Annotated in this window: 45 protein-coding genes, 9 tRNA genes, 7 rRNA genes and 1 other annotated feature (2 of these 62 only partly in view); of the genes, 59 read left to right on the top strand and 2 right to left on the bottom strand. The window is 37.5% G+C overall.

Going from position 1 to position 57,671, the window contains the following annotated elements; genetic code table 11:
• The 35 genes from glmU to rrf (ACM6UH_RS12345) all read left to right on the top strand — a co-directional run.
• Positions 1 to 282, top strand: partial view of a bifunctional UDP-N-acetylglucosamine diphosphorylase/glucosamine-1-phosphate N-acetyltransferase GlmU gene (gene glmU / locus ACM6UH_RS12515; RefSeq protein WP_048787467.1) — the 3' end only. It extends 1,074 nt beyond the left edge of the window; only the last 282 of its 1,356 coding nucleotides appear in the window; its start codon lies off the left edge, out of view; its stop codon occupies positions 280 to 282.
• Positions 283 to 429: 147 nt separating this feature from the next.
• Positions 430 to 1,395, top strand: a complete 966-nt coding sequence (locus ACM6UH_RS12510) for a ribose-phosphate diphosphokinase (protein ID WP_011303871.1) — start codon at positions 430 to 432, stop codon at positions 1,393 to 1,395.
• A gap of 130 nt (positions 1,396 to 1,525) precedes the next feature.
• Positions 1,526 to 2,191 carry a 50S ribosomal protein L25/general stress protein Ctc gene (locus ACM6UH_RS12505; protein WP_048787469.1) on the top strand — a complete coding sequence of 222 codons (666 nt, stop codon included), beginning with the start codon at positions 1,526 to 1,528 and terminating at the stop codon, positions 2,189 to 2,191.
• Between the two features lie 192 nt (positions 2,192 to 2,383).
• A complete protein-coding gene (gene pth / locus ACM6UH_RS12500; protein WP_002484201.1) occupies positions 2,384 to 2,956 on the top strand; it encodes an aminoacyl-tRNA hydrolase in 573 nt (190 codons plus the stop codon).
• Positions 2,953 to 6,465 (top strand): transcription-repair coupling factor, encoded by a 3,513-nt coding sequence (gene mfd / locus ACM6UH_RS12495; protein WP_048787470.1) that lies wholly within the window; start codon positions 2,953 to 2,955, stop codon positions 6,463 to 6,465. Before pth ends, mfd begins: the two co-directional genes overlap by 4 nt.
• Positions 6,455 to 8,008: a polysaccharide biosynthesis protein gene (locus ACM6UH_RS12490; protein WP_061050382.1), complete on the top strand. Its 1,554-nt coding sequence runs from the start codon at positions 6,455 to 6,457 to the stop codon at positions 8,006 to 8,008. The genes mfd and ACM6UH_RS12490 overlap by 11 nt, the downstream gene beginning before the upstream one ends.
• Entirely contained in the window at positions 8,008 to 9,204 is a 1,197-nt protein-coding gene (locus tag ACM6UH_RS12485) for a MazG nucleotide pyrophosphohydrolase domain-containing protein (RefSeq protein WP_011303867.1), read from the top strand. The genes ACM6UH_RS12490 and ACM6UH_RS12485 overlap by 1 nt, the downstream gene beginning before the upstream one ends.
• Positions 9,201 to 9,464: an RNA-binding S4 domain-containing protein gene (locus ACM6UH_RS12480; RefSeq protein ID WP_002484197.1), complete on the top strand. Its 264-nt coding sequence runs from the start codon at positions 9,201 to 9,203 to the stop codon at positions 9,462 to 9,464. Before ACM6UH_RS12485 ends, ACM6UH_RS12480 begins: the two co-directional genes overlap by 4 nt.
• 18 nt (positions 9,465 to 9,482) lie before the next feature.
• Positions 9,483 to 9,881 (top strand): FtsB family cell division protein, encoded by a 399-nt coding sequence (locus ACM6UH_RS12475; protein WP_011303866.1) that lies wholly within the window; start codon positions 9,483 to 9,485, stop codon positions 9,879 to 9,881.
• 100 nt (positions 9,882 to 9,981) lie between these two features.
• Positions 9,982 to 10,380: a S1 domain-containing RNA-binding protein gene (locus tag ACM6UH_RS12470; protein WP_002484195.1), complete on the top strand. Its 399-nt coding sequence runs from the start codon at positions 9,982 to 9,984 to the stop codon at positions 10,378 to 10,380.
• Between the two features lie 201 nt (positions 10,381 to 10,581).
• Positions 10,582 to 11,877: a tRNA lysidine(34) synthetase TilS gene (tilS, locus tag ACM6UH_RS12465; RefSeq protein WP_011303865.1), complete on the top strand. Its 1,296-nt coding sequence runs from the start codon at positions 10,582 to 10,584 to the stop codon at positions 11,875 to 11,877.
• Positions 11,878 to 11,881: 4 nt separating this feature from the next.
• On the top strand, positions 11,882 to 12,421 hold the full coding sequence (hpt, locus tag ACM6UH_RS12460) for a hypoxanthine phosphoribosyltransferase (RefSeq protein WP_011303864.1): 540 nt from the start codon (positions 11,882 to 11,884) through the stop codon (positions 12,419 to 12,421).
• A gap of 294 nt (positions 12,422 to 12,715) precedes the next feature.
• Positions 12,716 to 14,806 carry an ATP-dependent zinc metalloprotease FtsH gene (gene ftsH / locus ACM6UH_RS12455; protein ID WP_048787473.1) on the top strand — a complete coding sequence of 697 codons (2,091 nt, stop codon included), beginning with the start codon at positions 12,716 to 12,718 and terminating at the stop codon, positions 14,804 to 14,806.
• Between the two features lie 206 nt (positions 14,807 to 15,012).
• Positions 15,013 to 15,894 (top strand): Hsp33 family molecular chaperone HslO, encoded by an 882-nt coding sequence (gene hslO, locus ACM6UH_RS12450; protein WP_002484191.1) that lies wholly within the window; start codon positions 15,013 to 15,015, stop codon positions 15,892 to 15,894.
• Between the two features lie 155 nt (positions 15,895 to 16,049).
• Positions 16,050 to 16,982 carry a cysteine synthase A gene (gene cysK / locus ACM6UH_RS12445; protein ID WP_002484190.1) on the top strand — a complete coding sequence of 311 codons (933 nt, stop codon included), beginning with the start codon at positions 16,050 to 16,052 and terminating at the stop codon, positions 16,980 to 16,982.
• Positions 16,983 to 17,203: 221 nt separating this feature from the next.
• The gene (gene folP / locus ACM6UH_RS12440) at positions 17,204 to 18,007 is read left to right on the top strand and encodes a dihydropteroate synthase (protein WP_011303862.1); all 804 of its coding nucleotides are present in this window, start codon (positions 17,204 to 17,206) and stop codon (positions 18,005 to 18,007) included.
• Positions 17,985 to 18,353: a dihydroneopterin aldolase gene (gene folB / locus ACM6UH_RS12435; protein WP_011303861.1), complete on the top strand. Its 369-nt coding sequence runs from the start codon at positions 17,985 to 17,987 to the stop codon at positions 18,351 to 18,353. Before folP ends, folB begins: the two co-directional genes overlap by 23 nt.
• Complete coding sequence (gene folK, locus ACM6UH_RS12430; RefSeq protein ID WP_047503277.1) at positions 18,350 to 18,829, top strand: 2-amino-4-hydroxy-6-hydroxymethyldihydropteridine diphosphokinase; 480 nt, start codon at positions 18,350 to 18,352, stop codon at positions 18,827 to 18,829. Before folB ends, folK begins: the two co-directional genes overlap by 4 nt.
• Before the next feature lie 522 nt (positions 18,830 to 19,351).
• Entirely contained in the window at positions 19,352 to 20,839 is a 1,488-nt protein-coding gene (gene lysS, locus ACM6UH_RS12425; protein ID WP_011303859.1) for a lysine--tRNA ligase, read from the top strand.
• A 488-nt stretch (positions 20,840 to 21,327) separates the two neighbouring features.
• Positions 21,328 to 21,442, top strand: a 5S ribosomal RNA gene (rrf, locus tag ACM6UH_RS12420).
• Positions 21,443 to 21,466: 24 nt separating this feature from the next.
• Positions 21,467 to 21,542: transfer RNA gene (locus ACM6UH_RS12415), tRNA-Val, on the top strand.
• Between the two features lie 13 nt (positions 21,543 to 21,555).
• Positions 21,556 to 21,631: transfer RNA gene (locus tag ACM6UH_RS12410), tRNA-Thr, on the top strand.
• Positions 21,632 to 21,637: 6 nt separating this feature from the next.
• Positions 21,638 to 21,710: transfer RNA gene (locus tag ACM6UH_RS12405), tRNA-Lys, on the top strand.
• A gap of 14 nt (positions 21,711 to 21,724) precedes the next feature.
• Positions 21,725 to 21,799: transfer RNA gene (locus ACM6UH_RS12400), tRNA-Gly, on the top strand.
• A gap of 8 nt (positions 21,800 to 21,807) precedes the next feature.
• Positions 21,808 to 21,896 (top strand) — tRNA-Leu (locus ACM6UH_RS12395).
• A gap of 13 nt (positions 21,897 to 21,909) precedes the next feature.
• Positions 21,910 to 21,986, top strand: a tRNA-Arg gene (locus ACM6UH_RS12390).
• Between the two features lie 27 nt (positions 21,987 to 22,013).
• Positions 22,014 to 22,087, top strand: a tRNA-Pro gene (locus tag ACM6UH_RS12385).
• Between the two features lie 19 nt (positions 22,088 to 22,106).
• Positions 22,107 to 22,182, top strand: a tRNA-Ala gene (locus tag ACM6UH_RS12380).
• A 150-nt stretch (positions 22,183 to 22,332) separates the two neighbouring features.
• Positions 22,333 to 23,885, top strand: a 16S ribosomal RNA gene (locus tag ACM6UH_RS12375).
• Between the two features lie 99 nt (positions 23,886 to 23,984).
• Positions 23,985 to 24,061 (top strand) — tRNA-Ile (locus tag ACM6UH_RS12370).
• 188 nt (positions 24,062 to 24,249) lie between these two features.
• Positions 24,250 to 27,172: ribosomal RNA gene (locus tag ACM6UH_RS12365) — 23S ribosomal RNA — on the top strand.
• 78 nt (positions 27,173 to 27,250) lie between these two features.
• A 5S ribosomal RNA gene (gene rrf, locus ACM6UH_RS12360) occupies positions 27,251 to 27,365 on the top strand.
• 243 nt (positions 27,366 to 27,608) lie between these two features.
• Positions 27,609 to 29,161, top strand: a 16S ribosomal RNA gene (locus ACM6UH_RS12355).
• Positions 29,162 to 29,445: 284 nt separating this feature from the next.
• Positions 29,446 to 32,368, top strand: a 23S ribosomal RNA gene (locus ACM6UH_RS12350).
• A 78-nt stretch (positions 32,369 to 32,446) separates the two neighbouring features.
• A 5S ribosomal RNA gene (gene rrf, locus ACM6UH_RS12345) occupies positions 32,447 to 32,561 on the top strand.
• Together the 16S, 23S and 5S rRNA genes with 9 tRNA genes alongside form the textbook arrangement of a ribosomal RNA operon.
• 250 nt (positions 32,562 to 32,811) lie before the next feature.
• On the opposite strand, the gene ACM6UH_RS12340 is transcribed toward rrf (ACM6UH_RS12345), so the two are convergent.
• The gene (locus ACM6UH_RS12340; protein WP_069803712.1) at positions 32,812 to 34,191 is read right to left on the bottom strand and encodes a PLP-dependent aminotransferase family protein; all 1,380 of its coding nucleotides are present in this window, start codon (positions 34,189 to 34,191) and stop codon (positions 32,812 to 32,814) included.
• 100 nt (positions 34,192 to 34,291) lie between these two features.
• Between ACM6UH_RS12340 and pdxS the strand changes: the two genes are divergently transcribed.
• Together pdxS and pdxT are read left to right on the top strand one after the other, a co-directional pair.
• Entirely contained in the window at positions 34,292 to 35,179 is an 888-nt protein-coding gene (pdxS, locus tag ACM6UH_RS12335) for a pyridoxal 5'-phosphate synthase lyase subunit PdxS (RefSeq protein WP_011303857.1), read from the top strand.
• A gap of 1 nt (position 35,180) precedes the next feature.
• Positions 35,181 to 35,756: a pyridoxal 5'-phosphate synthase glutaminase subunit PdxT gene (gene pdxT / locus ACM6UH_RS12330; RefSeq protein ID WP_011303856.1), complete on the top strand. Its 576-nt coding sequence runs from the start codon at positions 35,181 to 35,183 to the stop codon at positions 35,754 to 35,756.
• A gap of 62 nt (positions 35,757 to 35,818) precedes the next feature.
• On the opposite strand, the gene ACM6UH_RS12325 is transcribed toward pdxT, so the two are convergent.
• The gene (locus ACM6UH_RS12325) at positions 35,819 to 37,033 is read right to left on the bottom strand and encodes a NupC/NupG family nucleoside CNT transporter (protein ID WP_011303855.1); all 1,215 of its coding nucleotides are present in this window, start codon (positions 37,031 to 37,033) and stop codon (positions 35,819 to 35,821) included.
• A gap of 156 nt (positions 37,034 to 37,189) precedes the next feature.
• On the opposite strand from ACM6UH_RS12325, the gene ACM6UH_RS12320 reads away from it, so the two are divergent.
• From ACM6UH_RS12320 to rpoB, 22 genes are all read left to right on the top strand, one after another.
• Entirely contained in the window at positions 37,190 to 37,651 is a 462-nt protein-coding gene (locus ACM6UH_RS12320; protein ID WP_002484181.1) for a CtsR family transcriptional regulator, read from the top strand.
• Positions 37,652 to 37,667: 16 nt separating this feature from the next.
• Positions 37,668 to 38,219 (top strand): UvrB/UvrC motif-containing protein, encoded by a 552-nt coding sequence (locus ACM6UH_RS12315; protein ID WP_011303853.1) that lies wholly within the window; start codon positions 37,668 to 37,670, stop codon positions 38,217 to 38,219.
• A complete protein-coding gene (locus tag ACM6UH_RS12310) occupies positions 38,212 to 39,222 on the top strand; it encodes a protein arginine kinase (RefSeq protein ID WP_048787666.1) in 1,011 nt (336 codons plus the stop codon). The genes ACM6UH_RS12315 and ACM6UH_RS12310 overlap by 8 nt, the downstream gene beginning before the upstream one ends.
• Positions 39,223 to 39,233: 11 nt before the next feature.
• A complete protein-coding gene (locus ACM6UH_RS12305; protein ID WP_011303851.1) occupies positions 39,234 to 41,696 on the top strand; it encodes an ATP-dependent Clp protease ATP-binding subunit in 2,463 nt (820 codons plus the stop codon).
• Between the two features lie 347 nt (positions 41,697 to 42,043).
• Positions 42,044 to 43,420, top strand: coding sequence for a DNA repair protein RadA (radA, locus tag ACM6UH_RS12300; protein WP_011303850.1), 1,377 nt, complete (start codon positions 42,044 to 42,046; stop codon positions 43,418 to 43,420).
• Between the two features lie 55 nt (positions 43,421 to 43,475).
• Positions 43,476 to 44,534 carry a PIN/TRAM domain-containing protein gene (locus ACM6UH_RS12295; protein ID WP_037539107.1) on the top strand — a complete coding sequence of 353 codons (1,059 nt, stop codon included), beginning with the start codon at positions 43,476 to 43,478 and terminating at the stop codon, positions 44,532 to 44,534.
• 417 nt (positions 44,535 to 44,951) lie between these two features.
• Positions 44,952 to 46,406 carry a glutamate--tRNA ligase gene (gene gltX, locus ACM6UH_RS12290; RefSeq protein ID WP_048787669.1) on the top strand — a complete coding sequence of 485 codons (1,455 nt, stop codon included), beginning with the start codon at positions 44,952 to 44,954 and terminating at the stop codon, positions 46,404 to 46,406.
• A gap of 346 nt (positions 46,407 to 46,752) precedes the next feature.
• Positions 46,753 to 47,394 carry a serine O-acetyltransferase gene (gene cysE, locus ACM6UH_RS12285; RefSeq protein WP_047502426.1) on the top strand — a complete coding sequence of 214 codons (642 nt, stop codon included), beginning with the start codon at positions 46,753 to 46,755 and terminating at the stop codon, positions 47,392 to 47,394.
• Positions 47,378 to 48,778, top strand: a complete 1,401-nt coding sequence (cysS, locus tag ACM6UH_RS12280; protein ID WP_048787670.1) for a cysteine--tRNA ligase — start codon at positions 47,378 to 47,380, stop codon at positions 48,776 to 48,778. Before cysE ends, cysS begins: the two co-directional genes overlap by 17 nt.
• A gap of 1 nt (position 48,779) precedes the next feature.
• Entirely contained in the window at positions 48,780 to 49,166 is a 387-nt protein-coding gene (locus tag ACM6UH_RS12275) for a Mini-ribonuclease 3 (RefSeq protein WP_011303846.1), read from the top strand.
• A 7-nt stretch (positions 49,167 to 49,173) separates the two neighbouring features.
• Positions 49,174 to 49,923: a 23S rRNA (guanosine(2251)-2'-O)-methyltransferase RlmB gene (gene rlmB, locus ACM6UH_RS12270; RefSeq protein WP_002484171.1), complete on the top strand. Its 750-nt coding sequence runs from the start codon at positions 49,174 to 49,176 to the stop codon at positions 49,921 to 49,923.
• On the top strand, positions 49,920 to 50,441 hold the full coding sequence (locus ACM6UH_RS12265) for an NYN domain-containing protein (RefSeq protein ID WP_011303845.1): 522 nt from the start codon (positions 49,920 to 49,922) through the stop codon (positions 50,439 to 50,441). The genes rlmB and ACM6UH_RS12265 overlap by 4 nt, the downstream gene beginning before the upstream one ends.
• Before the next feature lie 74 nt (positions 50,442 to 50,515).
• Positions 50,516 to 51,091: an RNA polymerase sigma factor gene (locus tag ACM6UH_RS12260; protein WP_047502384.1), complete on the top strand. Its 576-nt coding sequence runs from the start codon at positions 50,516 to 50,518 to the stop codon at positions 51,089 to 51,091.
• 130 nt (positions 51,092 to 51,221) lie between these two features.
• Complete coding sequence (gene rpmG, locus ACM6UH_RS12255; protein WP_011303843.1) at positions 51,222 to 51,365, top strand: 50S ribosomal protein L33; 144 nt, start codon at positions 51,222 to 51,224, stop codon at positions 51,363 to 51,365.
• 128 nt (positions 51,366 to 51,493) lie between these two features.
• Positions 51,494 to 51,673 carry a preprotein translocase subunit SecE gene (gene secE, locus ACM6UH_RS12250; protein WP_002484168.1) on the top strand — a complete coding sequence of 60 codons (180 nt, stop codon included), beginning with the start codon at positions 51,494 to 51,496 and terminating at the stop codon, positions 51,671 to 51,673.
• A gap of 14 nt (positions 51,674 to 51,687) precedes the next feature.
• The gene (nusG, locus tag ACM6UH_RS12245) at positions 51,688 to 52,236 is read left to right on the top strand and encodes a transcription termination/antitermination protein NusG (protein ID WP_048787671.1); all 549 of its coding nucleotides are present in this window, start codon (positions 51,688 to 51,690) and stop codon (positions 52,234 to 52,236) included.
• 454 nt (positions 52,237 to 52,690) lie between these two features.
• On the top strand, positions 52,691 to 53,113 hold the full coding sequence (rplK, locus tag ACM6UH_RS12240; protein ID WP_002484165.1) for a 50S ribosomal protein L11: 423 nt from the start codon (positions 52,691 to 52,693) through the stop codon (positions 53,111 to 53,113).
• 231 nt (positions 53,114 to 53,344) lie between these two features.
• Positions 53,345 to 54,040, top strand: coding sequence for a 50S ribosomal protein L1 (gene rplA / locus ACM6UH_RS12235; RefSeq protein ID WP_002484164.1), 696 nt, complete (start codon positions 53,345 to 53,347; stop codon positions 54,038 to 54,040).
• 82 nt (positions 54,041 to 54,122) lie between these two features.
• Positions 54,123 to 54,270, top strand: a sequence feature (ribosomal protein L10 leader region).
• Positions 54,271 to 54,348: 78 nt separating this feature from the next.
• The gene (rplJ, locus tag ACM6UH_RS12230; RefSeq protein ID WP_002484163.1) at positions 54,349 to 54,858 is read left to right on the top strand and encodes a 50S ribosomal protein L10; all 510 of its coding nucleotides are present in this window, start codon (positions 54,349 to 54,351) and stop codon (positions 54,856 to 54,858) included.
• Positions 54,859 to 54,899: 41 nt separating this feature from the next.
• Complete coding sequence (gene rplL / locus ACM6UH_RS12225; RefSeq protein WP_002484162.1) at positions 54,900 to 55,268, top strand: 50S ribosomal protein L7/L12; 369 nt, start codon at positions 54,900 to 54,902, stop codon at positions 55,266 to 55,268.
• 225 nt (positions 55,269 to 55,493) lie between these two features.
• Positions 55,494 to 56,102: a class I SAM-dependent methyltransferase gene (locus ACM6UH_RS12220; protein ID WP_011303840.1), complete on the top strand. Its 609-nt coding sequence runs from the start codon at positions 55,494 to 55,496 to the stop codon at positions 56,100 to 56,102.
• A 198-nt stretch (positions 56,103 to 56,300) separates the two neighbouring features.
• On the top strand, positions 56,301 to 57,671 hold the 5' end (the start) of the coding sequence (gene rpoB / locus ACM6UH_RS12215) for a DNA-directed RNA polymerase subunit beta (protein ID WP_047502362.1). 2,181 nt of this gene lie beyond the right edge of the window; only the first 1,371 of its 3,552 coding nucleotides appear in the window; the start codon lies at positions 56,301 to 56,303; the stop codon falls past the right edge of the window.

Genomic DNA, 57,671 nt, shown 5'->3' with positions numbered 1-57,671 from the left:
AAATTACCTCACTTAAGTTATATTGGTGATGCTGAAATAGGTGAAAGAACGAATGTTGGATGTGGTTCTATCACAGTTAACTATGATGGGATTAATAAATTTAAGACGGTCATTGGTGATGATTCCTTTATCGGATGTAATACGAATCTCGTTGCACCAATTACTTTAGGTAATCGTTCATTTATAGCCGCAGGATCAACAATCACTGATAATGTACCAGAAGACAGTTTAGCGTTAGCGAGAGCTAGACAAACGACTAAAGAAGGTTATTTGAAAAAATAAACACAAATGTTTAGACAAGCTTACTTAAACTGTTAAAATCAATATAGTTAAAGATAATCATAACAATTATTTATGTTGCTGAGCGATATAAGTTTTGCCTTGTCTACAAACCAAAACGAATTGAAAGAATTAATTGGAGGACTATAAATGTTAAACAATGAGTATAAGAATTCTGCTTTGAAAATATTTTCTTTGAAGGGTAATGAACCGTTAGCCCAGGAAGTGGCAGATCATGTTGGAATTGAATTAGGGAAATGTTCTGTAAAACGTTTCAGTGATGGAGAAATTCAAATCAATATTGAAGAAAGTATTCGTGGTTGTGATGTTTTTATTATTCAACCAACATCAAATCCAGTAAATTTACATTTAATGGAATTGTTAATCATGATAGATGCTTGTAGACGTGCTTCAGCAGCGAACATTAATATCGTTGTTCCATATTATGGCTATGCACGCCAAGACAGAAAAGCACGCAGTCGTGAACCAATCACAGCAAAACTTGTTGCAAACTTAATTGAAACTGCTGGCGCAGACCGCATGATTGCATTGGATTTACATGCACCTCAAATACAAGGTTTCTTCGATATGCCAATTGACCATTTAATGGGTGTACCGATTTTAGCGCAATACTTTAAAAATGAGACAGATATCGACCCTGAAGAGTGTGTTGTTGTATCACCAGACCACGGTGGGGTGACAAGAGCTCGTAAACTTGCAGATATACTTAAAACACCAATCGCGATTATAGATAAACGTCGTCCGAAACCAAATGTTGCAGAAGTGATGAATATTGTTGGTGAAATTGAAGGTCGAACAGCAATTATTATTGACGATATTATAGATACGGCTGGTACGATTACTTTGGCTGCCCAAGCGTTAAAAGACAAAGGTGCGAAAGATGTTTATGCTTGTTGTACGCATCCCGTACTATCAGGTCCTGCAAAAGAACGTATTGAAAACTCAGCGATTAAAGAACTTGTAGTTACAAACTCCATTCAATTAGATGAAAAACGTAAACCAGAGAATACTAAAGAATTATCAGTAGCAGGGTTATTGGCTCAAGCAATTATACGTGTATATGAACGCGAATCAGTTAGTGTGCTATTTGACTAATAGCCTTTAACAATGTATAATGATTTCGTTCGTGAAATATCACGATAAATAAACATTTGCAAGCAACAGATTGTTGATGGGCAAATGAGGAGCTCTTAGATAGAGCATTTATGAAAGGTGGAAACTGAATATGGCTTCATTAAAGTCAATTATTCGTCAAGGTAAACAAACGCGTTCAGACCTTAAAACACTAAGAAACACTGGTAAAGTACCAGCAATCGTTTATGGTTACGGTACAAAAAATACTTCAGTTAAAGTAGACGAAGTAGAATTTATCAAAGTTATCCGTGAAGTTGGACGTAACGGTGTAATCGAATTAGGCGTAGGTTCTAAAACAATCAAAGTAATGGTTTCAGACTACCAATTCGACCCACTTAAAAACCAAATCACTCATATTGACTTCTTAGCAATCAATATGACTGAAGAACGTACTGTAGAAGTACCAGTTCAATTAGTTGGTGAAGCTGTAGGAACTAAAGAGGGCGGCGTTGTTGAACAACCATTATTCAACCTTGAAGTTACAGCTACTCCAGATAACATCCCTGAATCAATCGAAGTTGATATCAGTGAATTAGAAATAAATGATAGTCTTTCTGTTGAAGATATCAAAGTTTCTGGTGATTTCACTATTGAAAACGAAGCTAGTGATTCAATCGTAACAGTAGTTCCTCCAACTGAAGAACCTACTGAAGAAGAAATCGAAGCAATGGAAGGCGAAGCAGCTACTGAAGAGCCAGAAGTTGTAGGCGAAGAAAAAGAAGATGAAAGTGGCGAAGACCAAAAAGAAGAAGAATAATCTTTCTCTTTGAGTTGATGTCATGTGTTGATGTATCAACGCAATATTATCCTATAAAAAGCACCATGCTTAATACGTTAAGCGGGTGCTTTTTTATGTTATTATAGTGAATGATACAAAATACATAACTTGTAAAGCATATAATTTATATAAATATTAGATAATGAGCATACAGAGAGTGGAGGTAACGTAATGAAATGTATTGTAGGCCTAGGCAACATAGGTAAACGCTTCGAACAAACAAGGCATAATATTGGCTTTGAAGTCATAGATTTTATGTTAGAGCAAAATAGATTTTCTTTAGATAAACAAAAATTTAAAGGTGCGTACACAATAGAGCGTTTAGCTGGAGAAAAAGTAATGTTCATAGAACCTATGACAATGATGAATTTGTCAGGTGAGGCAGTGGCACCTTTGATGAAATACTATGACATTGATATAGAGGATTTAATTGTCTTATATGATGATTTAGATTTACCTCAGGGTGAAATTAGACTCAGACAAAAAGGTAGTGCTGGTGGACACAATGGCATGAAATCCATTATTCAAATGTTAGGAACAGACCAGTTCAAACGAATTAGAATCGGCGTTGATCGACCTTCAAATGGCATGGCCATCGTAGACTATGTCTTGCAAAAATTTTCAAATCAAGAAATGGAAACGATGAATAAAGTAATAGAACATTCTGCACGAGCGATCGAAGCTTATATAGAAAGTAATCGATTTGACCGTGTAATGAATGAATATAATGGTGAGATTAAGTGAAATCAATAATTACAGAATATATAAATGAAGACAAACGATACCAAGAGTTAAACGAAGTATTTGGTAAAGAAAATGTTTTAGTAACCGGACTATCTGGTGCCGCAAAAGCAACGATTATAGCTGAAAAATATTTGAATAGTGAGCAGCAACTACTTGTTGTTACAAACAATCTTTATCAAGCAGATAAGTTAGAAAGTGACTTACTGCAATTTGTAGAAGATAGTGAAATATATAAATATCCGATGCAGGATATTATGACAGAAGAATTTTCAACACAAAGCCCTCAATTTATGAGTGAACGCGTGCGAACATTAACGGCACTTGCTCAAGAAGAGAGAGGGTTATTTATCGTACCTTTAAACGGATTGAAAAAATGGCTCACGCCGGTAGATATGTGGAAATCGCATCAATTAACGCTAAATGTAGGCGACGATATCGACATTGACGAATTTTTAAATAAGCTTGTAAATATGGGATATCGTAGAGAAAGTGTCGTGTCACATATAGGAGAATTTTCATTACGTGGTGGGATTGTAGATATCTACCCATTAATTGGTAAGCCAGTACGTATTGAATTTTTCGATACTGAAGTAGACTCTATACGTGATTTTGATGTAGAATCTCAACGTTCTGAAGGCAATATCGAACATGTTGATATCACAACTGCTAGTGACTATATCATTACCGAAGATGTGCTTAAACATACAAAGCATAAACTAAAGCAAGCATATGAAGACACACGTCCAAAAATTGAAAAGTCTGTGCGAAATGAATTAAAAGAAACTTATGAAAGTTTTCAATTATTCGAAGCAGAAATGTTTGATCATCAAGTGCTTCGTAGACTAGTAGCATTTATGTATGAACAGCCAGCAACGATTATGGATTACTTTAAAGAGGATGCCATTATTGCTGTAGATGAATATAATAGAATTAAAGAAACTGAAACAACTCTTGTAACTGAAATAGATGAATTTATGCAAAATTTAATTGAAAGTGGAAAAGGTTTTATTGATCAAAGTTTTCTACAATATGAAGGTTTTGAAAATTTATTAAAACCGTTTGCGGTTACCTACTTTACATTGTTTACAGCAACGATGCCTGTTCAATTAAATGAAATCATTAAATTTTCATGTAAACCAGTACAACAGTTTTATGGACAGTATGATATTATGCGTTCTGAATTCCAAAGATTTATTCAAAATGATTACACGATTGTTGTACTTGCAGAAACGGAAACGAAAAAAGAACGCATTCAATCTATGCTAAATGAAATGCATATACCTACCTTTATTGATACACCAAGTCGTCGAAATGAAGGTGGCAGTGCCATTATTACAGAAGGTAGTTTGTCAGAAGGTTTTGAGCTACCTTACATGCAATTAGTTGTTGTCACAGAGAGAGAATTATTTAAATCAAAACAAAAGAAAAAACCAAAACAGCATAAAACGTTAACGAACGCTGAAAAAATCAAATCTTACCAAGACTTGAAAGTTGGCGATTATGTCGTTCATGTCCATCATGGTGTTGGTAGATATTTAGGTGTTGAAACACTTGAAGTAGGTGGCGTGCATAAAGATTATATTAAATTACAATATAAAGGCACCGACCAGTTATTTGTTCCCGTTGATCAGATGGATCAAGTGCAAAAATATGTTGCGTCAGAAGACAAATCTCCTAAGTTGAATAAGCTTGGCGGAACAGAATGGAAAAAAACAAAAGCCAAAGTACAACAAAGTGTTGAAGATATGGCTGATGAATTGATAGAGCTATATAAAGCACGTGAAATGTCTGTGGGATATAAATTTGGACCTGATACAGCAGAACAAAATGATTTTGAAATTGATTTTCCATACGAACTTACACCCGACCAAAGTAAATCAATAGAAGAAATCAAACAGGATATGGAAATTGAGCGTCCTATGGATAGATTACTATGTGGTGATGTAGGTTACGGTAAGACAGAGGTTGCTGTACGTGCAGCATTTAAAGCAGTTATGGAAGGTAAACAAGTAGCATTTCTTGTGCCGACGACGATACTTGCACAACAACACTATGAAACGTTGATAGAGCGTATGCAAGACTTTCCGATAGAAGTACAACTCATAAGTAGATTTAGAACTACAAAAGAAGTTAAAGAAACGAAAGAAGGACTAAAGTCAGGATTCGTTGATATCGTTGTAGGAACACATAAATTGTTAGGTAAAGATATTCAGTATAAAGATTTAGGCTTGCTTATAGTAGATGAGGAACAACGTTTTGGTGTACGTCACAAAGAGCGTATTAAATCACTGAAGAACAATGTAGATGTACTCACATTAACAGCGACACCTATTCCACGTACATTGCATATGAGTATGCTAGGTGTGAGAGATTTATCCGTTATAGAAACACCACCAGAGAACCGCTTCCCAGTACAAACTTATGTTTTAGAGCAAAATACGAATTTTATAAAAGAGGCATTGGAACGGGAACTATCAAGAGATGGCCAAGTATTTTACCTATACAATAAAGTGCAATCTATTTACGAGAAAAGAGAACAGCTGCAAATGCTTATGCCTGACGCGAATATCGGTGTAGCACATGGTCAAATGAATGAACGTGATTTAGAGGAAACGATGCTCAGCTTTATTAACCATGAATATGACATCATTGTTACTACAACAATTATAGAAACGGGCGTCGATGTACCAAATGCTAACACGCTGATTATTGAAGACGCTGATCGTTTCGGACTCAGCCAATTGTATCAATTAAGAGGACGTGTAGGACGTTCAAGTCGTATAGGTTATGCTTATTTCTTACATCCTACCAATAAAGTGTTGTCTGAAACTGCTGAGGACCGCTTACAAGCGATAAAAGAATTCACTGAACTAGGTTCAGGTTTTAAAATTGCCATGCGAGATTTAAATATTCGTGGTGCAGGTAATTTATTAGGTAAACAACAACACGGTTTCATTGACTCTGTTGGTTTCGATTTATATTCTCAAATGTTGGAAGAAGCAGTTAATGAAAAACGTGGCGTAAAAGCAGAAAAACAAGATGCACCTGAGATTGAAATAGAACTTAATATCGATGCTTATTTACCAGCTGAATATATACCAAATGAACAATCTAAAATTGAAATCTATAAAAAATTGCGTAAAATTGAAAGTGAAACACAATTAATGGATGTTAAAGATGAATTGATCGATCGCTTCAATGACTATCCAATAGAAGTAGAAAGATTATTAGAAATGATGGAAATTAAAGTTCATGCGTTACACGCAGGTGTGACGTTAATCAAAGATGTTGGTAAGCAAGTAGAAGTCTACCTGTCAGAAAAAGGTACAACAGATATCAATGGTGAAACATTATTTAAACAGACACAGCCACTTGGTCGTACGATGAAAGTCGGAGTTCAAGAAGGCAAAATGAAAGTAACGTTAAATAAAACAGGTAACTGGTTAGACAGTCTAAAATTCCTAACGAAAAGTTTAGAAGAAAGTATGGTTATAACTGATGAAATCTAAAACGGATAAGTCATCTGCTTTTAACGGAGTAGTTGTGCTTACATTAGCACTCATCATAGTTAAAATATTAAGTGCAATCTATCGAGTACCTTATCAAAATATCTTAGGTGACGAAGGACTGTATGCGTATCAACAAGTTTATCCAATTGTTGCTTTAGGTGTTATTTTGACAATGAATGCCATACCGAGTGCTGTTACTCAAATGTTTGGAGCAGACGGTCATCCTCGCCAATATATGAAGATTTTAGTCGGATTGCAGATTGTCAGTACTAGTTTTTTTTTAGTTTTGTTAATCTGTGCAAAATGGATTGCTGCCTTAATGGGTGATGCTAACCTCGCACCAATGTTAAGCGCATCGAGTTTTAGTTTCTTATTTGTTAGTATATTGGGTATTTATAGAGGCTACTATCAAGCGCATCAAAATATGAATATACCTGCAATTTCCCAGGTTATAGAACAGTTTGTTCGTGTTGGCATTATCATTATCGCCATTGTTCTATTTATGACACAACAATGGTCACTGTATGCGGCTGGGACATTGGCGATTATTGGTTCAGCTTTTGGATTTTTAGCATCTAGTATATATCTTGTGTTGAAACGACCTTTCAAATTAACCGCATTTAAAGCGCAAAATATTGAACATAATAAGGTTGTTGCATGGCGACAATTGGCATTAGCCATTGTGATTTTTGCTGTAAGTCAACTTATTGTGATTGTATGGCAAGTTGTGGATAGCTTTACCGTTATCCATGCTTTGCGGAATACAGGATTGAGTTTTCAAGAATCTACAACGCAAAAAGGCATTTATGATCGTGGTGCATCTTTTATTCAAATGGGGTTAATCGTCACTACCACATTTTGTTTTGTCCTTATTCCATTGCTGACAGATGCGATTAAAGTTAAGAATCATGTACTTATCAATAGATATGCGAATGCTTCTATTAAAATTACTATGCTATTTAGCATTGCTGCGGGTATCGGTTTGATTAATTTACTACCTATCATGAACCATGTATTTTTTAAAAATGATAGCCAAACGGGAACTTTAGCAGTGTATATGCTAACCGTTATATTTGTATCTTTAATTATGATGGATATTGCATTGTTACAAGTGAAGAATCAAGTGCGACCTATATTTCAAGCGTTTATTACTGGTGTAGTGAGTAAAGCGATTTTAAATGTAGTATTGATACCGCCATTTTTCATGTTAGGTGGTAGTTTAAGCACAGTGTTATCATTAATCTTATTTGCTGCCATTTTGCATTATCACGTATTGAAACATTATCAATTCCGTAATATGAAAAAATATGTCGCAAAGTTAATTTTTACAATGCTGATATTATCCGTTGCCGTTCAACTAACAATGTGGTTACTTCCTACACAGGGACGCGTCGCAGGTATTGTTGAATTGGTCGTTGCTGCAGGTGTAGGCGTTATCGTCATCATCATTGCAATTGTTCGTACTGAGCTATTAAGTTTTAAAGAGTTAAAGCATTTACCATTGGGTGATAAACTCATCCATATGAAAAGAGGGAAACGATAATGACTGGAAAAATTATAATTGTTGGATTGGGTAATTATGGCATTGATGAATTACCCTTTGGAGTATATAAATTTTTGAAGCAGCACCCCTTCGTTTATACGCGTACGTTAGATCATCCAGTTATAGAAATATTGACTTCTGAGGGTATCGTATTTCAAAGTTTTGATGAAGTTTATGAATCAAATAGTGGGTTTAATGAGGTTTATGAAGACATTGTATCTCAACTTATGACTAAAGCACGAAATTCAGACACAGATATCGTCTATACAGTTCCGGGGCACCCTCGCGTTGCTGAGACAACCACTGTTAAGTTAGAGGCTCATGCGCAACAAGATGATATTGAAATTAAAGTCTTAGGGGGCAAAAGTTTCATTGATGATATCTTTGAAGCGGTTAAAGTTGACCCTAATGATGGCTTTACATTACTTGATGCTACTTCTTTAAGCAGCGAACAGTTGAATATTCGAACGCACACACTGATTACTCAAGTGTTTAGTTCCATGACTGCTGGAGATTTAAAAGTCACATTGATGTCGCGTTACGATGATGAACAAATTGTATTCATTATTGATGGTGCGCATGCTAGCGGTGCCAATGTCATTGAAACACCCTTATACGAATTAGATCACTATCCAGACATTTTCAGCAACTTAACCAGTGTATTTATTAAGCGTGTTGAAAATGATGCCACATATATGAGTGATTTTGACTATGCGACAGGAATTATCGACAGACTTGTAGATGATGAAATTGGATGTCCTTGGGATAAAATTCAAACACACCAAACGTTAAAACGTTATTTACTGGAAGAAACGTTTGAATTGTTTGAAGCGATAGATAATGAAGATGATTGGCATATGATTGAAGAACTTGGTGACATATTATTACAAGTGTTATTACATGCAAGTATTGGTAAAAAAGAAGGCTATTTTGATATAAATGAAGTAGTACAAAGTTTATCCGAAAAAATGATACGCAGACATCCACACATTTTTGGAGAGGCGCATGCAGAAACTGAAGAAGATTTAAAACACATTTGGGCAGACGCCAAAGCAAAAGAAGGAAAAGTCCAACGCGTGAAATTCGAAAAAGTGTTTGCAGAGCATTTCATGAAGTTGTATGATAAAACAAAAAATATGTCGCTAGATGAAGCTGCTTTAAAAGATTATTTAGAGCAAGGAGGAGATAAATCATGAGACTGGATAAATATTTAAAAGTATCAAGACTGGTAAAACGTCGTACATTAGCGAAAGAAATTAGTGACCAAGGTCGTATCACTGTAAATGGTTCGGTTGCTAAAGCTGGAACAGATGTTAAAGTAACGGACGAACTTGTCATTCGTTTTGGACAAAAAATTGTAACAATAAATGTTACAGGGTTAAGTGAACATGCAACTAAAGAAAACGCAAAAGGCATGTATGAGATTGTTAAAGAAGAAAAAGTTGGCGGAGAATAATAGAGGAGGTGGCAAGCATTGAGTAAAAAAGTTGAAAATATCGGAAATACGTTCACCTCTTCTGAAAATAAAAAGAAACAAAAGCAAAAAATGAGAAGACGTGTGATACGCAGACGTATCACTTTGTTTGGTGGGATACTGCTCGCGATTATTATTATTTTGTGTATCATGCTTGTCACTCAAAAGCAAAGTAATAATGACGATGCTGTAGAACGACAACAAAAAGAAGAAAAATATCAAAAGCAACAAGATGAGGAATTAGCATTAAAAGAACAACTTAACAACTTAAATGATAAGAGCTATATAGAAAAAGTAGCGAGAGATGATTACTATTTAAGTAATGATGGAGAAGTTATATTTAAGTTACCGAGTGATAAATCGGATGCAGGTTCAAAATCTTCTAAAGAAGATAAATAGCGAAAATTATTTTTTTGCATCATAATACCATTGTTAATTTATGCAAACAGGCATATAATAAGGTTAAAATCGAAACAAATCGGGAGGATTTATTTACAATATGTCAATCGAAGTAGGAAACAAGCTTAAAGGTAAAGTCACTGGTATTAAAAAGTTTGGCGCTTTCGTCGAACTTCCAGAAGGAAAAAGTGGCTTAGTTCACATAAGTGAAGTTGCAGATAATTACGTTGAAAACGTAGAAGATCATTTATCTGTTGGAGATGAAGTTGAAGTTAAAGTGCTATCTATTGCTGATGACGGTAAAATTAGTCTATCTATTAAAAAAGCAAAAGATCGTCCGCGTAGACCTCAAAGTAAACCTAGTCATAAACAACCACAACCCAAAGGTGAAGACTTTGAAAAGAAATTAACAAACTTCTTAAAAGATAGCGAAGATAAATTAACTTCCATCAAACGTCAAACTGAATCAAGACGCGGCGGCAAAGGCGCTAGACGCTAATAATAAATAATACAACTGTTTCATATATAACTAACTGATTTATTGAGAACAACGTACAATCAATGATTCCAATATTAAGTTTGAGCGTAACAATCTAAGACTGTTTTCTTAATTGAGGAAACAGTCTCTTTTTATTGTAATATGGGATGATTCCAAAGTGATTAGGCTAATTGTTGGAAGATTTAGAGTGAGTGGAGGTAGATGAAGCTGAACGTTAATACTGAGGGTTGGACGAAAGATAAGCACATTGTATTGGCGGTTTCTACAGGTGTTGATAGCATGGTGTTATTACATGAGTTAATCACAAGATTGAAAGATTCATACGCAAAATTAACCTGCTTACATGTAAATCACAACATCCGGCCGATAGCGAAGGAAGAAGAATATTTTCTCAAACAATTTTGTAAAGCGCATCATGTTGAGCTTTACGTTAGGCATTTAGATTTATCAGATGTTATTGAAAAAGGGAATAGTATTGAAAATGACGCAAGAGTAGCACGTTACCAATGGTTTGATGAGATGATGTATGAATTAAAGGCAGATATCTTACTGACCGCCCATCATCAAGATGATCAGATAGAAACTATTTTTTATCGAGTAATGACTGGACGTTCCACAAGAAGTAGTTTAGGTATGGCTTATCAAACTACACGCGCATCTTATCAGATATGTAAACCATTATTATCGACAACAAAAAATGAAATTCGTGATTATCAAGTTATGCATCGTGTACCTTATTATGAAGATGAAACAAATACACAAAATCATTATGTGAGAAATGACATTCGTAATCGTATTTTGCCTGAAATAAATGAAAATGCACAACTTGCTACAGATCAATTAATCAAACTAAAAGAGTGGCATGATGAACAACTTGAAGTGATAAATAACGAAGCCGTCGCATTTATAAAACAGGATATACTTAAAAGTGTTAAAACACAGAAGTATACGATAGCAAGATCACAATTTTTAAATTTAAGGCATAGTGTCAAGATGGCAGTGTTAGATAACCTGTTTGAACAACTTCAAATCACTCGCTCAATAACTGAAAAAACTTATAATGAGTGGTTTCAAAAATTAGAAGGAAATTTGACGCAATGCACATTATACACGACAGATAAATGGATAATTCATATCGCTTATGATAAATTTATAATAATGGCAAATTATGATGTGAAACATTTTCCGATTCAGATTACTCACCCTGGTATATACAACTATAGTCATTATCAAATTGACGTTAAACATGACTTTCCTGCTGGAGACTTTCCGTTAGTTATTCGTACACGAAGAGATGGAGATAAATTCGAGTTGAATGGTATGGAAGGACATAAAAAAATAAGTAGGTTGCTTATTGATCATAAAATCGTTCAATCCGAACGCAATCAATTACCAGTCATGGTTAATGCCCAAAATGAGATTATTGCTGTTGGCACATTATATTTAAAAAATAAATACGAACAATCAATTTTTATACGATATATGGGAGAGGAATGAAAACATGCGAGATGATTTAAAAGAAATATTATTATCAGAGGAAGATATTCATCAGATTTGTAAAGATTTAGGTGAAGAGATTACACGAGCTTATAATGGGAAACCACTTGTATGTATCGGCATATTAAAAGGTTCGGTCATGTTTATGGCAGACTTAATAAAATATATTGATACGCATTTAGCTATTGATTTCATGGATGTTTCAAGTTATCACGGTGGCACAGAATCTACTGGAGAAGTTCAAATTTTAAAAGATTTGAGTTCGTCAATTGAAAATAAAGATGTGTTAATTATTGAAGATATTTTAGAAACTGGAACAACATTAAAATCAATCACTGAGTTATTGGAGTCACGTCGTGTTAATTCACTTGAAATTGTAACATTACTTGATAAACCAAATCGTCGTAAAGCTGATATTGAAGCTAAGTACGTTGGTAAAAAGATTCCGGATGAATTTGTGGTTGGATACGGTTTAGATTATGCTGAACACTATCGTAACTTACCGTATATAGGGACACTTAAACCAGAAATTTATTCAAAGTAAGCAATACAATTTTATGAAACTGAAAATTATTATATAATGTAAGTCTAAGCGTAAATATATTAATCAGTATGTCTATGTGTTCGCTTTAAAAAGTATTTTTCATACATAAAACGAACGTGACTTAAATTGTAAAATATTGAATTTTGTAACTTATGTGCACTAGGGACAATTTAAATTTAAAATAGAGCATTGAAAATTGTAAACATAGTACAAAAGTTGAAATACTAGCCGTAAACTCATGTATTGTGTTACAATTTTTGTTAGTTTTATTATTGAAGTAGGAGGAAACGACGCATGCAGAAAGCCTTTCGTAATGTGCTTGTTATCGCAATTATTGGCGTTATAATATTTGGTTTATTTTCATTTTTAAATGGAAATGGTAATATGCCAAAACAACTTACATATAACCAATTTGTGAAACAGCTAGATAAAGGTGATTTAAAATCACTTGAGATACAGCCTGAACAAAATGTATATATGGTAAGCGGTAAAACCAAAGATGATAAAGAATATTCTTCAACAATTTTATATAACAACGATAAAGAATTAGAAAAAATAACTGATAAAGCACAAAACCAAGACGGATTGAAATTTACAGTTAAAGAAGAAGAAAAACAAAGTGTATTTGTAAGTATTCTAACTACACTAATTCCTGTATTAATTATTGCATTATTATTTATTTTCTTCCTAAGCCAAGCTCAAGGTGGCGGCGGCGGTGGCGGTCGTATGATGAACTTTGGTAAGTCCAAAGCTAAAATGTACGATAGCCAGAAGAAACGTGTTCGCTTCTCTGATGTAGCAGGCGCGGATGAAGAGAAACAAGAATTGATTGAAATTGTCGATTTCTTAAAAGACAATAAACAATTTAAACAAATGGGATCAAGAATTCCAAAAGGTGTTTTATTAGTAGGACCTCCAGGTACAGGTAAGACTTTACTTGCACGTGCGGTTGCTGGTGAAGCAGGCACACCATTCTTCTCAATTAGTGGTTCTGACTTCGTTGAGATGTTTGTTGGTGTCGGTGCAAGTCGTGTGCGTGATTTATTTGAAAATGCTAAGAAAAATGCACCATGTATTATTTTCATCGATGAAATTGATGCAGTGGGTCGTCAGCGTGGCGCTGGTGTTGGTGGCGGACACGATGAACGTGAACAAACGCTTAACCAATTACTAGTTGAAATGGACGGATTTGGCGAAAATGAAGGTATCATTATGATTGCCGCTACGAACCGCCCTGATATTTTAGACCCAGCATTATTACGTCCGGGTCGTTTTGATAGACAAATTCAAGTGGGTCGTCCAGATGTTAAAGGACGTGAAGCGATTTTACATGTTCACGCTAAGAACAAGCCACTTGATGAAACAGTAGACTTAAAAGCAGTTTCTCAAAGAACACCAGGCTTCTCTGGTGCAGATTTAGAAAACTTACTTAACGAAGCATCTTTAGTTGCTGTTCGTGAAGGTAAGAAAAAAATCGATATGCGTGATATAGAAGAAGCTACTGACCGTGTTATTGCAGGTCCAGCTAAAAAATCTCGTGTTATTTCAGAAAAAGAACGTAATATTGTTGCCCACCATGAAGCTGGTCATACAATTATTGGTATGGTGCTTGATGAAGCCGAAGTTGTTCATAAAGTAACGATTGTTCCACGTGGACAAGCGGGCGGTTATGCAATGATGTTACCTAAACAAGATCGCTTCTTAATGACCGAACCAGAGTTGCTAGATAAAATTTGTGGCTTACTTGGTGGACGTGTTTCAGAAGATATCAACTTTAATGAAGTTTCTACGGGTGCTTCTAATGACTTTGAACGTGCAACGCAAATTGCGCGTCAAATGGTTACAGAATACGGTATGAGTAAGAAACTTGGACCTATTCAATTCTCAAGCAGTAGCAATGGTCAAGTGTTCTTAGGTAAAGATATGCAAGGTGATCCTGAATACTCTGGACAAATTGCTTATGAAATTGATAAAGAAGTACAACGCATTATTAAAGAACAATATGAGCGTTGTAAAGACATTCTGTTAGAACATAAATCACAATTAATCTTAATTGCTGAATCATTACTAACAGAAGAAACATTAGTTGCTGAACAAATACAATCATTATTCCATGATGGTGTGTTGCCAGAAGTTGACTATGACGGAGCTAAAGTCGTAGAAGAAGACAAAAATGACTTCGAAGATGGTAAATACGGTAAATCATATGAAGATGTGCGTAAAGAACAATTAAATCGTAGTGACGATGATCAAAAAGACGATCATGAAGATGAAGAATCTGGTGACAATGAAAAAGACGGTGAAAATTCAGGGCCAACTGGCCATGAACAAGCACCTGACATTGACAGACCAGGTAATTCAAACGACCCTGGTCGTCGAAACTAAAGACTGAATTTTAAACTTTTTTCTGCTATGATACGAATAGTAGAAAAAAGTTTTTTTTATGGTTCATATAATTGCAAACAGATGTTTCGCAATTTTTGGTGCGAAAGCTTAAAATAAATTGCGTTATTAAAAAGTAACCCAAAATAGACATGAAAATGAAATGTTTTATAATAAACACAGTTAATATTAAAGGAGAAATTTTAAAAATGACAAATGATTATATAGTTAAAGCTTTAGCTTTTGGAGGACAGATTCGTGCTTACAGTGCCTTGACAACTGAGAGTGTGCAAGAAGCACAAACAAGACATTATACTTGGCCGACTGCTTCTGCAGCACTTGGGCGCACAATGACTGCGACATTAATGATGGGCGCAATGCTAAAAGGAAATCAGAAGTTAACAGTTACAGTAGATGGCCAAGGACCAATTGGCAAAGTTATTGCTGATGCAGACGCTAAAGGAAATGTACGAGGTTATGTCACAAACCCACAAACCCATTTTCCTTTAAATGATCATGGCAAGTTAGATGTTAGCCGTGCAGTAGGAACGAATGGTTCATTAACAGTTGTTAAAGATGTAGGATTGAAAGATTATTTTTCTGGTTCTAGTCCACTTGTTTCAGGTGAACTCGGCGATGATTTCACATACTATTTTGCAAAAAGTGAACAAGTTCCTTCATCAGTAGGATTGGGTGTATTGGTTAATCCAGATAATTCAATTAAAGCTTCTGGAGGATTTTTAATACAAGTTATGCCAGGCGCAGAAGACGAAACGATTAATAAACTAGAAGATGCGATTAATCATATGACACCTGTTTCTAAACTCATTGATCAGGGTTTAACACCTGAAGAATTACTTTTTGAAATATTAGGTGAAGAAAATGTACAAATATTAGAAAATGTTCCAGCACACTTTGAATGTAATTGTGGACATGACAAATTTTTAAATGCGATTAAAGGTTTGGGAGAAGCTGAAATTCAAAATATGATAAATGAGGATCATGGTGCTGAGGCGGAATGTCATTTCTGCAGAAATAAATATCAATTTTCTGAAGAAGAGTTACAGCAATTATTAGATAATATTAAATAAACCCGCTAGAATGAAACTAGACAGATAAGTATGTTAGGTTAAAGTTGGAAGAATAAGTTTTTGCAGTTGTATTTACAGAAAAATCTGATAAAATAGAATGTATATCCGATTGAAAAAGTAGGTTTTAAACTTTTTAACGAAAAGGAGCAATACTTATGACAAATAAACCAGTAGATAACATTGTAGAGGTAATTGGTAACACACCAGTAGTTAAATTAAATAAGGTAGTAGACGAAGACATTGCAGACGTATATGTTAAACTTGAATATCAAAATCCAGGTGGTTCTGTAAAAGATCGTATTGCATTAGCGATGATTGAAGAAGCTGAAAAAGCAGGCAAAATCAAACCAGGTGATACGATTGTTGAACCAACAAGTGGTAACACTGGTATTGGTTTAGCATTTGTTTGTGCTGCTAAAGGTTATAAAGCCGTTTTCACTATGCCTGAAACAATGAGTCAAGAGCGTCGTAATTTATTAAAAGCATATGGCGCAGAATTAGTATTAACGCCTGGTTCAGAAGCTATGAAAGGCGCGATTAAAAAAGCAAAAGAATTAAAAGAAGAACATGGTTATTATGAACCTCAACAATTTGAGAACCCTGCTAATCCTCGTGTTCACGAATTAACAACAGGTCCAGAATTAGTTCAGCAATTTGAAGGTAAAACAATTGATTCGTTCTTAGCTGGTGTTGGTACTGGTGGTACATTAAGTGGTGCTGGTAAAGTATTGAAAGAAAACTACCCAGACATTAACTTAGTTGCGATTGAACCAGAAGATTCACCTGTATTAAGTGGTGGCGAACCTGGTCCACATAAACTACAAGGTTTAGGTGCAGGATTTATTCCAGACACTTTAGATGAAAATATCTATGACGAAGTAGTTCAAGTAGGTAATGAAACTGCAATGGACATGGCGCGTAAAGTTGCTAAAGAAGAAGGTATCTTATGTGGTATTTCTTCAGGTGCTGCTATTTATGCGGCTATTGAAAAAGCGAAACAATTAGGAAAAGGTAAAACAGTAGTGACTGTATTACCAAGTAATGGTGAACGTTACCTTTCTACTCCTTTATTCGCATTTGATGACTAATCCAATATAATGTGAAATTGAGCCGGGCACATATAAATGTGCACCGGCTTTTTGTTTTGCAGTGCCTTTTAATATGTTCAAGGATAATGTTAAATTTTAGGTTGGTATATGTATGGATTAAGCGCTGATTACTGAAAAATATAGCAAATAACGTTATTATAGAAATAAGATAACAACTTAAAGATAAAATCATTTTATAAGTGAAAGGAAGCAAAATGATTATGACACATACAAAAATTATGGGCATATTAAACGTTACACCGGATTCATTTTCAGACGGCGGTAAATATAATACAGTCGATCGTGCAGTGAAAAGGGCAGAGGAAATGGTAGAAGAGGGTGTGGATATTATAGATGTTGGTGGTATATCTACAAGACCAGGATTCGAAGAAATTACTGTAGAAGAGGAATTGGACCGTGTATTACCGGTAGTGAAGGCATTGAGTCACTTAGACGTTCAACTATCAATCGATACATATAGAAGTGAAGTAGCAGAAGCAGCGATGAAATTAGGTGCAACGATGATAAATGATCAATGGGCTGGACTAAATGATGCACGTATATTTGATATTGTTGCAAAATACGAGGGAGAAATTGTGTTAATGCACAATGGCGATGGTCAAAGATCAGAACCAGTTGTTGATGAAATGTTAGTGTACTTGCTTAAACAAGCAAATAAAGCTGAAATGGCTGGCATTCCTCAACATAAAGTTTGGCTCGATCCAGGTATTGGGTTTGCAAAAACTAGAGAAGAAGAAAAAGAAGTCATGGCACGATTAGACGAACTTGTAGCTACAGGTTACCCAGTACTATTGGCAACAAGTAGAAAAAGATTTATTAAAGAAATGATTGAGCAAGAGACCACACCTGTTGAACGAGATGAAGCAACAGCTGCTACTACAGCCTATGGTATAATGGAAGGCGTAAAAGCGGTTAGAGTTCATAATGTCGCGCTGAATGTTCGTTTAGGACAAAGCATGGATTATTTAAAGGAGAATGATAATGAGCGACACAATATTTCTTAATGGTATGAGATTTTATAGTTATCATGGTGCGCTACCAGCTGAAAATGAAATTGGCCAAATATTTATCGTTGATATTACGATGAATGTGGATTTGAGCACAGCAGGTCAGTCAGATGATGTTAAGGATACGGTACACTATGGTGAAGTATTTGAAGATGTTAAAGCAATTATGGAAGGTGAGCCGGTAAATTTATTGGAGCATCTAGCGGAACGTATTGCAAAACGTATAAATTCACACTATAATCGTGTAGTGGAAACGAAAGTCAGAATCACTAAAGAGAATCCACCCATACCAGGTCATTATGATGGTGTAGGTGTAGAAATAGTGAGGGAGAGTCGCGCATGACATACGCATATTTAGGTTTAGGAAGTAATGTTGGGGAGCGGTTGACTCAGCTTGAAGCGGCCATATCGATTTTAAATGATAAAGAGGGCATTACAGTTACACAGAAGTCACCGATTTATGAGACGGACCCAGTAGGTTATGTAGATCAACCGCAATTTTTGAATCAATGTATTGAAGTTCAAACCACATTGGAGCCTAACGAATTATTGAAAGCCTGTTTGGATACTGAGCAACAACTACATCGAGTGAGAGATATACGTTGGGGGCCAAGAACCTTAGATGTTGATATCTTATTATATGGAGATCAAATTATTAATGAATCTGAGTTAATAGTGCCACATCCACGTATGTTGGAACGTTCGTTTGTACTTATTCCATTGAATGACATTGCAACGAATGTCATTGAACCTAATTCAAATAAGGAAATAGGGCATTTAGTGATACCAGATGAGTCAGTTAAAAAATATGAATTTTAATAAATGTGCGTAAATGCGTATTTTTGAAGCGGTTATGTGCACGTACATTATATGGATTGAATTTAATGAGTTACTGTCAGTCGTGTGAGTACATGTGGAGCGATTTAGGCATATAAAATATATGCATGCACCCATTGACGCGTATAACTTAGTGCTTTTTATGAAGAACTGCATATGTAACTATCAGTATTTAATCACTGGCCGCGTGTCAGTTGCACGATTATCTATTTGAAATTAAGTATTTATAAGTGAATCAATAAAATGCAGAAAAAAGTTTAAATAACTTTATTCCGTTTGCATCGTCTAGTAGAATTGAAGAGTGAGAAAGTTGGAATGTGAGAAGTACATATGAATGTGTTTAGCTATCCTTAAGGATACTCACTTCTAAGAATAAACAAAGCAGAAAATGTTTTGTTAAGTTGAAATTTGGTAATAAATGATCATTTTTATTTAAATATTTCAATTAGAAGTCCAAGCAATAGAAAGTGAAAGTAGAACAAGAAGCATAAAGGAGAGAAAGTTATGTCAGAAGAAATGAATGACCAAATGCAGGTCCGTCGCCAAAAATTACAAGAACTATATGATTTAGGAATAGATCCATTTGGTCAAAAATTTGATCGTACTTCAATGGCAACCCCATTACATGAAGACTGGGATCAATTTAGCAAAGAAGAATTACATGAAAAAGAAGAAGAAAGTCATGTAAGTATTGCTGGACGTTTAATGACGAAACGCGGAAAAGGTAAAGCGGGCTTTGCACACGTTCAAGATTTAAGTGGTCAAATACAGATTTATGTAAGAAAAGACCAAGTAGGTGAAGATCAATTTGCTATTTGGAATTCTGCAGATCTTGGAGATATAGTAGGCGTGGAAGGCGTAATGTTTAAAACTAACACTGGTGAACTATCAGTTAAAGCACAGTCATTCACTTTATTAACAAAAGCCTTACGTCCACTCCCAGATAAGTTCCATGGCTTACAAGATATAGAACAACGTTATCGTCAGCGTTATTTAGACCTAATTACTAACCAAGATAGTACACAAACATTCATTAAACGTAGTAAAATATTGCAAGAGATGCGTAACTATTTAAATCAACAAGGATTTTTAGAAGTAGAAACACCTATGATGCACCAAATCGCAGGTGGAGCAGCTGCACGTCCTTTCGTTACACATCATAATGCGTTAGACGCTACCTTATATATGAGAATTGCGATTGAATTACATTTGAAACGTTTAATTGTTGGTGGATTAGAAAAAGTTTATGAAATAGGTCGTGTATTTAGAAATGAAGGTGTGTCTACAAGACATAATCCGGAATTTACTATGATTGAATTATATGAAGCTTACGCTGATTATCATGATATTATGGATATTACAGAAAATATGATTAGACATATATCTGAAAAAGTATTAGGTACTGCGAAAGTAACGTATGGAGAAGAAACAATAGATTTAGAATCTAAATGGAAACGAATCCATATGGCCGATGCCGTTAAAGAAGAAACGGGTGTCGACTTCTTCAACATTCAAAGTGACGAAGATGCGAAAATAGCTGCTAAAGAACATGGCATAGAAATTACAGATAATATGAAATATGGTCATATATTAAATGAGTTCTTTGAACAAAAAGTTGAAGAAACACTCATTCAACCAACATTTGTATACGGTCACCCAATTGAAATCTCTCCATTAGCTAAGAAAAATGCGGAAGATCCAAGATTTACAGATCGCTTTGAGTTGTTTATTGTTGGAAGAGAACACGGTAATGCATTTACTGAATTAAATGATCCAATCGATCAAAGAGCAAGATTTGAAGCGCAATTAGTAGAAAAAGAACAAGGCAACGATGAAGCACATGAAATGGATGAAGACTTTATCGAGGCGTTAGAATATGGTATGCCTCCTACAGGTGGATTAGGAATCGGAATTGACAGATTGGTTATGTTACTTACAGATTCTGCCTCTATTAGAGACGTATTACTGTTCCCTTATATGAGACAAAAATAATAGCGATAAATATAATAGAACTGGATCAATCTTTATACATCATGTAATTGATGTGTGAAGATTGATCTTTTTTTATGCTATTTACAAGGCGTGTTTATCGCGAATATAATATAACTTAGAAGAAAATCAGTACATGAATTTAATTCTTTAAAGTAATAAGATACATTTAAGTAAGATTCTGCTATAAAAATATAAAAATAAACTGAAAAAAGGATGGAAAAGTCAGTTTCTATATGTTAAGATAGTTCAAGTCGAGTTAAAGAAACGAGATACGGCTTAACAAATGCAACAAAATAATTTAAGTAAATGTTTGAAAAGCTATTGACTTAAAAGTTAAAACGTTGTAATATATAAAAGTCGTCAAAAACGAGTTATTACATAACAAATATTCAAGTAAAGATCTTGTAAAGAAAATTTAAAGATAGTGTAAAATTGACTATTGCAAATAATCGTTAAACAATGTATCATTAATTGAGTAAGTTATTTTGTCTGGTGGCAATAGCAAAGAGGTCACACCTGTTCCCATGCCGAACACAGAAGTTAAGCTCTTTAGCGCCGATGGTAGTCGGACTTACGTTCCGCAAGAGTAGGACGTTGCCAGGCTTAGTAATCGAATTGATTTTATGTGGAGGATTAGCTCAGCTGGGAGAGCATCTGCCTTACAAGCAGAGGGTCGGCGGTTCGAACCCGTCATCCTCCACCATTTCAAATGAATAGCCGGCCTAGCTCAACTGGTAGAGCAACTGACTTGTAATCAGTAGGTTGGGGGTTCAAGTCCTCTGGCCGGCACCATTTCATGAGCCATTAGCTCAGTTGGTAGAGCATCTGACTTTTAATCAGAGGGTCAGTGGTTCGAGCCCACTATGGCTCATCCAGTTTCATTTTGCAGAAGTAGTTCAGCGGTAGAATACGACCTTGCCAAGGTCGGGGTCGCGGGTTCGAATCCCGTCTTCTGCTCCATTATTTTTGCCGGGGTGGCGGAACTGGCAGACGCACAGGACTTAAAATCCTGCGATAAGTGATTATCGTACCGGTTCGATTCCGGTCCTCGGCACCATCATTTTAATATAGCGCCCGTAGCTCAACTGGATAGAGTACTTGACTACGAATCAAGAGGTTACAGGTTCGACCCCTGTCGGGCGCACCATTTTAAAATGCATGTTAATTATATATACGGGAAGTAGCTCAGCTTGGTAGAGCACTTGGTTTGGGACCAAGGGGTCGCAGGTTCGAATCCTGTCTTCCCGACTCTTTTTGAAAATAGTATGGGGGCTTAGCTCAGATGGGAGAGCGCCTGCTTTGCACGCAGGAGGTCAGCGGTTCGATCCCGCTAGTCTCCACCATATTGATTATTAATGAAGAAATGAACATTGAAAACTGAATTGCAATATGTCAACGTTAATTCCGAACGCAACATTAAATTGTTGGTTCAAAACAAGTGTTAGAGATAACACAAATTAGTATTTTATGAGCTAATCAAACATCATAATTCATTTATGGAGAGTTTGATCCTGGCTCAGGATGAACGCTGGCGGCGTGCCTAATACATGCAAGTCGAGCGAACAGATAAGGAGCTTGCTCCTTTGACGTTAGCGGCGGACGGGTGAGTAACACGTGGGTAACCTACCTATAAGACTGGGATAACTTCGGGAAACCGGAGCTAATACCGGATAACATTTGGAACCGCATGGTTCTAAAGTGAAAGATGGTTTTGCTATCACTTATAGATGGACCCGCGCCGTATTAGCTAGTTGGTAAGGTAACGGCTTACCAAGGCGACGATACGTAGCCGACCTGAGAGGGTGATCGGCCACACTGGAACTGAGACACGGTCCAGACTCCTACGGGAGGCAGCAGTAGGGAATCTTCCGCAATGGGCGAAAGCCTGACGGAGCAACGCCGCGTGAGTGATGAAGGGTTTCGGCTCGTAAAACTCTGTTATTAGGGAAGAACAAACGTGTAAGTAACTGTGCACGTCTTGACGGTACCTAATCAGAAAGCCACGGCTAACTACGTGCCAGCAGCCGCGGTAATACGTAGGTGGCAAGCGTTATCCGGAATTATTGGGCGTAAAGCGCGCGTAGGCGGTTTCTTAAGTCTGATGTGAAAGCCCACGGCTCAACCGTGGAGGGTCATTGGAAACTGGGAAACTTGAGTGCAGAAGAGGAAAGTGGAATTCCATGTGTAGCGGTGAAATGCGCAGAGATATGGAGGAACACCAGTGGCGAAGGCGACTTTCTGGTCTGTAACTGACGCTGATGTGCGAAAGCGTGGGGATCAAACAGGATTAGATACCCTGGTAGTCCACGCCGTAAACGATGAGTGCTAAGTGTTAGGGGGTTTCCGCCCCTTAGTGCTGCAGCTAACGCATTAAGCACTCCGCCTGGGGAGTACGACCGCAAGGTTGAAACTCAAAGGAATTGACGGGGACCCGCACAAGCGGTGGAGCATGTGGTTTAATTCGAAGCAACGCGAAGAACCTTACCAAATCTTGACATCCTTTGAAAACTCTAGAGATAGAGCCTTCCCCTTCGGGGGACAAAGTGACAGGTGGTGCATGGTTGTCGTCAGCTCGTGTCGTGAGATGTTGGGTTAAGTCCCGCAACGAGCGCAACCCTTAAGCTTAGTTGCCATCATTAAGTTGGGCACTCTAGGTTGACTGCCGGTGACAAACCGGAGGAAGGTGGGGATGACGTCAAATCATCATGCCCCTTATGATTTGGGCTACACACGTGCTACAATGGACAATACAAAGGGCAGCTAAACCGCGAGGTCATGCAAATCCCATAAAGTTGTTCTCAGTTCGGATTGTAGTCTGCAACTCGACTACATGAAGCTGGAATCGCTAGTAATCGTAGATCAGCATGCTACGGTGAATACGTTCCCGGGTCTTGTACACACCGCCCGTCACACCACGAGAGTTTGTAACACCCGAAGCCGGTGGAGTAACCATTTATGGAGCTAGCCGTCGAAGGTGGGACAAATGATTGGGGTGAAGTCGTAACAAGGTAGCCGTATCGGAAGGTGCGGCTGGATCACCTCCTTTCTAAGGATATATTCGGAACATCTTCTTACGAAGATGCAGGAATAACATTGACATATTGTATTCAGTTTTGAATGCTCATTGGAGTATTCAAAAATAAATGGGCCTATAGCTCAGCTGGTTAGAGCGCACGCCTGATAAGCGTGAGGTCGGTGGTTCGAGTCCACTTAGGCCCACCATTTTTTGTACATTGAAAACTAGATAAGTAAGTAAAATTTATGATTTTACCAAGCAAAACCGAGTGAATTAGAGTTTTTTAACAAGCTTTGAATTCAAAAAGAAATAATCGCTAGTGTTCGAAAGAACACTCACAGATTAATAACATTTTGGGTTTTCAACCGACTTGTTCGTGTTGAAAGTCAAAAAAGATTAAGTTATTAAGGGCGCACGGTGGATGCCTTGGCACTAGAAGCCGACGAAGGACGTTACTAACGACGATATGCTTTGGGGAGCTGTAAGTAAGCTTTGATCCAGAGATTTCCGAATGGGGAAACCCAGCACGAGTTATGTCGTGTTATCGATATGTGAATACATAGCATATCTGAAGGCAGACGCGGAGAACTGAAACATCTTAGTACCCGCAGGAAGAGAAAGAAAAATCGATTCCCTGAGTAGCGGCGAGCGAAACGGGAAGAGCCCAAACCAACGAGCTTGCTTGTTGGGGTTGTAGGACACTCTATACGGAGTTACAAAAGAACAGACTAGACGAATCATCTGGAAAGATGAATCAAAGAAGGTAATAATCCTGTAGTCGAAAGTTTGTTCACTCTTGAGTGGATCCTGAGTACGACGGAACACGAGAAATTCCGTCGGAATCTGGGAGGACCATCTCCCAAGGCTAAATACTTTCTAGTGACCGATAGTGAACCAGTACCGTGAGGGAAAGGTGAAAAGTACCCCGGAAGGGGAGTGAAATAGAACTTGAAACCGTGTGCTTACAAGTAGTCAGAGCCCGTTAATGGGTGATGGCGTGCCTTTTGTAGAATGAACCGGCGAGTTACGATTTGATGCAAGGTTAAGCAGTGAATGTGGAGCCGTAGCGAAAGCGAGTCTGAATAGGGCGTTGAGTATTTGGTCGTAGACCCGAAACCAGGTGATCTACCCATGACCAGGTTGAAGTTCAGGTAACACTGAATGGAGGACCGAACCGACTTACGTTGAAAAGTGAGCGGATGAGTTGTGGGTAGCGGAGAAATTCCAATCGAACCTGGAGATAGCTGGTTCTCTCCGAAATAGCTTTAGGGCTAGCCTCAAGTGATGATTATTGGAGGTAGAGCACTGTTTGGACGAGGGGCCCTTATCGGGTTACCGAATTCAGACAAACTCCGAATGCCAATCAATTTAACTTGGGAGTCAGAACGCGGGTGATAAGGTCCGTGTTCGAAAGGGAAACAGCCCAGACCACCAGCTAAGGTCCCAAAATATATGTTAAGTGGAAAAGGATGTGGCGTTGCCCAGACAACTAGGATGTTGGCTTAGAAGCAGCCATCATTTAAAGAGTGCGTAATAGCTCACTAGTCGAGTGACACTGCGCCGAAAATGTACCGGGGCTAAACATATTACCGAAGCTGTGGATTGTCCGTAAGGACAATGGTAGGAGAGCGTTCTAAGGGCGTTGAAGCATGATCGCAAGGACATGTGGAGCGCTTAGAAGTGAGAATGCCGGTGTGAGTAGCGAAAGACGGGTGAGAATCCCGTCCACCGATTGACTAAGGTTTCCAGAGGAAGGCTCGTCCGCTCTGGGTTAGTCGGGTCCTAAGCTGAGGCCGATAGGCGTAGGCGATGGATAACAGGTTGATATTCCTGTACCACCATTATTCGTTTTAAGCGATGGGGGGACGCAGTAGGATAGGCGAAGCGTACGATTGGATTGTACGTCCAAGCAGTGAGATTGAGTGTTAGGCAAATCCGGCACTCTTAAGATTGAGCTGTGATGGGGAGAGGAAATTGTTTCCTCGAGTCGTTGATTTCACACTGCCAAGAAAAGCCTCTAGCTAGAATTGTGGTGCCCGTACCGCAAACCGACACAGGTAGTCAAGATGAGAATTCTAAGGTGAGCGAGCGAACTCTCGTTAAGGAACTCGGCAAAATGACCCCGTAACTTCGGGAGAAGGGGTGCTCTTTAGGGTTAACGCCCAGGAGAGCCGCAGTGAATAGGCCCAAGCGACTGTTTATCAAAAACACAGGTCTCTGCTAAACCGTAAGGTGATGTATAGGGGCTGACGCCTGCCCGGTGCTGGAAGGTTAAGAGGAGTGGTTAGCTTCTGCGAAGCTACGAATCGAAGCCCCAGTAAACGGCGGCCGTAACTATAACGGTCCTAAGGTAGCGAAATTCCTTGTCGGGTAAGTTCCGACCCGCACGAAAGGCGTAACGATTTGGGCACTGTCTCAACGAGAGACTCGGTGAAATCATAGTACCTGTGAAGATGCAGGTTACCCGCGACAGGACGGAAAGACCCCGTGGAGCTTTACTGTAGTCTGATATTGAAATTCGGCACAGCTTGTACAGGATAGGTAGGAGCCTGAGATACGTGAGCGCTAGCTTACGTGGAGGCGTTGGTGGGATACTACCCTCGCTGTGTTGGATTTCTAACCCGCACCATTTATCATGGTGGGAGACAGTGTCAGATGGGCAGTTTGACTGGGGCGGTCGCCTCCTAAAGAGTAACGGAGGCGCTCAAAGGTTTCCTCAGAATGGTTGGAAATCATTCATAGAGTGTAAAGGCATAAGGAAGCTTGACTGCGAGACTTACAAGTCGAGCAGGGTCGAAAGACGGACTTAGTGATCCGGTGGTTCCGCATGGAAGGGCCATCGCTCAACGGATAAAAGCTACCCCGGGGATAACAGGCTTATCTCCCCCAAGAGTTCACATCGACGGGGAGGTTTGGCACCTCGATGTCGGCTCATCGCATCCTGGGGCTGTAGTCGGTCCCAAGGGTTGGGCTGTTCGCCCATTAAAGCGGTACGCGAGCTGGGTTCAGAACGTCGTGAGACAGTTCGGTCCCTATCCGTCGTGGGCGTAGGAAATTTGAGAGGAGCTGTCCTTAGTACGAGAGGACCGGGATGGACATACCTCTGGTGTACCAGTTGTCGTGCCAACGGCATCGCTGGGTAGCTATGTATGGACGGGATAAGTGCTGAAAGCATCTAAGCATGAAGCCCCCCTCAAGATGAGATTTCCCAACTTCGGTTATAAGATCCCTCAAAGATGATGAGGTTAATAGGTTCGAGGTGGAAGCATAGCGATATGTGCAGCTGACGAATACTAATCGATCGAAGACTTAATCAAATTTTAAATGTTTTGTTTGGTTGAATCATATTTTACTTACTATCTAGTTTTGAATGTATAATTTCATACATTTCATTGTCTGGTGACAATGGCAAGGAGGTCACACCTGTTCCCATGCCGAACACAGAAGTTAAGCTCCTTAGCGCCGATGGTAGTCGGACTTACGTTCCGCAAGAGTAGGACGTTGCCAGGCAATTCCATTTTGACCTTTGGGTCGTTTTTTTATGGAAGTTTTAACAAAAAAATTGAAAAAGTTCTTGACTTTATAAGTCAAAACAAGTAAAATTAATTCTTGTGATTGAAGAAATGAACATTGAAAACTGAATTGCAATATGTCAACGTTAATTCCGAACACAACATTAAATTGTTGGTTCAAAACAAGTGTTAGAGATAACACAAATTAGTATTTTATGAGCTAATCAAACATCATAATTCATTTATGGAGAGTTTGATCCTGGCTCAGGATGAACGCTGGCGGCGTGCCTAATACATGCAAGTCGAGCGAACAGATAAGGAGCTTGCTCCTTTGACGTTAGCGGCGGACGGGTGAGTAACACGTGGGTAACCTACCTATAAGACTGGGATAACTTCGGGAAACCGGAGCTAATACCGGATAACATTTGGAACCGCATGGTTCTAAAGTGAAAGATGGTTTTGCTATCACTTATAGATGGACCCGCGCCGTATTAGCTAGTTGGTAAGGTAACGGCTTACCAAGGCGACGATACGTAGCCGACCTGAGAGGGTGATCGGCCACACTGGAACTGAGACACGGTCCAGACTCCTACGGGAGGCAGCAGTAGGGAATCTTCCGCAATGGGCGAAAGCCTGACGGAGCAACGCCGCGTGAGTGATGAAGGGTTTCGGCTCGTAAAACTCTGTTATTAGGGAAGAACAAACGTGTAAGTAACTGTGCACGTCTTGACGGTACCTAATCAGAAAGCCACGGCTAACTACGTGCCAGCAGCCGCGGTAATACGTAGGTGGCAAGCGTTATCCGGAATTATTGGGCGTAAAGCGCGCGTAGGCGGTTTCTTAAGTCTGATGTGAAAGCCCACGGCTCAACCGTGGAGGGTCATTGGAAACTGGGAAACTTGAGTGCAGAAGAGGAAAGTGGAATTCCATGTGTAGCGGTGAAATGCGCAGAGATATGGAGGAACACCAGTGGCGAAGGCGACTTTCTGGTCTGTAACTGACGCTGATGTGCGAAAGCGTGGGGATCAAACAGGATTAGATACCCTGGTAGTCCACGCCGTAAACGATGAGTGCTAAGTGTTAGGGGGTTTCCGCCCCTTAGTGCTGCAGCTAACGCATTAAGCACTCCGCCTGGGGAGTACGACCGCAAGGTTGAAACTCAAAGGAATTGACGGGGACCCGCACAAGCGGTGGAGCATGTGGTTTAATTCGAAGCAACGCGAAGAACCTTACCAAATCTTGACATCCTTTGAAAACTCTAGAGATAGAGCCTTCCCCTTCGGGGGACAAAGTGACAGGTGGTGCATGGTTGTCGTCAGCTCGTGTCGTGAGATGTTGGGTTAAGTCCCGCAACGAGCGCAACCCTTAAGCTTAGTTGCCATCATTAAGTTGGGCACTCTAGGTTGACTGCCGGTGACAAACCGGAGGAAGGTGGGGATGACGTCAAATCATCATGCCCCTTATGATTTGGGCTACACACGTGCTACAATGGACAATACAAAGGGCAGCTAAACCGCGAGGTCATGCAAATCCCATAAAGTTGTTCTCAGTTCGGATTGTAGTCTGCAACTCGACTACATGAAGCTGGAATCGCTAGTAATCGTAGATCAGCATGCTACGGTGAATACGTTCCCGGGTCTTGTACACACCGCCCGTCACACCACGAGAGTTTGTAACACCCGAAGCCGGTGGAGTAACCATTTATGGAGCTAGCCGTCGAAGGTGGGACAAATGATTGGGGTGAAGTCGTAACAAGGTAGCCGTATCGGAAGGTGCGGCTGGATCACCTCCTTTCTAAGGATATATTCGGAACATCTTCTTACGAAGATGTAGGAATAACATTGACATATTGTATTCAGTTTTGAATGCTCATTGGAGTATTCATTGCATAATTTTGTACATTGAAAACTAGATAAGTAAGTAAAATTTATGATTTTACCAAGCAAAACCGAGTGAATTAGAGTTTTTTAACAAGCTTTGAATTCAAAAAGAAATAATCGCTAGTGTTCGAAAGAACACTCACAGATTAATAACATTTTGGGTTTTCAACCGACTTGTTCGTGTTGAAAGTCAAAAAAGATTAAGTTATTAAGGGCGCACGGTGGATGCCTTGGCACTAGAAGCCGACGAAGGACGTTACTAACGACGATATGCTTTGGGGAGCTGTAAGTAAGCTTTGATCCAGAGATTTCCGAATGGGGAAACCCAGCACGAGTTATGTCGTGTTATCGATATGTGAATACATAGCATATCTGAAGGCAGACGCGGAGAACTGAAACATCTTAGTACCCGCAGGAAGAGAAAGAAAAATCGATTCCCTGAGTAGCGGCGAGCGAAACGGGAAGAGCCCAAACCAACGAGCTTGCTTGTTGGGGTTGTAGGACACTCTATACGGAGTTACAAAAGAACAGACTAGACGAATCATCTGGAAAGATGAATCAAAGAAGGTAATAATCCTGTAGTCGAAAGTTTGTTCACTCTTGAGTGGATCCTGAGTACGACGGAACACGAGAAATTCCGTCGGAATCTGGGAGGACCATCTCCCAAGGCTAAATACTCTCTAGTGACCGATAGTGAACCAGTACCGTGAGGGAAAGGTGAAAAGTACCCCGGAAGGGGAGTGAAATAGAACTTGAAACCGTGTGCTTACAAGTAGTCAGAGCCCGTTAATGGGTGATGGCGTGCCTTTTGTAGAATGAACCGGCGAGTTACGATTTGATGCAAGGTTAAGCAGTGAATGTGGAGCCGTAGCGAAAGCGAGTCTGAATAGGGCGTTGAGTATTTGGTCGTAGACCCGAAACCAGGTGATCTACCCATGACCAGGTTGAAGTTCAGGTAACACTGAATGGAGGACCGAACCGACTTACGTTGAAAAGTGAGCGGATGAGTTGTGGGTAGCGGAGAAATTCCAATCGAACCTGGAGATAGCTGGTTCTCTCCGAAATAGCTTTAGGGCTAGCCTCAAGTGATGATTATTGGAGGTAGAGCACTGTTTGGACGAGGGGCCCTTATCGGGTTACCGAATTCAGACAAACTCCGAATGCCAATCAATTTAACTTGGGAGTCAGAACGCGGGTGATAAGGTCCGTGTTCGAAAGGGAAACAGCCCAGACCACCAGCTAAGGTCCCAAAATATATGTTAAGTGGAAAAGGATGTGGCGTTGCCCAGACAACTAGGATGTTGGCTTAGAAGCAGCCATCATTTAAAGAGTGCGTAATAGCTCACTAGTCGAGTGACACTGCGCCGAAAATGTACCGGGGCTAAACATATTACCGAAGCTGTGGATTGTCCGTAAGGACAATGGTAGGAGAGCGTTCTAAGGGCGTTGAAGCATGATCGCAAGGACATGTGGAGCGCTTAGAAGTGAGAATGCCGGTGTGAGTAGCGAAAGACGGGTGAGAATCCCGTCCACCGATTGACTAAGGTTTCCAGAGGAAGGCTCGTCCGCTCTGGGTTAGTCGGGTCCTAAGCTGAGGCCGATAGGCGTAGGCGATGGATAACAGGTTGATATTCCTGTACCACCATTATTCGTTTTAAGCGATGGGGGGACGCAGTAGGATAGGCGAAGCGTACGATTGGATTGTACGTCCAAGCAGTGAGATTGAGTGTTAGGCAAATCCGGCACTCTTAAGATTGAGCTGTGATGGGGAGAGGAAATTGTTTCCTCGAGTCGTTGATTTCACACTGCCAAGAAAAGCCTCTAGCTAGAATTGTGGTGCCCGTACCGCAAACCGACACAGGTAGTCAAGATGAGAATTCTAAGGTGAGCGAGCGAACTCTCGTTAAGGAACTCGGCAAAATGACCCCGTAACTTCGGGAGAAGGGGTGCTCTTTAGGGTTAACGCCCAGGAGAGCCGCAGTGAATAGGCCCAAGCGACTGTTTATCAAAAACACAGGTCTCTGCTAAACCGTAAGGTGATGTATAGGGGCTGACGCCTGCCCGGTGCTGGAAGGTTAAGAGGAGTGGTTAGCTTCTGCGAAGCTACGAATCGAAGCCCCAGTAAACGGCGGCCGTAACTATAACGGTCCTAAGGTAGCGAAATTCCTTGTCGGGTAAGTTCCGACCCGCACGAAAGGCGTAACGATTTGGGCACTGTCTCAACGAGAGACTCGGTGAAATCATAGTACCTGTGAAGATGCAGGTTACCCGCGACAGGACGGAAAGACCCCGTGGAGCTTTACTGTAGTCTGATATTGAAATTCGGCACAGCTTGTACAGGATAGGTAGGAGCCTGAGATACGTGAGCGCTAGCTTACGTGGAGGCGTTGGTGGGATACTACCCTCGCTGTGTTGGATTTCTAACCCGCACCATTTATCATGGTGGGAGACAGTGTCAGATGGGCAGTTTGACTGGGGCGGTCGCCTCCTAAAGAGTAACGGAGGCGCTCAAAGGTTTCCTCAGAATGGTTGGAAATCATTCATAGAGTGTAAAGGCATAAGGAAGCTTGACTGCGAGACTTACAAGTCGAGCAGGGTCGAAAGACGGACTTAGTGATCCGGTGGTTCCGCATGGAAGGGCCATCGCTCAACGGATAAAAGCTACCCCGGGGATAACAGGCTTATCTCCCCCAAGAGTTCACATCGACGGGGAGGTTTGGCACCTCGATGTCGGCTCATCGCATCCTGGGGCTGTAGTCGGTCCCAAGGGTTGGGCTGTTCGCCCATTAAAGCGGTACGCGAGCTGGGTTCAGAACGTCGTGAGACAGTTCGGTCCCTATCCGTCGTGGGCGTAGGAAATTTGAGAGGAGCTGTCCTTAGTACGAGAGGACCGGGATGGACATACCTCTGGTGTACCAGTTGTCGTGCCAACGGCATCGCTGGGTAGCTATGTATGGACGGGATAAGTGCTGAAAGCATCTAAGCATGAAGCCCCCCTCAAGATGAGATTTCCCAACTTCGGTTATAAGATCCCTCAAAGATGATGAGGTTAATAGGTTCGAGGTGGAAGCATAGCGATATGTGCAGCTGACGAATACTAATCGATCGAAGACTTAATCAAATTTTAAATGTTTTGTTTGGTTGAATCATATTTTACTTACTATCTAGTTTTGAATGTATAATTTCATACATTTCATTGTCTGGTGACAATGGCAAGGAGGTCACACCTGTTCCCATGCCGAACACAGAAGTTAAGCTCCTTAGCGCCGATGGTAGTCGGACTTACGTTCCGCAAGAGTAGGACGTTGCCAGGCAATCAGAGACCCAAGCGGGTCTCTTTTTTTGTGTCAAAAAAGCTTAACTTCCAGTTCGAAGAACTGAAAAACCTAAAATAAGCTATTATGAGAAAGCGTTTGAAGCTGACGAACTGAACAAAAGACGAAGCGAGCTACAAGTTAATTTCGATAAAGTGTTACTAATTTCAATAAATTGAAAAGTAACACTTTATCGAAATGGTGAAAAAAATGTTAGGGAAATTTGAGCAATAAAAAATTAATAATCATATTATAGACATAGACTATTTATTAATGCGTTGGTATGATCATTTAATTTTGAAAAGGGTATCCCTCCAAAACCTAAAATAAATTTCACAGATGTTTGGTTTTTATCATAGTGATAAAAAGGTAGAATTTTCAATTGGTTGTTTGCAGCGTTTTTAAGGCACTGATCCATTGAATAGCCGTTTTTTACAGTTAAAGTGAAGTGCATGCCAGCAAGTGCACCATCTATTTGTAATTGATCTTCATACGGTTTTAGTTTTTCTAGAATGAATTTTAGTTTTCTGCTATATACTTTTCTCATTTTGTTAAGATGCCTTTCGAAACTACCTGATTCCATAAAATTAGCTACTATTTTTTGTAAATGTGCAGGTACGGTGTTACCTTCTTTGTTTTTTAAATGTTCATATTGTGCTAACAATTTTTTTGGTAAAACTAAATAAGCTATTCTACAACTTGGGAAAAGGGATTTAGAAAATGTACTTATATAGATCACTTTGTCTTTGGTATCTAAACTCTGTAACGCAGGTATTGGTTTTCCGAAGTAACGAAATTCGGAATCGTAGTCATCTTCAATAATATATCTATATTCATTTTGATGTGCCCAATTTATAAGTTGGGTTCTTTTTTTTAAATTCATTACGTAGCCTGTAGGGAACTGGTGAGACGGTGTGACATAGGCAATATTATTATTGGTTTGGCTAAAATAGTTTAAGTCAATCCCTGTTTTATTAACAGGTGTCTGAAGATAAGGGATGTGCTTCTTATCGAGTACTTGTTTGATTGGTGGGTAACTTGGGTTTTCAATAATAAACTGTTCTTTACTTAACATATCTGTGAGCAAATTAATAAGTTGTTCTGTTGAAGAACCAATGATAATTTGCTCTGGATGACAAGTAACACCACGACTGTTAAAAAGGTAATGAGCGATTTCTTGACGCAATGACCACTCTCCTTTGGGATTTGTGTGTTGTAGTAAACCGAGTTGATCATCTTCAAAGACATCACGTGCATACTTTCTAAATTGATGCATGGGAAAGTATTCGGCATCAATTTCAGTTAGATTAAAAGCATATTGATATGATTGGTCATTATGACGATTGTTAGAAGTCATGTCTAAAGATGGTCCATTTAACTGACTATGATTTCTTTTAATGATAGGTAATGTTTCAATATCTGAAACGAAATAACCAGAACGTGGTTTGGAATATATATAGCCTTCATCTAATAAAAATTGATACGCGTGCTCGATTGTTGTATTACTTACGGATAAATGTTGGCCAAGGGCACGTTTAGAAGGAAATTTATCACCAGATTGATATTGTCCTTCTATAATTTGTTGCTTCAAGTTTTCATATAATTCTATATATAGATGTCGTTTTTCCATAAAATCTGACCCCTTAAATTATTTTGGAATTGTACCTTTTTAAATACCAGTTTATCTCTTAAAATGAATTTAATCAACTAAGTAAAGGGGTAATACAGATATGTCTAAAGTTACTGGATCAGAGAGAGTTAAAAGAGGCATGGCAGAAATGCAAAAAGGCGGCGTCATTATGGACGTTGTAAATGCAGAGCAAGCTAAAATTGCGGAAGAAGCAGGAGCGGTTGCTGTCATGGCGTTAGAACGTGTACCATCTGACATTAGAGCAGCAGGTGGCGTAGCGCGTATGGCTAATCCAAAAATTGTAGAGGAAGTAATGAATGCTGTTTCAATACCAGTCATGGCGAAAGGACGTATCGGTCATATTACGGAGGCACGTGTACTTGAGTCTATGGGTGTAGATTATATCGATGAGTCTGAAGTATTAACACCTGCTGATGAAGAATATCATTTAAGAAAAGATACATTTACAGTACCATTTGTCTGTGGATGTCGTAATTTAGGTGAAGCAGCTCGTCGTATTGGTGAGGGTGCAGCGATGTTACGTACGAAAGGTGAACCTGGTACTGGTAATATTGTGGAAGCAGTAAGACATATGAGACAAGTTAATTCTGAAGTAAGTCGTTTAACTGTTATGAATGACGATGAGATTATGACAGAAGCTAAAAATATTGGTGCGCCATATGAAGTATTAAAAAATATTAAAGAAAATGGTAAATTACCAGTAGTTAATTTTGCAGCAGGTGGTGTTGCGACACCTCAAGATGCCGCTTTAATGATGGAATTAGGCGCAGATGGTGTGTTTGTAGGATCAGGTATTTTTAAATCTGAAGATCCAGAAAAATTTGCAAAAGCCATTGTTCAAGCAACAACACATTATCAAGATTATGAATTAATTGGTCGTTTAGCAAAAGAGCTAGGTATAGCGATGAAAGGTTTAGATATCAATGACCTGTCTTTAGAAGAACGTATGCAAGAGCGTGGTTGGTAATATGAAAATTGGTGTATTAGCACTTCAAGGTGCAGTCAGAGAGCATATACATCACATAGAATTAAGCGGTCACGAAGGCGTTGCAATTAAGCGAATTGAACAATTAGAAGAGATTGATGGTCTGATCTTACCTGGTGGAGAATCCACAACATTGCGTAGATTAATGAATTTATATGGTTTCAAAGAAGCCTTACAGCAATCAACATTACCAATGTTTGGCACATGTGCAGGTCTTATTGTAATGGCTAAACAGATTTCTGGGGAAGATGGCTACTTAGATAAACTCGATATCACAGTTCAAAGAAATTCATTTGGACGACAAGTAGATAGTTTTGAAAGTGAATTAGATGTAAAAGGCATTGCGGAAGATATCGAAGGCGTATTTATCAGAGCACCTCATATTGAAGCGACACATGGTGATGTTGATGTACTTAGTACAGTTGGTGATAAAATTGTTGCCGTTCAAGAAGGACGTTATTTAGGTGTATCATTCCATCCTGAATTGACAGATGATTATAGAGTGACACAGTATTTTATTGAAGCAATTGTCAAACCGACACTTACTGAAAAAGTTTAAAAATAAATATAGTAAAAAGCAGTCATGTATTTTAAATATACATGACTGCTTTTATGTTTAAATTAGATAAAGAATCCTGCAATAGCTGCTGAAATAAATGAAACTAAAGTTGCACCGAATAATAGTTTTAATCCGAAACGTGCAACCATGTCACCTTTTTCATTGTTCAATGATTTGATAGCGCCTGAGATGATACCGATTGAACTGAAATTCGCAAATGAAACGACGAAGACTGAAATAACACCTTTCGCATGTTCACTCATATCTTTCACTTGGCTTAAGCTTTGCATGGCAACGAACTCGTTAGATAATAATTTTGTCGCCATAATAGAACCAGCTTGTACAGCATCGTTCCAAGGAACACCAACTAAGAAGGCAAATGGTGCAAATACGAAACCGATAAGTGTTTGGAAGTCCCAAGTAATGCTACCTCCAGAAATACCAGTGAATATTGCACTGACAAGACCATTAAGTAACGCGATAATTGCTATGTAACCAATTAACATTGCTCCTACAATAACTGCTACTTTAAAACCGTCTAAAATATACTCGCCTAACATTTCGAAGAAAGATTGCTTCCCTGCTTCACTTTCTTGAACGATTAGTTTATCCTCTTTGGCATCTACTTTATAAGGATTAATGATAGAAGCGATAATGAAACCGCCAAATAAGTTCAATACGACTGCCGTAACAACGTAACGTGGCTCGATTAAGGTGAAATAGGCACCAATAATGGAAGCTGATACTGTAGACATCGCTGAAGCCGTCAAAGTATAAAGGCGTTGTTTAGGTATATGAGCTAATTCTTTCTTTAATGAAATAAACACTTCAGATTGTCCTAAAATGGCTGCCGCAACAGCATTGTAAGATTCTAAACGACCCATACCATTTATTTTAGAAATAGCTAAACCAAGTACATTAATAATCCATGGTAGGATTTTCGTATATTGTAAAATACCAATTAATGCAGAAATAAACACGATTGGTAATAATACATTAAAGAAGAATGGAGGGTTTTTTGGATCTACAAATTCAAAACCACCAAAGACAAAGTTTACACCTTCTGCTGCTTTTGCTAATAAATAGTTAAAGCCATCTGATATGCCGCCAATGACTGTGATACCGAATTTCGTTTTAAGTAAAATAAATGCGAATACAAGTTGTATGACTAACAATAGTCCGATATATTGCCATCGGATGTTTTTTCTATCTGAGCTAAATAGAAACGCTAATGCAAGAAACACTACTATCCCAATTAAACCGATAATTATATGCATAAGTTATTCATCCCTTTTAAATTTTCTTAACTTCTATAATACAATAAAATTGATAGCACTTACATGTTTAATTTAAAAATTTTAAAACATATTGGTTGAAAAAGGTCAAAGTTGGTCATATAATATAGTCAAAGAAGGTCAAAAGAGGTGATAATCATGCACAACATGTCCGACATCATAGAACAATACATTAAAAAATTATTTGAAGACACCAATGAAGACGTTGTTGAAATTCAACGAACCAATATTGCGCAGCGCTTTGACTGTGTGCCTTCTCAGCTTAATTATGTTATCAAAACACGTTTCACAAATGAACATGGCTATGAAATTGAAAGTAAAAGAGGTGGCGGTGGTTACATTCGAATCACTAAAATTGAAAATAGAGACGAAACAGGTTATATTAATCACTTACTTCAATTAGTAGGACCATCTATTTCACAGCAACAGGCATATTACATTGTGGATGGTTTGTTAGATAAATCATATATTAATGAGCGAGAAGCAAAAATGATATACGCTGTAATAGATAGAGAAACATTGAAGATGGATATACTATCTAGAGATATTATCCGAGCAAATATAATTAAAAGATTGTTACATGTTATAAATTATTATTAAAGCGAGGTGTTACGTCGTGCTATGCGAAAATTGTCATTTGAATGAAGCAGAAGTGAAATTGGCAGTGAAAGGGCAAGATGGTATAAATGAAAAATGGGTATGTTCCACGTGTGCACAAGGAGGTAATCCTTGGACACAAAATCAACAAATCCAAGCCCAAGATGATATCGAAGGTGCGTTTGTAGTCAAACAAATCTTGCAACATCTAGCTGCTAAACATGGTATCGATTTTGATGAAATTGCTTTTAAAGAAGAGAAACGCTGTCCAACTTGCCATATGACATTAAAAGATATTGCACATGTTGGTAAATTTGGTTGTGCAGACTGCTATGCGACATTTAAAGATGACATAGTCGATATTGTACGACGCGTACAAGGTGGTCAAATTGAGCACATTGGAAAAACACCGAGATCTTCACATAGAAAATTGGCTTTAAAAAAACAAATTGAGGAAAAATCTTCTTATCTAAATCAATTGATAGAAGAGCAAAATTTTGAAGAAGCTGCCGTTGTTCGTGATGAAATCAAGGCATTAAAAGAGGACAGCGAGGTGAAACATGATGAGTAAAAATGATATTAGTGCATATATGAGTGAATGGATGAGAGATAGAGAAGAAAGTCCCATCGTTATGTCATCAAGGATTCGTTTAGCACGAAATCTTGAAAACCATGTGCACCCACTCATGTTTCCGTCTGAACAAGATGGTTTTAGAATTATTAATGAAATACAAGATGCGCTTCCCGATTTAGCTGTCCAACGATTAGACGCAATGGATCAGCAAAGTAAATATAAACTTGTCGCGAAACATCTTATTAGTCCAGAATTAATCAGACAACCTGCATCGGCAGTGCTACTGAACGAGGATGAATCGTTAAGCATTATGGTAAATGAAGAAGACCATTTGCGCATTCAAGCGATGGGAAATGATTTATCTTTATCTTCATTATACGAAAAAGCTTCAGAGATTGACGATAAACTAGACAGTGAATTAGATGTAAGTTTTGATGAAACTTTAGGCTATTTAACAACTTGTCCAACAAACATTGGTACAGGCATGCGAGCAAGTGTTATGTTGCATTTACCAGGTCTAACGATTATGAAACGAATGAATCGAATTGCACAAACAATCAATCGTTTCGGTTTTACAATTAGGGGCATTTATGGAGAAGGTTCGCAAGTTTATGGTCATATCTATCAAATTTCAAATCAACTTACATTAGGAAAAACTGAAGAAGACATCATTGCAAGTTTATCAGAAGTCGTTCAACAAATTATTAATGAAGAAATGCAGATTCGTGAACGCTTAAACCGACATAACTATACTGAAACATTAGATAGAGTGTATCGTTCGTTAGGTATATTAAAATATAGTAGACTGATATCTATGGAGGAAGCTTCACTAAGATTAAGTGAGGTCAAACTGGGTATTGATTTAGAATACATTGAATTAGAAGACTTCAAGTTTAATGAACTGATGGTTGCGATACAATCACCATTTTTATTAGATGATGAAGATGATAGAACTGTTAATGAAAAAAGAGCAGATATATTAAGAGAACATATAAATTAGGAGGTTGCGCTATGCTATTTGGAAGACTTACAGAAAGAGCACAACGTGTATTAGCACATGCTCAAGAAGAAGCAATTCGTTTAAACCATTCAAATATAGGAACAGAACATCTACTTTTAGGTTTAATGAAAGAACCTGAAGGTATTGCTGCCAAAGTTTTAGAAACTTTTGAGATTACTGAAGAAAAAGTTGTTGAAGAAGTAGAAAAATTAATTGGCCATGGTCAAGAACAAATGGGTGCATTGCACTACACACCTCGTGCGAAAAAAGTTATAGAATTATCAATGGATGAAGCAAGAAAATTACATCATAACTTTGTTGGAACAGAGCATATTTTGCTTGGTCTAATCAGAGAAAATGAAGGTGTCGCAGCACGCGTATTTGCAAACTTAGATTTAAATATAACAAAAGCACGTGCACAAGTTGTTAAAGCGTTAGGTAGCCCTGAAATGAGCAACAAAAATGCACAAGCAAACAAATCAAATAACACACCAACATTGGATAGTCTTGCACGTGACTTAACTGTTATCGCTAAAGACGGTACGTTAGATCCAGTGATTGGCAGAGATAAAGAAATAACAAGAGTCATTGAAGTGTTAAGTCGTCGTACTAAGAACAACCCTGTATTAATTGGTGAACCGGGTGTTGGTAAAACAGCAATTGCGGAAGGTTTAGCACAAGCAATTGTTAATAATGAAGTACCTGAAACATTAAAAGGAAAACGTGTAATGTCATTAGATATGGGAACAGTAGTGGCTGGAACGAAATATCGTGGTGAATTTGAAGAACGTTTGAAAAAAGTTATGGAAGAAATACACCAAGCAGGTAATGTGATATTATTCATTGATGAATTACACACACTAGTTGGTGCTGGTGGCGCAGAAGGTGCGATTGATGCTTCAAATATTCTTAAACCAGCCTTAGCACGTGGCGAGCTACAATGTATCGGTGCGACAACATTGGATGAATATCGTAAAAATATTGAAAAAGATGCAGCACTTGAACGTCGTTTCCAACCTGTTCAAGTAGATGAACCTACAGTAGAAGACACTATTGAAATCTTAAAAGGTTTACGTGATCGCTATGAAGCACATCACCGTATCAATATTTCTGATGAAGCATTGGTATCAGCTGCTAAATTGAGTCATCGCTATGTTTCAGACCGTTTCTTACCAGATAAAGCGATTGATTTAATTGATGAAGCTAGTTCAAAAGTAAGACTGAAAAGTCATACAACACCACCAAACTTAAAAGAAATTGAACAACAAATTGAACAAGTCAAAAATGAAAAAGATGCTGCAGTACATGCTCAAGAATTCGAAAATGCGGCAAATCTTCGTGATAAACAAACTAAATTAGAAAAACAATATGAAGAAGCTAATACGAATTGGAAGAATACTCAAAACGGTGATAACACATCATTATCTGAAGAAGATATCGGTGAAGTCATCGCTGGTTGGACAGGTATTCCATTGACTAAGATTAATGAAACAGAATCAGATCGTCTGCTTAACTTAGAAGATACACTACACAATAGAGTGATTGGACAAAAAGACGCAGTGACATCCATTAGTAAAGCAGTGAGACGTGCAAGAGCTGGATTGAAAGATCCTAAACGTCCAATCGGTAGCTTTATTTTCTTAGGACCTACGGGTGTAGGTAAGACTGAGCTAGCGCGTGCGTTAGCGGAGTCTATGTTCGGTGAAGACGATGCTATGATCCGCGTTGACATGAGTGAGTTCATGGAAAAACATGCTGTCAGCCGTTTAGTTGGTGCTCCTCCAGGCTATGTAGGACATGACGATGGTGGACAATTAACTGAAAAAGTAAGACGTAAACCTTATTCTGTTATTTTATTTGATGAAATCGAAAAAGCACATCCAGATGTATTTAACATCTTGCTACAAGTGTTAGACGATGGTCATCTAACAGATACCAAAGGTCGTCGTGTTGACTTCCGTAATACGGTAATTATTATGACATCAAATGTTGGCGCGCAAGAATTACAAGATCAACGTTTTGCTGGTTTTGGTGGCGCTACAGAAGGTCAAGATTATGAATCAATTCGCAAGACAATGATGAAAGAATTGAAAAATGCTTTCCGTCCAGAGTTCTTAAACCGTGTTGATGATATCATTGTATTCCACAAACTTTCTAAAGATGAGTTGAAACAAATTGTGACAATGATGGTTAACAAACTTACTAATCGACTTTCTGAACAAGATATTAATATATCGGTTACAGAAGCGGCTAAAGAGAAAATTGCCGAAGAAGGTTACGATCCAGAGTATGGTGCAAGACCACTTATTCGTGCTATTCAAAAAACAGTTGAAGATAACTTGAGTGAATTGATTTTAGACGGTAACCAAATTGAAGGTAAAGAAGTTAAAATTGATCACGATGGTAAAGAATTCAAATATGATATTACGGAAAGACAAGATTCAGCTAAAGATAAAGAAACATCTGAATCATAATATCAATAAAGTTAATGTTAGGACCTAGGACATCATCGCATGTCCTAGGTTCTTTTTCTGTATAAAGGGTTAAATTATCAAATTATCATTGGAAACTAGCTTATAACATGATGCATTCATACTATTATTTGTAAATTCAAGCTATAATATGATTGGTACTTAAACGTTAGACGTGGTATTTTATAAAAATAGCTTATATCAATATGAGAAACGTTGAAATGATAAATAATTTTAATTTAAGAAATATACATATTAATTGAGAGAATTATTATTGCTGAGAATAAATTTGTTTTTAAATAGTCAGAGGTTTAAAATAGATTTGTTCAATGAAAGGTGGAGGTGCTGTTTTGGCTAAAAAGAAAGTGATTTTTGAATGTATGGCATGTGGTTATCAGTCACCGAAATGGATGGGGAAATGCCCAAACTGTGGTGGTTGGAATCAAATGGAAGAAATTGTCGAACAAAAGGCAGCCAGTCCAAAACATGGCGTACGCAGTCGAGACAATGTATCTAAAGTACAAAAATTAAATGAAATTAAACATGAAACAACACCTAGGGTTAAAACAAATTCAAACGAATTTAACCGCGTACTAGGTGGAGGTATTGTTAATGGTTCACTTGTCTTAATTGGTGGTGATCCTGGTATTGGGAAATCGACATTACTATTACAAATTTGTGCATCATTATCCCAATCTAAAAACGTATTATATATCACTGGTGAAGAATCATTGAGTCAAACGAAATTAAGAGCGGAAAGATTAGATGAGGATTCTAGTGAATTAAATGTATTTGCCGAAACAGATTTAGAAGTAATCCATGAAACGGTTAAACAAATTAAACCAGATTTACTTGTTGTGGATTCTATACAAACAATATTCCACCCTGAAATCAGCTCGGCACCAGGCTCGGTTTCACAAGTTAGAGAAAGTACGCAGAGCTTAATGAATATAGCTAAACAGATGAATATTGCGACGTTTATTGTCGGACATGTAACAAAAGAAGGTCAAATCGCTGGGCCGCGTTTACTTGAACATATGGTGGACACAGTGCTTTACTTCGAAGGTGATGAACACCATGCATATCGTATTTTAAGAGCTGTGAAAAACCGTTTTGGTTCTACAAATGAAATGGGTATCTTTGAGATGAAGCAAACAGGTTTGAAAGGCGTTAAAAACCCTTCGGAAATGTTTCTTGAAGAACGTTCAGCCAATGTACCAGGTTCCACGATTGTTTCTACCATGGAAGGTACGAGACCTTTATTGATTGAAGTACAAGCATTAGTGACACCGACAACTTTTAATAATCCGAGACGTATGGCAACGGGCATAGATCATAATCGATTGAGTTTGCTCATGGCCGTATTAGAAAAGAAAGAAAATTATCTCCTTCAGCAGCAAGATGCTTATATCAAAGTTGCGGGTGGTGTGAGACTTACTGAGCCAGCAGTAGATTTAGGTATCATTATTGCGACGGCTTCAAGCTTTAAAGATTTAACGGTGGACGGCTTGGACTGTTTCATCGGTGAGGTAGGTCTTACTGGAGAAGTCAGACGTGTTTCTCGAATAGAACAACGTGTCCAAGAAGCTGAAAAATTAGGGTTCAAACGTGTGATTATCCCTGAGTCCAATATTGGGGGATGGCAATTTCCTGAAGGTATAAAAGTAATTGGGGTTAAAAGTGTTCATGAAGCTTTAAAATACGCATTAACAAAACATAAAAAATAATTATGCTTTAATAATATAAGGTTGAATAATTGCCGGAAGAAAGGAGCGTTAACTTGTGAACATGATAAGACTTATTGTTATCTTGTGCTATATCATTTTAGGTGCAAGTATAGGTGTATACCTTTTGCCAGAAATCTTTGATGATATAGGGCTAGGTAATATATCATTATTAACTAATACGTATTTTAATGGACTACTAGGTATTATAATTTTCTTTTTAATATTTGGTTGGTTTATTAAAAAAGCAACACTTGCTTTAAAAGAATTAGAACGAACAATTATGCGTCAAAGCGCAGTAGAAATTTTATTTGCTACAATTGGACTAATGATAGGCTTACTGATTTCAGTTATGATATCTTTTATATTCCAAATTATCGGCAACAACATCATCAATCATTTTGTACCAATCATTATTACAATTATTTTAGGTTATTTCGGCTTCCAATTTGGTTTGCGAAAACGTGACGAAATGTTGCTATTTTTACCAGAAAATATGGCGCGTTCTATGTCTATCAATGCACGAAACGCAGTGCCAAAGATTATAGATACAAGTGCAATTATAGATGGCCGAATTTTAGACATTATTGAATGTGGATTTATTGATGGTGAAATATTAATTCCTCAAGGTGTAATCAACGAACTTCAAGTCGTTGCGGACGCCAATGATAGTGTGAAACGTGAGAAAGGTCAACGTGGTTTAGATATATTAAACTCTTTATATGATACAAATCATCCGACTAGAATTATTCATCCGACGAAAACGCATAGCGATATTGATGCAATGTTAATTAAATTAGCGCAACATTATAGAGCGCACATTATAACGACAGATTTTAATTTAAATAAAGTATGTCATGTGCAAGGAATCCAAGCACTTAATGTGAATGATTTATCTGAAGCAATCAAGCCCTCTGTACATCAAGGTGACCGATTCAGTCTATTACTTACAAAAATGGGTAAAGAGTCTGGGCAAGCAGTTGGTTATTTAGACGATGGAACGATGGTTGTTGTGGATAACGCTAAAAAACACATTGGCGAACATATCGATTTAGAAGTGATTAGCTTATTACAAACTTCATCGGGTAGAATTATTTTTGCGAAAAAATTAAATTAAAACGTAGGGTTTCATGTGAAACTGTAGCAAATGTTGTTACAGTTTCGTGTGGAGCCTTTTTTATATTTAAAAATATAGACAAAGTCATGGTTAATTTAAGCACAGCAATATCATATTAGCGGTTAAAGTGCTACAATAGATAGCGAAATTGTATTTCTAAAAAAGGAATGTCACATAATCAATTATTGTGTGATGCTTGGAGCAGACTTTGGTAAGAGATACTTTAAAAAATAATAAGCTATGGTATGATTAATAAGCGATAAATAATAAACTTATTAATGGTTGAGCGGTATTTTTTTATAAATGATAAGTAGATAAAAGATATGCGTTCGGCTTATTTATTGCGTTTGTGAAACGCATTTTACATTAATAACGTATGTTGAAAATAATTAATATGATAAAACGGGAGTGAACATAATGAGTGATCGTGTAAGAGTGAGATACGCACCAAGTCCAACTGGATATTTGCATATCGGTAATGCAAGAACTGCATTATTTAACTATTTATTTGCTAAACATTATGATGGTGATTTTGTAATTCGTATTGAAGATACGGATAGTAAGCGTAATTTAGTTGATGGAGAATCATCACAATTTGATAACTTAAAATGGTTAGGTATCGAATGGGATGAATCTGTTGATAAAGATAAAGGTTATGGACCGTATCGTCAGTCTGAACGTGCAGAAATTTATAATCCGCTGATTCAACAATTATTGGATGAAGACAAAGCTTACAAATGTTATATGACTGAAGACGAATTAGAAGAAGAGCGTCAACAGCAAATCGAACGTGGTGAAATGCCGCGTTATGGTGGTAAACATGCACATTTAACTGAAGAAGAACGTCAACAATTTGAAGCGGAAGGTCGCAAACCTTCAATTCGTTTCCGTGTACCTAAAAATACGACATATTCATTTGATGATATGGTTAAAGGTGAAATTTCATTTGATTCAAATAACATGGGTGACTGGGTCATTGTTAAAAAAGATGGTATCCCAACGTATAACTTTGCGGTAGCTATCGATGACCATTACATGGAAATTTCAGATGTTATTCGTGGTGATGACCATATTTCAAACACACCAAAACAATTAATGATTTATGAAACATTTGGTTGGGAAGCACCAAGATTTGCACATATGTCACTTATCGTAAACGAAGAACGTAAAAAATTAAGTAAACGTGACGGTCAAATCCTACAGTTTATCGAGCAATATCGTGATTTAGGATATTTACCTGAAGCATTATTTAACTTTATTACATTATTAGGTTGGTCACCTGAAGGCGAAGATGAAATTTATTCTAAAGAAGACTTTATTAAAATCTTTGATGAAAAACGCCTATCTAAATCGCCAGCATTTTTCGATAAACAGAAACTTGCATGGGTTAATAATCAATATATGAAACAAAAAGATACTGAAACAGTATTTGAATTAGCTTTACCTCACTTAATTAAAGCTGAATTGTTACCGGAAAATCCAAGTGAAGCGGACCTAGATTGGGGACGTAAACTTGTTTCACTTTATCAAAAAGAAATGAGCTATGCTGGAGAAATTGTACCGTTATCGGAATTATTCTTCCGTGATGAACAAACATTAGGTGACGATGAGCAAGAAGTTATTGCAGGTGAGCAAGTACCAGAATTGATGAACCATTTATATAGTAAATTAGAAGCACTTGAACCATTTGAAGCTGCTGAAATTAAAAAAACGATTAAAGAAGTTCAAAAAGAAACGGGTATCAAAGGTAAACAATTATTTATGCCTATCCGTGTTGCTGTTACTGGTCAAATGCATGGCCCAGAATTACCAAATACAATTGAAGTATTAGGTAAAGATAAAGTATTATCACGTTTGAAAAAATATGTATAAATAAGCGTTGAATATTGTAAAGGTTGTGTTAAATAGATAACACTTGAAAAATTACAATAAACAACCTATGATTAACATTGAAATCAGCAAAGGATTAGTATGTGATGGACGGTGTCAAGAGAGTGTGCGGTAGCTGTGAGCACATCACTTAAATTACAGAATGCACCTTTGTGCAAATAAAGTGAATAACTTAAATGAGAATTATAAGGAATAGACTTGATATCAATCAGTACAAAGTTTGATTTAGGCAATTGCTTATATAAAATGAGAGTGGAACCGTGCAAAAGCACCTCTAACAATAAAGTTAGGGGTGCTTTTTTATAAGGAGGTAGCAACCTTGTTTAAGATGTTGAAAAGAATAAAAGACGATGTAAATATGGTGTTTGAACAAGATCCTGCAGCACGTACAACTTTAGAAGTTGTTACTTCATATGCAGGCGTGCACGCGGTCTGGAGTCATTTGATTGCACATGAACTATATAAAAAGAAAAAATATGTCTTAGCGAGATTAATTTCACAAATTACACGCTTTTTTACAGGTATTGAAATTCACCCAGGCGCCCAAATCGGTAGACGTTTATTCATTGACCATGGTATGGGCGTAGTGATTGGAGAAACTTGTCGAATTGGAGATAATGTAACGATTTATCAAGGCGTTACATTAGGCGGTACGGGTAAAGAAAAAGGAAAACGCCATCCAGATATAGGGGATAATGTACTTATTGCTGCGGGAGCAAAAGTACTTGGTAATATTACAATTAATTCAAATGTGAATATCGGTGCGAACTCAGTCGTACTTAATAGTGTACCTAGTTATTCAACTGTAGTTGGTATTCCAGGACACATTGTAAAACAAGACGGCAGACGTATTGGCAAAACATTTGATCACCGTAATTTACCTGACCCAATCTACGAGCAATTAAAAGAACTTGAAAAACAACTTGAGAAAACAAGAAATGGAGAGATACAAGATGATTACATTATATAATACATTAACGCGTCAAAAAGAGACGTTTGAACCAATTGAACCTGGTAAAGTTAAAATGTATGTTTGTGGACCAACTGTATATAATTATATTCATATCGGAAATGCACGACCAGCTATCAATTACGATGTAGTAAGAAGATATTTTGAATATCAAGGCTATGAAGTCGTATTTGTTTCAAATTTTACAGATGTAGATGACAAATTAATTAAACGCTCAAAAGAATTGGACGAATCAGTTGAAACGATTGCTGATCGCTACATTGATGCATTCTACGAAGATGTAGGTGCGTTAAATGTAAAAAAAGCAACGTCTAATCCACGTGTTATGAATCATATGGATGACATCATTAACTTTATAAAAGACCTCGTTGATGAAGGTTCTGCCTATGAAAGTGGCGGCGATGTTTATTTTAGAACACGAAAATTCCAAGATTACGGTAAATTAAGCCATCAATCTTTAAATGATTTAAAAGTAGGCGCACGTATTGAACAGGGTGAACAGAAGGAAGATGCATTAGATTTTACGTTATGGAAGCAAGCTAAACCAGGTGAAATCAGTTGGGAAAGCCCATTTGGTGAAGGTAGACCTGGCTGGCATATTGAATGTTCAGTAATGGCTTATCATGAATTGGGTGCCACAATTGATATTCATGCGGGTGGTACAGATTTACAGTTCCCACACCATGAAAATGAAATTGCGCAATCAGAGGCACATAACCACGCGCCGTTTGCGAACTATTGGATGCATAATGGTTTCATCAATATAGATAATGAAAAAATGAGTAAATCATTAGGCAACTTTGTTTTAGTACACGACATCATCAAACAAATTGATCCAGATGTATTACGCTTTTTCATGATTAGTGTACATTATAGAAGTCCTATTAATTATAATATGGAACTTGTCGAAGCGGCTAAAAGCGGTTTGGAACGTGTACGTAACAGCTATCAAGCGATTGAAGAACGTGAAGCAATTGCTACAGATATTGAAGCGCAAAGTGATTATATTGCTGAAATAGATAAAATTTTAGAGCAATTTGAAACCGTTATGAATGATGATTTTAATACAGCGAATGCTATTACTGCTTGGTATGATTTGGCTAAATTAGCAAATAAATACGTGCTAGAAAACACAACGTCTACGAAAGTACTTGGACGTTTTAAAGAAGTTTATCAAATCTTTAGTGATGTACTAGGAGTGCCTTTGAAAGGCAAAGATAGTGATGAACTACTAGATGAAGAAGTCGAAGCGCTGATTGAAGAAAGAAACAATGCAAGAAAAGATAAAGATTTCGCTCGAGCAGATGAAATACGTGATCAACTAAAAGAACAAAATATTATATTAGAAGACACGCCTCAAGGTGTGAGATTTAAACGTGGCTAATATGAATAATAAATTATTAAATCCGTTGACACTTGCTTACATGGGTGACGCTGTCTTAGATCAACACGTGAGAGCATATATCGTTTTAAAATTAAAAGCAAAGCCTAATCGTTTACATCAAGAAGCTAAACGCTACGTTTCAGCTAAGAGTCAAGCGCTGACGCTAGAGTCATTAATGGAAAATGAATGGTTTTCAGAAGAAGAATTAGATATCGTGCGTCGAGGTAGAAACGCTAAAAGTTATACCAAAGCAAAAAATACAGATATTCAAACATATAGAAAAAGTTCTGGGCTAGAGGCAATCATTGGTTATTTATATTTAGAAAAAGAAGATGCACGTTTAGCGGCACTATTAGAACAAATTGTACAAATCGTAGACGAAAGGTAGTGATACTATGGAAGAGATCGTAATTGTTGGTCGACATGCAGTAAAAGAAGCTATTGTCTCAGGACATACTATTAATAAAATTCTGATTCAAGATACTATCAAAAAAGGCCAAATCAACGAAATTTTAAAATTAGCGAATAGTAATAAAATTATAGTTCAATCTGTACCGAAATCTAAAATAGATGGATTGTCAGATTCACCTCACCAGGGTGTTGCTGCTTACATTGCTCCATATGAATATGCGGACTTTGATGCATTTGTTGCGCAACAAAAAGCACAAGATAAATTATCAACAGTATTAATTTTAGATGGTTTAGAAGACCCACATAACCTAGGATCAATCTTAAGAACCGCAGATGCTTCAGGTGTTGATGGTGTCATAATTCCTAAGAGACGTTCAGTTGCTTTAACACAAACGGTTGCCAAAGCATCGACGGGCGCTATTCAGCATATACCAGTAATGAGGGTGACTAATTTGGCTAACACGATTGAAACGCTAAAGGATAACGGCTATTGGATTGTTGGTACTGAAGCTGAAAATTCAACGGACTATAGAGAAATGGATGCTGGCATGCCACTAGGTATTGTCATAGGTAGTGAAGGTCAAGGTATGAGCCGTTTAGTTAAAGAAAAATGCGATTTCTATATCAATATTCCAATGGTAGGTCATGTTAACAGTCTAAATGCATCAGTAGCAGCAAGTTTAATGATGTATGAAGTTTTCCGCAAACGTAATTATATCGGAGATAAAGCATGAAAGATCGTTATTTAATCATTGATGGATATAATATGATTGGACAATCGCAGGAATTAAGTCGTATTGCACAAGATAACCTTGAAGAAGCACGTGAACAATTGCTCATTGCTATAGCGAACTATAACGCAGTCATTGCGGATGAAGTTGTCTGCGTATTCGATGCTTATGAACAATCCGGAGCGCCTACAGAATATATGTATCATGGTGTTAAAACGATTTTTACAAAAGAAAAAGAAACTGCAGATAGCTACATTGAACGTTATGTATATGACTTATATGACAAACATACAAGACATATTACAGTGGTTACGAGCGATATGAGTGAGCAACATGCTATTTTTGGTGCAGGTGCATATCGTGTGTCTTCAAGAGAAATGTGGAGAGATTTAAGAGAAAATGAAATTTCTGTATCGAAAAAGCTAGATGGATTTAATGAACAGAAACCCAGAACGCGTATCGAACTTTCAAATGAAATTCTTGAAGAATTTGAAAAATTAAGACGCGGCGATAATCATTAATTATTATAGCGTAGTTTGCTTTTTTCAGTCCAACTGCTGTAATCTTTCTTTACTTCAAGGAAAGGATAACAGTAATGACAAGAAATAACCGCATTCCAACTAACACTTTAATTAATGGAGAAAAGAGAACCAAACCAATCGATGTGCCTGAAATTTTTAAAGTCTTAAGCCCAATGATTCGTAGACGTTTATATCATTTTGCTATACATCCAAACGACCAAGAAGATTTGTGTCAAGATGTGCTCGTAAGATTATACTGTGCATTTAAAAAATTTGATTTCACTGATGACACACCTATTGAGCATTATGTAAATCGTGTGATAAAAAATGTAAAAAATGATTATATACGTAAAAAATGCTATGGCAACCAACGACAAGAAATGCTGGTCAATGAATTTATAGTCAATTATCAAAATAGTAAAACAGAACACCCACTTGATAAACATATATTAGCTTTAGAGATAGGAAGTCAATTACAACAGGGATTAATGAAACTGACGGTCTTAGAAAAAAGTATCGTAATCTGTTTACTAAATGACTTTAAGCCGAAAGAAATTGCTGAAACACTAAATATACAAATCAAAGTGGTTTACAATGCGATACATCGTTGTAAAATGAAATTAAGACGCTATTTAGAAAATGAGAAATAGCGCGTGTTTTATTTAATTGTAACGGTCTGAATATATAGCATATCACGTACAAAGACGCTATTGCCGATTGACAATTGACTTAGAAATTATGTATAGTATATTGGTATTATAATGAGTAAGGGGAAGACGAATGAAAAAAGTACCATTGAATTGTGAAGTGTGTGGTAATCGAAATTATAACGTTCCCAAACAGAGTAATCTTGCATCTAGACTGGAATTGAAGAAATATTGTCCGAGATGTAATGCACATACGTTGCATAAAGAATCGAAATAACAAACGACATATTAAATTTACAATTGAGTGAATATGCCCTTCCATTTAAGTTGAGAGTATTGTATTTGCTTGATTTGTTGCATGGAATAAGCAAATAAGGAATAACGAAATATACGGAGGTCTTATAAATGGCTAAAAAAGAGAATTTCTTCCAAGGCGTAAAGTCAGAAATGGAAAAGACAAGTTGGCCAACGAAAGAAGAATTATTTAAATACACAGTCATTGTTGTAGCTACAGTAGTATTTTTCTTAGTATTCTTCTATGCCTTAGACTTAGGAATTGGTAGAATTATAGAGTTAATTAAATAGATAGGAGTGACGACATGTCTGAAGAAGTTGGCGCAAAGCGTTGGTATGCTGTGCATACTTATTCTGGTTATGAGAATAAAGTGAAAAAGAATTTAGAAAAACGTGTTGAATCTATGAATATGACTGAACAAATATTCAGAGTTGTTATACCAGAAGAAGAAGAAACACAAGTTAAAGATGGCAAAGCCAAAACATTAACTAAAAAAACATTCCCAGGATACGTGCTAGTCGAGTTAGTAATGACTGACGAATCATGGTATATCGTAAGAAATACACCTGGTGTAACAGGATTTGTTGGTTCAGCTGGTGCTGGATCAAAGCCAAATCCATTACTTCCTGAAGAAGCACGCTTCATCCTTAAACAAATGGGCATGAAAGAAAAAACAATCGATGTTCAAATTGACTTAGGTGAACAAGTAAGAATTAAATCAGGCCCATTTGCAAATCAAGTTGGTGAAGTTCGAGAAATTGAAGCGGATAAATTCAAACTTACTGTTCTTGTAGACATGTTTGGTAGAGAAACACCAGTAGAAGTAGAATTTGATCAAGTTGAAAAACTGTAAGGCATATCAGGACGTTGATACTGATAGAGGTCATACGCAACTTGCAAAAGTTAGAAGTATGATTTTATATACATTAAGTACAGCTGATTACTGAAATAATTTAGAAGAAAAAGATGAGTTTGGCCTCACGTATTAACAGAAGCTAAAAGCTATAGCATTTTGGTCTTTGCTAATAGTTAAGGAGGCGGTTGTTGGCTAGATTAAAAAGCCTTTAAAATTAGGGCTCATTAACACTAGTCATCTTGCTCATGTGGGATACGGGCATTATTGTAGTGATATTAGATTTATATTCCGTTCCCAAAATTTTACAAATTACCATTGCTTTATGTAATGGGTTAATGTTATAATACTGTGGTCGCGCTCATAGAGCGTTCATTTCGTCACGAAATGTAGAAGAGTGGGAGGACAAAACTGAGTCCTGTGACCACATCACGATATCAAGGAGGTGCACATCGTGGCTAAAAAAGTAGAAAAAGTTGTTAAATTACAAATTCCTGCAGGTAAAGCAAATCCAGCACCACCAGTTGGTCCAGCATTAGGTCAAGCAGGTGTGAATATTATGGGATTCTGTAAGGAATTCAACGCACGTACACAAGAAGACGCAGGTTTAATTATTCCGGTAGAAATCAGTGTTTATGAAGACCGTTCATTTACATTTATTACAAAAACTCCACCGGCGCCAGTACTACTTAAAAAAGCAGCAGGCGTTGAAAAAGGTTCAGGCGAACCTAACAAAACAAAAGTTGCTACAGTAACTAAAGATCAAGTACGTGAAATTGCAAACCAAAAAATGCAAGATTTAAATGCTGCAGACGAAGAAGCAGCTATGCGTATTATCGAAGGTACTGCTCGTAGTATGGGTATCACAGTTCAATAATATAAATTAGTAATGAAAACATAGATTGACGATAGAAGCAGATGACAGAAATGACAAACATGATGACAGCGTTCAATATTGTCGTAATATGAGGAGAAATGTCATTTATTAAGGAATGTTAATTCCTAAGATAAAATACAATTTTGACCTCACTGTTATCTGCTCTTAACTTGTGAAAGCAAGTAAATGTGGGAGGAAATTCCGCTAAAACCACTAAAGGAGGAACATGAAATGGCTAAAAAAAGCAAAAGATATCAAGAAGCAGCTAGCAAAATCGATCGCTTAAAACACTACAATGTTGAAGAAGCTGTTGAACTAGCTAAAGAAACAAACATCGCTAACTTTGATGCATCAGTTGAAGTAGCATTCCGTTTAGGTATTGATACTCGTAAAAATGATCAACAAATCCGTGGAGCAGTAGTGCTTCCAAACGGTACTGGTAAATCACAACGTGTATTAGTGTTCGCAAAAGGAGACAAAGCAGCAGAAGCTGAAGCAGCAGGTGCTGATTTCGTTGGCGAAGGCGAATATGTAGAAAAAATCCAACAAGGTTGGTTTGACTTTGACGTAGTAGTAGCTACACCAGACATGATGGGCGAAGTTGGTAAACTTGGTCGCGTATTAGGACCTAAAGGTTTAATGCCTAACCCTAAAACTGGAACAGTAACTATGGACGTTAAAAAAGCTGTTGAAGAAATCAAAGCTGGTAAAGTAGAATACCGTGCTGAGAAATCAGGTATTGTTCATGCATCAATTGGTAAAACATCATTTGATACTGACAAACTTGTTGAAAACTTCAAAACTTTACAAGACGTATTAACTAAAGCAAAACCTGCTTCAGCTAAAGGTACGTACTTCAAATCTGTTGCTGTAACTACAACAATGGGTCCTGGAGTTAAAGTTGATACTTCAAGCTTCAAACTATAATCTATAAATAAATGAAAAAGGCTGAAAGGTTTACTTTCAGTCTTTAAAAAATATTGACATTGTACATTAATTTAGTTATATTGGTTAATGTATTATTTTACCTAAGACAGTAGGAGTTAGTAATAACTTAAAATTTGATCCTACCGAGGCTAAAATTGACTTGAACGTGAAGATTTTAGATCTTTCAAGCACTTTTTGCCGTGGGTAGAAAGTGTTTTTTTTATTGGATAATCTGAGGAACTGACGAACGTCAATCCACAGAACTTCAAAATTAAAAGCACCAAACTAAAATCTATGGAGGTGTCTAAATGTCTGCAATCATCGATGCAAAAAAACAAGAAGTTGATATTATTGCTGAACAACTTAAAAACTCAGTATCTACAGTTATCGTTGACTATCGTGGTCTAAGCGTTGCTGAAGTAACTGAATTACGTTCACAATTACGTGAAGCTGGTGTTGAATACAAAGTATTGAAAAACACTATGGTTCGTCGTGCAGCTCAACAAGCTGGTATTGACGGTTTAGATGAATTCTTAGTAGGTCCTACTGCAGTTGCTACTTCAACAGAAGATGTTGTTGCTCCAGCAAAAGTTATCGCAGGATTTGCAAAAGAACATCAAGCATTAGAAATTAAAACAGGTGTTATGGAAGGCAATGTTATTTCTGCTGAAGAAGTTAACACTGTTGGTACATTACCATCACACGACGGTCTTGTTTCTATGCTTTTATCAGTATTACAAGCTCCAGTACGCAACTTCGCTTATGCAGTTAAAGCTGTTGGAGAAGACAAAGAATCAAAAGAAGAAAGCGCTGAATAATTGCGCATAAACTAATTAAAATTAATGGAGGAATATTAAAAATGGCTAATCAAGAACAAATCATTGAAGCAATTAAAGAAATGTCAGTTTTAGAATTAAACGACTTAGTAAAAGCAATTGAAGAAGAATTTGGTGTAACTGCAGCAGCTCCAGTAGCAGCAGCAGGCGCAGCAGCAGGCGGAGACGCTGAAGCTGAAAAAACTGATTTCGATGTTGAATTAACTTCAGCTGGATCATCTAAAATTAAAGTCGTTAAAGCTGTTAAAGAAGCTACTGGCTTAGGATTAAAAGATGCTAAAGAATTAGTTGACGGAGCTCCTAAAGTAATCAAAGAAGCTTTACCTAAAGAAGAAGCTGAAAAACTTAAAGAAGCATTAGAAGAAGTTGGCGCTACAGTAGAATTAAAATAATTCTAGCTTGCTAACAATTCATAATTATATATTGAGGCTTATCTGCGTTGCTTAATGCAGCAACTACTTCGGTACGTTGGGATTAAGTGCGCTATAGATAGGCTGATATCTTTGAGAAGTGAAAACCCCGTTATCCATATAACGGGGTTTTATCTTATTTGATCAATATCCAATCAAACGGGTATAGTATTAATCTAAGAAGAATTAGATTAAAGAGGTGTAGTCATGAATCATTACTATGATGAAAATCCTGAAGTAGAAAGTGATGAGTTGCTTTTTACGTACTCCTACGATAACCATGATTTAGAACTAATAACAGATTCAGGTGTATTTTCTAAAGGAAAAATAGACTTCGGCTCTGATTTATTAGTGACAACATTTTTGAAAGCATATCCTCCTGGTCCCACGAAGAAAATTATAGACGTTGGTTGTGGCTATGGCCCTATCGGTTTAATGATTGCAAAAGTTTCCCCACATCACGAAGTGACAATGGTTGATATTAACCAAAGAGCACTATCATTATCAAGAAAAAATAAAAAAAGAAACCGTATAGACAATGCTGAGATTATTGAAAGTAATGGTTTATCACAAGTAGAAGATAACACTTATGATTTTGTACTGACTAATCCGCCGATTAGAGCAGGAAAGCAAGTCGTTCACAGTATTTTAGAAGATGCTTTTAATAAATTGAAACAAGGTGGCGCCTTGTATGTAGTAATTCAGAAAAAACAAGGTATGCCGTCAGCAAAGAAAAAAATGCAAGAAACATTCGATAACGTGGAAGTATTAGAAAAGAGCAAAGGCTACTACATTTTAAGAAGTGTAAAAGGTTGATTAAATAGTTGTATTCTGATATAGTAATAGAATGTAAAAAATTATGTTCAATAAGTGTGTACTTTTACGTATAAATTAACAATGTATATAAGGTGAAATAGAAAATGGTGTCATGAGTATGCTACCGTTTTCTTTTTGTCTAATTATATTGGGTGATTTAGTAAAAGTAAACACGCAATTTTTGAGGGGTGAATCTGTTTGGCAGGTCAATTTGTCCAATATGGAAGACATCGTAAACGTAGAAACTATGCGAGAATTTCAGAGGTATTAGAATTACCGAATTTAATTGAGATTCAAACTAAGTCTTACGATTGGTTCTTAGAAGAAGGTTTATTAGAAATGTTTAGAGACATTTCTCCGATTGAAGATTTCACAGGCAATCTATCTTTAGAGTTTGTAGATTACAGACTTGGAGAACCGAAATATGATTTAGAAGAATCTAAAAACCGTGATACAACGTATTCTGCACCTCTACGTGTTAAAGTGCGTTTGATTATCAAGGAAACTGGCGAAGTAAAAGAACAAGAAGTGTTTATGGGTGATTTCCCATTAATGACAGATACAGGTACATTCGTAATTAACGGTGCTGAACGTGTTATCGTTTCACAATTAGTTCGTTCACCATCCGTATACTTCAATGAAAAACTAGATAAAAATGGTCGTACCAACTTCGATGCTACAATTATTCCAAACCGTGGTGCTTGGTTAGAATATGAAACAGATGCAAAAGATGTTGTTTACGTACGTATTGATAGAACTAGAAAATTACCATTAACAGTATTATTACGTGCTTTAGGTTTCTCTACAGATCAAGAAATCGTTGATCTTTTAGGTGACAATGAGTATTTACGTAATACTTTAGAAAAAGATGGTACAGAAACAACAGATCAAGCGCTATTAGAAATCTATGAGCGTTTACGCCCTGGTGAACCACCTACAGTAGAAAATGCTAAGAGTCTTTTATATTCTCGTTTCTTCGATCCGAAACGTTATGACCTAGCAAGCGTAGGTCGTTACAAAGCAAACAAAAAACTTCATTTAAAACACCGCTTGTTTAATCAAAAATTAGCAGAACCTATTGTTAATACTGAAACAGGTGAAATTGTTGCTGAAGAAGGTACTGTGCTTGATCGTCGTAATCTCGATGAAATCATGGATGTACTGGAAGCAAATGCTAACAGTGAAGTCTTTGAGTTAGAAGGTACAGTGATTGATGAACCTGTTGAAATTCAATCTATTAAAGTTTATGTTCCTAACGATGAAGAAGGACGTACAACGACAGTGATTGGTAATGCATTCCCTGATTCAGAAGTGAAATGTATTACACCAGCAGATATTATTGCATCAATGTCTTACTTCTTTAACTTATTAAGTGGTATTGGCTTCACAGATGATATTGACCACCTTGGTAACCGTCGTCTACGTTCAGTAGGTGAATTGTTACAAAACCAATTCCGTATTGGTTTATCAAGAATGGAACGTGTTGTACGTGAAAGAATGTCTATCCAAGACACTGATTCTGTAACGCCACAACAATTAATCAATATTCGTCCAGTGATTGCATCTATC

The organism is Staphylococcus sp. LKG4-2 (assembly GCF_050955665.1).
Lineage (GTDB): Bacteria > Bacillota > Bacilli > Staphylococcales > Staphylococcaceae > Staphylococcus > Staphylococcus saprophyticus.
The sequence above is the reverse complement of the archived record's forward strand: the minus strand, read 5'-3'. Positions and strand labels throughout refer to the sequence as shown.

Excerpts from the sequence above, each read along its gene's own strand:
- rlmB (WP_002484171.1), top strand. The coding sequence starts at position 49,174 with ATGGAAGAGATCGTAATTGTTGGTCGACATGCAGTAAAAGAAGCTATT.
- lysS (WP_011303859.1), top strand. The coding sequence starts at position 19,352 with ATGTCAGAAGAAATGAATGACCAAATGCAGGTCCGTCGCCAAAAATTA.
- pdxT (WP_011303856.1), top strand. The coding sequence starts at position 35,181 with ATGAAAATTGGTGTATTAGCACTTCAAGGTGCAGTCAGAGAGCATATA.
- hslO (WP_002484191.1), top strand. The coding sequence starts at position 15,013 with ATGACAAATGATTATATAGTTAAAGCTTTAGCTTTTGGAGGACAGATT.
- folK (WP_047503277.1), top strand. The coding sequence starts at position 18,350 with ATGACATACGCATATTTAGGTTTAGGAAGTAATGTTGGGGAGCGGTTG.
- pdxS (WP_011303857.1), top strand. The coding sequence starts at position 34,292 with ATGTCTAAAGTTACTGGATCAGAGAGAGTTAAAAGAGGCATGGCAGAA.
- ACM6UH_RS12275 (WP_011303846.1), top strand. The coding sequence starts at position 48,780 with ATGAATAATAAATTATTAAATCCGTTGACACTTGCTTACATGGGTGAC.
- ACM6UH_RS12325 (WP_011303855.1), bottom strand. The coding sequence starts at position 37,033 with ATGCATATAATTATCGGTTTAATTGGGATAGTAGTGTTTCTTGCATTA.
- ACM6UH_RS12220 (WP_011303840.1), top strand. The coding sequence starts at position 55,494 with ATGAATCATTACTATGATGAAAATCCTGAAGTAGAAAGTGATGAGTTG.
- hpt (WP_011303864.1), top strand. The coding sequence starts at position 11,882 with ATGCGAGATGATTTAAAAGAAATATTATTATCAGAGGAAGATATTCAT.
- cysS (WP_048787670.1), top strand. The coding sequence starts at position 47,378 with ATGATTACATTATATAATACATTAACGCGTCAAAAAGAGACGTTTGAA.
- secE (WP_002484168.1), top strand. The coding sequence starts at position 51,494 with ATGGCTAAAAAAGAGAATTTCTTCCAAGGCGTAAAGTCAGAAATGGAA.
- ACM6UH_RS12480 (WP_002484197.1), top strand. The coding sequence starts at position 9,201 with ATGAGACTGGATAAATATTTAAAAGTATCAAGACTGGTAAAACGTCGT.
- pth (WP_002484201.1), top strand. The coding sequence starts at position 2,384 with ATGAAATGTATTGTAGGCCTAGGCAACATAGGTAAACGCTTCGAACAA.
- gltX (WP_048787669.1), top strand. The coding sequence starts at position 44,952 with ATGAGTGATCGTGTAAGAGTGAGATACGCACCAAGTCCAACTGGATAT.
- rplJ (WP_002484163.1), top strand. The coding sequence starts at position 54,349 with ATGTCTGCAATCATCGATGCAAAAAAACAAGAAGTTGATATTATTGCT.
- cysE (WP_047502426.1), top strand. The coding sequence starts at position 46,753 with ATGTTGAAAAGAATAAAAGACGATGTAAATATGGTGTTTGAACAAGAT.
- ACM6UH_RS12260 (WP_047502384.1), top strand. The coding sequence starts at position 50,516 with ATGACAAGAAATAACCGCATTCCAACTAACACTTTAATTAATGGAGAA.
- ACM6UH_RS12340 (WP_069803712.1), bottom strand. The coding sequence starts at position 34,191 with ATGGAAAAACGACATCTATATATAGAATTATATGAAAACTTGAAGCAA.
- rpmG (WP_011303843.1), top strand. The coding sequence starts at position 51,222 with ATGAAAAAAGTACCATTGAATTGTGAAGTGTGTGGTAATCGAAATTAT.
- nusG (WP_048787671.1), top strand. The coding sequence starts at position 51,688 with ATGTCTGAAGAAGTTGGCGCAAAGCGTTGGTATGCTGTGCATACTTAT.
- ACM6UH_RS12490 (WP_061050382.1), top strand. The coding sequence starts at position 6,455 with ATGAAATCTAAAACGGATAAGTCATCTGCTTTTAACGGAGTAGTTGTG.
- cysK (WP_002484190.1), top strand. The coding sequence starts at position 16,050 with ATGACAAATAAACCAGTAGATAACATTGTAGAGGTAATTGGTAACACA.
- ACM6UH_RS12485 (WP_011303867.1), top strand. The coding sequence starts at position 8,008 with ATGACTGGAAAAATTATAATTGTTGGATTGGGTAATTATGGCATTGAT.
- ACM6UH_RS12305 (WP_011303851.1), top strand. The coding sequence starts at position 39,234 with ATGCTATTTGGAAGACTTACAGAAAGAGCACAACGTGTATTAGCACAT.
- ACM6UH_RS12310 (WP_048787666.1), top strand. The coding sequence starts at position 38,212 with ATGAGTAAAAATGATATTAGTGCATATATGAGTGAATGGATGAGAGAT.
- ACM6UH_RS12505 (WP_048787469.1), top strand. The coding sequence starts at position 1,526 with ATGGCTTCATTAAAGTCAATTATTCGTCAAGGTAAACAAACGCGTTCA.
- rplA (WP_002484164.1), top strand. The coding sequence starts at position 53,345 with ATGGCTAAAAAAAGCAAAAGATATCAAGAAGCAGCTAGCAAAATCGAT.
- ACM6UH_RS12510 (WP_011303871.1), top strand. The coding sequence starts at position 430 with ATGTTAAACAATGAGTATAAGAATTCTGCTTTGAAAATATTTTCTTTG.
- ACM6UH_RS12265 (WP_011303845.1), top strand. The coding sequence starts at position 49,920 with ATGAAAGATCGTTATTTAATCATTGATGGATATAATATGATTGGACAA.
- folB (WP_011303861.1), top strand. The coding sequence starts at position 17,985 with ATGAGCGACACAATATTTCTTAATGGTATGAGATTTTATAGTTATCAT.
- folP (WP_011303862.1), top strand. The coding sequence starts at position 17,204 with ATGACACATACAAAAATTATGGGCATATTAAACGTTACACCGGATTCA.
- ACM6UH_RS12470 (WP_002484195.1), top strand. The coding sequence starts at position 9,982 with ATGTCAATCGAAGTAGGAAACAAGCTTAAAGGTAAAGTCACTGGTATT.
- ftsH (WP_048787473.1), top strand. The coding sequence starts at position 12,716 with ATGCAGAAAGCCTTTCGTAATGTGCTTGTTATCGCAATTATTGGCGTT.
- tilS (WP_011303865.1), top strand. The coding sequence starts at position 10,582 with ATGAAGCTGAACGTTAATACTGAGGGTTGGACGAAAGATAAGCACATT.
- ACM6UH_RS12320 (WP_002484181.1), top strand. The coding sequence starts at position 37,190 with ATGCACAACATGTCCGACATCATAGAACAATACATTAAAAAATTATTT.
- rplL (WP_002484162.1), top strand. The coding sequence starts at position 54,900 with ATGGCTAATCAAGAACAAATCATTGAAGCAATTAAAGAAATGTCAGTT.